General features: G+C 72.0%; 38 protein-coding genes and 2 pseudogenes (1 of these 40 cut by a window edge). 17 read left to right on the top strand and 23 right to left on the bottom strand.

Annotated features, from left to right (window positions below; translation table 11 throughout):
* Positions 1 to 36: 36 nt before the first annotated feature.
* Positions 37 to 2,145 (bottom strand): phosphate acetyltransferase, encoded by a 2,109-nt coding sequence (gene pta / locus IE241_RS14350; RefSeq protein WP_190022094.1) that lies wholly within the window; start codon positions 2,143 to 2,145, stop codon positions 37 to 39.
* A 283-nt stretch (positions 2,146 to 2,428) separates the two neighbouring features.
* Here pta and IE241_RS14345 point away from each other — a divergent pair, with 283 nt between their 5' ends.
* The 3 genes from IE241_RS14345 (at position 2,429) to IE241_RS14335 (ending at position 4,969) form a co-directional block, all read left to right on the top strand.
* Positions 2,429 to 3,454: an ATP-dependent 6-phosphofructokinase gene (locus IE241_RS14345; RefSeq protein ID WP_190022093.1), complete on the top strand. Its 1,026-nt coding sequence runs from the start codon at positions 2,429 to 2,431 to the stop codon at positions 3,452 to 3,454.
* A 250-nt stretch (positions 3,455 to 3,704) separates the two neighbouring features.
* Entirely contained in the window at positions 3,705 to 4,070 is a 366-nt protein-coding gene (gene melC1 / locus IE241_RS14340) for an apotyrosinase chaperone MelC1 (RefSeq protein ID WP_190022092.1), read from the top strand.
* Between the two features lie 38 nt (positions 4,071 to 4,108).
* Positions 4,109 to 4,969, top strand: coding sequence for a tyrosinase family protein (locus IE241_RS14335; protein ID WP_190022091.1), 861 nt, complete (start codon positions 4,109 to 4,111; stop codon positions 4,967 to 4,969).
* Between the two features lie 51 nt (positions 4,970 to 5,020).
* Here IE241_RS14335 and IE241_RS14330 read toward each other — a convergent pair whose 3' ends face one another.
* Positions 5,021 to 5,443 carry a MarR family winged helix-turn-helix transcriptional regulator gene (locus IE241_RS14330; RefSeq protein ID WP_229899232.1) on the bottom strand — a complete coding sequence of 141 codons (423 nt, stop codon included), beginning with the start codon at positions 5,441 to 5,443 and terminating at the stop codon, positions 5,021 to 5,023.
* 123 nt (positions 5,444 to 5,566) lie between these two features.
* Between IE241_RS14330 and IE241_RS14325 the strand changes: the two genes are divergently transcribed.
* Positions 5,567 to 6,106, top strand: a complete 540-nt coding sequence (locus IE241_RS14325; protein ID WP_229899230.1) for an allene oxide cyclase barrel-like domain-containing protein — start codon at positions 5,567 to 5,569, stop codon at positions 6,104 to 6,106.
* 197 nt (positions 6,107 to 6,303) lie between these two features.
* Entirely contained in the window at positions 6,304 to 6,930 is a 627-nt protein-coding gene (locus IE241_RS14320; protein WP_190022089.1) for an NAD(P)-dependent oxidoreductase, read from the top strand.
* Between the two features lie 156 nt (positions 6,931 to 7,086).
* On the opposite strand, the gene IE241_RS14315 is transcribed toward IE241_RS14320, so the two are convergent.
* The 4 genes from IE241_RS14315 to IE241_RS34955 all read right to left on the bottom strand — a co-directional run bounded on the left by IE241_RS14315 (position 7,087) and on the right by IE241_RS34955 (position 12,242).
* A complete protein-coding gene (locus tag IE241_RS14315; RefSeq protein WP_190022088.1) occupies positions 7,087 to 9,615 on the bottom strand; it encodes an ABC transporter permease in 2,529 nt (842 codons plus the stop codon).
* 132 nt (positions 9,616 to 9,747) lie between these two features.
* Positions 9,748 to 10,536 carry an ABC transporter ATP-binding protein gene (locus IE241_RS14310; protein ID WP_190022087.1) on the bottom strand — a complete coding sequence of 263 codons (789 nt, stop codon included), beginning with the start codon at positions 10,534 to 10,536 and terminating at the stop codon, positions 9,748 to 9,750.
* 270 nt (positions 10,537 to 10,806) lie between these two features.
* A complete protein-coding gene (locus tag IE241_RS14305; RefSeq protein WP_229899228.1) occupies positions 10,807 to 11,805 on the bottom strand; it encodes an AraC family transcriptional regulator in 999 nt (332 codons plus the stop codon).
* Between the two features lie 221 nt (positions 11,806 to 12,026).
* Positions 12,027 to 12,242: a DUF6255 family natural product biosynthesis protein gene (locus tag IE241_RS34955; RefSeq protein ID WP_373300675.1), complete on the bottom strand. Its 216-nt coding sequence runs from the start codon at positions 12,240 to 12,242 to the stop codon at positions 12,027 to 12,029.
* A 383-nt stretch (positions 12,243 to 12,625) separates the two neighbouring features.
* On the opposite strand from IE241_RS34955, the gene IE241_RS14300 reads away from it, so the two are divergent.
* The 3 genes and pseudogenes from IE241_RS14300 to IE241_RS14290 form a co-directional block, all read left to right on the top strand.
* Complete coding sequence (locus tag IE241_RS14300; protein ID WP_190022086.1) at positions 12,626 to 13,453, top strand: helix-turn-helix domain-containing protein; 828 nt, start codon at positions 12,626 to 12,628, stop codon at positions 13,451 to 13,453.
* Positions 13,450 to 13,671 carry a DUF397 domain-containing protein gene (locus tag IE241_RS14295; RefSeq protein ID WP_190022085.1) on the top strand — a complete coding sequence of 74 codons (222 nt, stop codon included), beginning with the start codon at positions 13,450 to 13,452 and terminating at the stop codon, positions 13,669 to 13,671. Before IE241_RS14300 ends, IE241_RS14295 begins: the two co-directional genes overlap by 4 nt.
* 115 nt (positions 13,672 to 13,786) lie before the next feature.
* Positions 13,787 to 14,041: pseudogene (locus IE241_RS14290) on the top strand (GNAT family N-acetyltransferase); the annotation flags it as partial.
* On the opposite strand, the gene IE241_RS14285 reads toward IE241_RS14290, so the two are convergent.
* The 3 genes from IE241_RS14285 to IE241_RS14275 all read right to left on the bottom strand — a co-directional run bounded on the left by IE241_RS14285 (position 14,031) and on the right by IE241_RS14275 (position 17,234).
* On the bottom strand, positions 14,031 to 14,717 hold the full coding sequence (locus IE241_RS14285; RefSeq protein WP_190022083.1) for a hypothetical protein: 687 nt from the start codon (positions 14,715 to 14,717) through the stop codon (positions 14,031 to 14,033). The pseudogene IE241_RS14290 and the gene IE241_RS14285 sit on opposite strands and share 11 nt — an antisense overlap.
* A gap of 1,159 nt (positions 14,718 to 15,876) precedes the next feature.
* Positions 15,877 to 16,308: a hypothetical protein gene (locus IE241_RS14280; protein WP_190022082.1), complete on the bottom strand. Its 432-nt coding sequence runs from the start codon at positions 16,306 to 16,308 to the stop codon at positions 15,877 to 15,879.
* 89 nt (positions 16,309 to 16,397) lie between these two features.
* Entirely contained in the window at positions 16,398 to 17,234 is an 837-nt protein-coding gene (locus IE241_RS14275) for a carbohydrate ABC transporter permease (RefSeq protein ID WP_229899226.1), read from the bottom strand.
* Between the two features lie 269 nt (positions 17,235 to 17,503).
* Between IE241_RS14275 and IE241_RS14270 the strand changes: the two genes are divergently transcribed.
* Complete coding sequence (locus IE241_RS14270) at positions 17,504 to 17,878, top strand: hypothetical protein (protein WP_190022080.1); 375 nt, start codon at positions 17,504 to 17,506, stop codon at positions 17,876 to 17,878.
* Between the two features lie 47 nt (positions 17,879 to 17,925).
* Here the strand turns inward: IE241_RS14270 and IE241_RS14265 are convergent, their stop codons facing one another.
* Positions 17,926 to 18,111 carry a DUF1737 domain-containing protein gene (locus IE241_RS14265; protein ID WP_190022079.1) on the bottom strand — a complete coding sequence of 62 codons (186 nt, stop codon included), beginning with the start codon at positions 18,109 to 18,111 and terminating at the stop codon, positions 17,926 to 17,928.
* A 73-nt stretch (positions 18,112 to 18,184) separates the two neighbouring features.
* The gene (locus IE241_RS14260) at positions 18,185 to 19,618 is read right to left on the bottom strand and encodes a cation:dicarboxylate symporter family transporter (protein ID WP_190022078.1); all 1,434 of its coding nucleotides are present in this window, start codon (positions 19,616 to 19,618) and stop codon (positions 18,185 to 18,187) included.
* A gap of 218 nt (positions 19,619 to 19,836) precedes the next feature.
* Here IE241_RS14260 and IE241_RS14255 point away from each other — a divergent pair, with 218 nt between their 5' ends.
* The 4 genes from IE241_RS14255 to IE241_RS14240 all read left to right on the top strand — a co-directional run bounded on the left by IE241_RS14255 (position 19,837) and on the right by IE241_RS14240 (position 24,784).
* Positions 19,837 to 21,633, top strand: coding sequence for a sensor histidine kinase (locus tag IE241_RS14255; RefSeq protein ID WP_190022077.1), 1,797 nt, complete (start codon positions 19,837 to 19,839; stop codon positions 21,631 to 21,633).
* Positions 21,630 to 22,328: a response regulator gene (locus IE241_RS14250; RefSeq protein WP_190022076.1), complete on the top strand. Its 699-nt coding sequence runs from the start codon at positions 21,630 to 21,632 to the stop codon at positions 22,326 to 22,328. Before IE241_RS14255 ends, IE241_RS14250 begins: the two co-directional genes overlap by 4 nt.
* Positions 22,329 to 22,460: 132 nt before the next feature.
* Positions 22,461 to 23,831 (top strand): extracellular solute-binding protein, encoded by a 1,371-nt coding sequence (locus IE241_RS14245; RefSeq protein WP_190022075.1) that lies wholly within the window; start codon positions 22,461 to 22,463, stop codon positions 23,829 to 23,831.
* Between the two features lie 71 nt (positions 23,832 to 23,902).
* Complete coding sequence (locus IE241_RS14240; protein WP_229899224.1) at positions 23,903 to 24,784, top strand: carbohydrate ABC transporter permease; 882 nt, start codon at positions 23,903 to 23,905, stop codon at positions 24,782 to 24,784.
* A 96-nt stretch (positions 24,785 to 24,880) separates the two neighbouring features.
* Here the strand turns inward: IE241_RS14240 and IE241_RS14235 are convergent, their stop codons facing one another.
* Positions 24,881 to 25,669, bottom strand: coding sequence for a hypothetical protein (locus IE241_RS14235; protein ID WP_190022073.1), 789 nt, complete (start codon positions 25,667 to 25,669; stop codon positions 24,881 to 24,883).
* A gap of 158 nt (positions 25,670 to 25,827) precedes the next feature.
* Between IE241_RS14235 and IE241_RS14230 the strand changes: the two genes are divergently transcribed.
* Positions 25,828 to 26,286: an RICIN domain-containing protein gene (locus IE241_RS14230; RefSeq protein ID WP_229899222.1), complete on the top strand. Its 459-nt coding sequence runs from the start codon at positions 25,828 to 25,830 to the stop codon at positions 26,284 to 26,286.
* A gap of 67 nt (positions 26,287 to 26,353) precedes the next feature.
* On the opposite strand, the pseudogene IE241_RS14225 reads toward IE241_RS14230, so the two are convergent.
* Together IE241_RS14225 and IE241_RS14220 are read right to left on the bottom strand one after the other, a co-directional pair.
* A pseudogene (locus IE241_RS14225) lies at positions 26,354 to 26,728 on the bottom strand (helix-turn-helix domain-containing protein); the annotation flags it as partial.
* A 6-nt stretch (positions 26,729 to 26,734) separates the two neighbouring features.
* Entirely contained in the window at positions 26,735 to 26,956 is a 222-nt protein-coding gene (locus IE241_RS14220) for a DUF6879 family protein (protein ID WP_229899219.1), read from the bottom strand.
* A 139-nt stretch (positions 26,957 to 27,095) separates the two neighbouring features.
* Between IE241_RS14220 and IE241_RS14215 the strand changes: the two genes are divergently transcribed.
* Positions 27,096 to 29,177 carry a tetratricopeptide repeat protein gene (locus tag IE241_RS14215; protein ID WP_190022071.1) on the top strand — a complete coding sequence of 694 codons (2,082 nt, stop codon included), beginning with the start codon at positions 27,096 to 27,098 and terminating at the stop codon, positions 29,175 to 29,177.
* On the opposite strand, the gene IE241_RS14210 is transcribed toward IE241_RS14215, so the two are convergent.
* A complete protein-coding gene (locus IE241_RS14210) occupies positions 29,110 to 29,712 on the bottom strand; it encodes a TetR/AcrR family transcriptional regulator (protein ID WP_190022070.1) in 603 nt (200 codons plus the stop codon). The genes IE241_RS14215 and IE241_RS14210 overlap by 68 nt on opposite strands.
* A 175-nt stretch (positions 29,713 to 29,887) precedes the next feature.
* Here IE241_RS14210 and IE241_RS14205 point away from each other — a divergent pair, with 175 nt between their 5' ends.
* The gene (locus IE241_RS14205) at positions 29,888 to 31,570 is read left to right on the top strand and encodes an MFS transporter (protein WP_190022069.1); all 1,683 of its coding nucleotides are present in this window, start codon (positions 29,888 to 29,890) and stop codon (positions 31,568 to 31,570) included.
* 60 nt (positions 31,571 to 31,630) lie between these two features.
* On the opposite strand, the gene glgB is transcribed toward IE241_RS14205, so the two are convergent.
* The 4 genes from glgB to IE241_RS14185 form a co-directional block, all read right to left on the bottom strand.
* The gene (gene glgB, locus IE241_RS14200) at positions 31,631 to 34,081 is read right to left on the bottom strand and encodes a 1,4-alpha-glucan branching enzyme (protein WP_308433684.1); all 2,451 of its coding nucleotides are present in this window, start codon (positions 34,079 to 34,081) and stop codon (positions 31,631 to 31,633) included.
* 70 nt (positions 34,082 to 34,151) lie between these two features.
* A complete protein-coding gene (locus tag IE241_RS14195) occupies positions 34,152 to 35,792 on the bottom strand; it encodes a maltokinase N-terminal cap-like domain-containing protein (RefSeq protein WP_190022068.1) in 1,641 nt (546 codons plus the stop codon).
* Positions 35,793 to 36,115: 323 nt separating this feature from the next.
* On the bottom strand, positions 36,116 to 37,849 hold the full coding sequence (gene treS, locus IE241_RS14190) for a maltose alpha-D-glucosyltransferase (protein WP_190022067.1): 1,734 nt from the start codon (positions 37,847 to 37,849) through the stop codon (positions 36,116 to 36,118).
* Positions 37,846 to 39,843 carry an alpha-1,4-glucan--maltose-1-phosphate maltosyltransferase gene (locus IE241_RS14185; RefSeq protein ID WP_190022066.1) on the bottom strand — a complete coding sequence of 666 codons (1,998 nt, stop codon included), beginning with the start codon at positions 39,841 to 39,843 and terminating at the stop codon, positions 37,846 to 37,848. The genes treS and IE241_RS14185 overlap by 4 nt, the downstream gene beginning before the upstream one ends.
* Before the next feature lie 739 nt (positions 39,844 to 40,582).
* On the opposite strand from IE241_RS14185, the gene glgP reads away from it, so the two are divergent.
* Positions 40,583 to 43,210 (top strand): alpha-glucan family phosphorylase, encoded by a 2,628-nt coding sequence (gene glgP, locus IE241_RS14180; protein ID WP_190022065.1) that lies wholly within the window; start codon positions 40,583 to 40,585, stop codon positions 43,208 to 43,210.
* A 131-nt stretch (positions 43,211 to 43,341) separates the two neighbouring features.
* Here glgP and IE241_RS14175 read toward each other — a convergent pair whose 3' ends face one another.
* From IE241_RS14175 to glgX, 4 genes are all read right to left on the bottom strand, one after another.
* Entirely contained in the window at positions 43,342 to 45,636 is a 2,295-nt protein-coding gene (locus tag IE241_RS14175; protein WP_190022064.1) for a M4 family metallopeptidase, read from the bottom strand.
* A gap of 459 nt (positions 45,637 to 46,095) precedes the next feature.
* Positions 46,096 to 47,961: an ABC transporter ATP-binding protein gene (locus tag IE241_RS14170; protein ID WP_190022063.1), complete on the bottom strand. Its 1,866-nt coding sequence runs from the start codon at positions 47,959 to 47,961 to the stop codon at positions 46,096 to 46,098.
* Positions 47,958 to 49,832, bottom strand: coding sequence for an ABC transporter ATP-binding protein (locus IE241_RS14165; protein WP_190022062.1), 1,875 nt, complete (start codon positions 49,830 to 49,832; stop codon positions 47,958 to 47,960). Before IE241_RS14165 ends, IE241_RS14170 begins: the two co-directional genes overlap by 4 nt.
* A 34-nt stretch (positions 49,833 to 49,866) precedes the next feature.
* Positions 49,867 to 50,689, bottom strand: the 3' portion of a protein-coding gene (glgX, locus tag IE241_RS14160) for a glycogen debranching protein GlgX (protein WP_190022061.1). Its footprint extends 1,583 nt past the window's final position; the window shows 823 of its 2,406 coding nt (coding positions 1,584–2,406); its start codon lies beyond the right edge, outside the window; the stop codon is at positions 49,867 to 49,869.

The raw sequence follows: 50,689 nt of genomic DNA, 5'->3' as shown, positions 1-50,689 counted from the left end.
GGGACCGGGCGGCGGTCCCGTACGGCCGTACGGGCGTCAGACGGCGGGCGCGTCCGGCGCGGTTCCGTTCCCGGCCTCGCCCTGGGCCTGGATCGCGGAGATCGCGACCGTGGTCACGATGTCCTGCACCAGCGCGCCGCGGGAGAGGTCGTTGACGGGCTTGCGCAGGCCCTGCAGGACCGGGCCGACGGCCACGGCGCCGGCCGAGCGCTGGACGGCCTTGTAGGTGTTGTTGCCGGTGTTGAGGTCGGGGAAGATCAGCACGGTGGCCTTGCCGGCCACCTCCGAGCCGGGCAGCTTGGTCTTGGCGACCGCGGCGTCCACGGCGGCGTCGTACTGGATCGGGCCCTCGACCTTGAGGTCCGGGCGGCGCTCGCGGACGATCTCGGTGGCCTTGCGCACCTTGTCGACGTCCGCGCCGGAGCCGGAGGTGCCGGTGGAGTACGACAGCATCGCGATCCGCGGCTCGACGCCGAACTGGGCGGCGGTCGCCGCGGACTGGATGGCGATGTCCGCGAGCTGCTCGGCGTTGGGGTCGGGGTTGACGGCGCAGTCGCCGTAGACCAGCACCCGGTCGGCCAGGCACATGAAGAAGACCGAGGAGACGATCTGCGCGCCCGGCGCGGTCTTGATGATCTCGAAGGCCGGGCGGATGGTGGCGGCGGTGGAGTGCACCGCGCCGGAGACCATGCCGTCGGCCAGGCCCTCCTGGACCATCAGGGTGCCGAAGTAGGAGACGTCGGTGACCACGTCGTGCGCGAGCTCGACGGTCATGCCCTTGTGGGCGCGGGCCTTGGCGTAGATCTCGGCGAAGCGCTCGCGCAGCGGGGAGGTCTGCGGGTCGATGATCTGCGCCTGGGCCAGATCGATGCCCAGCTCGCCGGCGCGCTTGCGGATCGCGCCCTCCTCGCCGAGCAGCGTGAGGTCGCAGATGTCGCGGCGCAGCACCACGTCCGCGGCGCGCAGCACGCGCTCCTCGGTGCCCTCGGGCAGCACGATGCGGCGGCGGGCGGAGCGGGAGCGCTCGATCAGCTCGTGCTCGAACATCATGGGGGTGACGCGGCTGGAGCGGGCCACGGCGATGCGGTTCGTCAGCTCCGCGGTGTCCACGTGCCGCTCGAACAGGCCGAGGGCCGTCTCCGCCTTGCGCGGCGAGAACGCGTCCAGCTTGCCCTCGATCGCGAACAGCTCGGCCGCGGTCGGGAAGGAACCGCCCGGCACCGAGACGACCGGGGTGCCCGGGGCCAGCCGGTCCGCGAGCGCCAGGATGTCCGGACCCGGCTTCTCGTCCAGGGTCAGCAGCACGCCGGCTATCGGCGGGGCGCCGGCGCTGTGCGCGGCGAGGGCGCCGACGATCAGGTCCACCCGGTCGCCGGGGGTCACGACCAGGCAGCCCTCGGTCAGGGCGGGCAGGAAGACCGGCAGCATGGCGCCGCCGAAGACGAAGTCCTTGGCATCGCGGGCGAGCCCCGCGTCGTCGCCGAGCAGCACCTCGGCGTCCAGCTTGCGGACGATCTGCGCCACGGTCGGCGCGGAGAGCCCGGCCTCCTCGGGGAGGGCGTAGCAGGGGACGGGCAGGCTCGCCGAGAGGCGCTCGCCGACGGCCTCGCGGTCGGCCGGGGCGATCCGGTTGACGACCAGGGCGACGACGTCGCAGCCCAGGGCCTCGTAGGCGCGGTAGGCGTTGCGCGCCTCGGCCCGGACGGACTCGGCCGTCTGGTCCTGGCCGCCGACGACCGTGATCACCGAGGCGCCGAACTCGTTGGCGAGACGGGCGTTGAGGGCGAGCTCGTCGGGGAGCGTGGAGCCGACGTAGTCGGTGCCGAGCACCAGCACGTACTCGTAGTCGCGGGCGACCGCGTGGAAGCGCTCGACCAGCCGCGAGACCAGCTCGTCCGTGCCGCGCTCGGCCTGCAGAGCGGAGGCCTCGGCGTAGCTCATGCCGTGGCCGGACTCCGCGGACTGGCCCAGCCGGTAGCGGGACCGCAGCAGGTCGAACAGGCGGTCCGGCCCGTCGCCGTGGACGAGCGGGCGGAAGACGCCCACCCGGTCCACCTGACGGGTGAGGAGCTCCATGACTCCCAGCTCGATGACCTGGCGCCCGTCGCCCCGGTCGGTCCCGGTCACGTACACGCTGCGCGTCACGCGTGCTCTCCTTGCTCCATCGCCGTGTTCTTGGTGTTTTTTCGCCGTGTGCTTCGGCTTAAAAATTACCCGTTATGGTGGGCTTGACCTCTTGACAATACCTGCGCCCCTGGATAAGGCGCGCGTCAGCAGGCGGCAGCGCTCGCAGGAGCGGAGGCCGGCGGCCGGCGCGGCCCCGGGGTGCGTCGGTACCCATCGGACCGTGAAACAATCGGCCCGGCTCACATGTACCATCCCCTTACCTTCGGTAGGGGGGACCCCAGAGCAGGAGACACAGCACGCGATGCGCATCGGAGTTCTCACCGCAGGCGGCGACTGCCCCGGCCTGAACGCTGTCATCCGCTCGGTGGTGCACCGCGCGGTCGTCGGCCACGGTGACGAGGTCATCGGCTTCGAAGACGGCTTCAAGGGCCTGCTCGACGGACGCCACCGCAAGCTCGACCTGGAGGCCGTGAGCGGCATCCTCGCCCGCGGCGGCACCATCCTCGGCTCCTCCCGCCTGGAGCGCGCCCGGCTGCGCGAGGCGTGCGAGAGCTCCAAGGAGCTCGCCCGCGAGTACGGCATCGACGTGCTCATCCCGATCGGCGGCGAGGGCACCCTGACCGCCGCCCGGATGCTGTCGGACGCGGGCCTGCCGGTCGTGGGCGTGCCCAAGACCATCGACAACGACATCTCCTCCACGGACCGCACCTTCGGTTTCGACACCGCCGTCGGCGTGGCCACCGAGGCGATCGACCGCCTCAAGACCACCGCCGAGTCCCACCAGCGGGTGATGGTCGTCGAGGTCATGGGCCGGCACGCGGGCTGGATCGCCCTGGAGTCCGGCATGGCCGGCGGCGCCCACGGCATCTGCCTGCCCGAGCGGGCCTTCGAGGTCGACGACCTCGTGAAGATGGTCGAGGAGCGTTTCGCCCGCGGCAAGAAGTTCGCCGTCATCTGTGTCGCCGAGGGCGCGCACCCCGCCGAGGGGTCGATGGAGTACGCCAAGGGCGCCATAGACCAGTTCGGCCACGAGCGCTTCGCCGGCATCGGCACCAAGCTCGCCGCCGAGCTGGAGCGGCGCATGGGCAAGGAGGCCCGCCCGGTCATCCTCGGCCACGTCCAGCGCGGCGGCACCCCCACCGCGTACGACCGCGTCCTCGCCACCCGCTTCGGCTGGCACGCCGTCGAGGCCGCCCACCGCGGCGACTTCGGCAAGATGACGGCCCTGAAGGGCACCGACATCAAGATGGTGCCGATCGCCGACGCCGTCACCGAGCTCAAGCGCGTACCGGAGAGCCGGATGGACGAGGCGGAGTCGGTCTTCTGACCCTCCCTCCCCGCTCCTGAGAGTTTCCGAGAGCTTCGAAGAGGCCCCGCCGACACCGTCGGCGGGGCCTCTTTCGTATGCAGTCGTATGCAGCGGTATGCAGCCGCATATTGGCTCTATCTCGCCACATGTCCGGCTCTTCCCGAAGATCTGTTAAGTTCATGATCATTACGCCGGTCGGGGGGTCGGGGGAGCCCGACGGGCTGGACCTCCTGGTCGGAAGGAACGTTTCTTCTGAAGGGGGACCCGGGTGTCCGACCTCACCCGCCGCCGCGTGCTCGGCCGTACCGCCGCCGCTGCCGCCGCCATCGTGCTCGCCGGACCGGCCGTATCGGCCTACGCCGCCGAGAGCGGGCACGACCACCACGGCACCGGCTCCGGCCACCGGCCGTTCGACGAGATCTACGAGGGCCGCCGCATCGAGGGCCGGCTCACCTCCGGCAGCGGCGGCCACCACGACTTCGGCATCGCCGTCTTCGTCGACGGCCGGCCGCTGCACATCATGCCGCGCGGCGACGGCTGGATCAGCGTGATCAACCACTACGAGGTCTTCGCGTCGCCGTACGAGGTGACCCGCGCCGCCGTGCGGGCGCTGCGCGGCGCCAACCTCGTCTGAGCCACCCTGATCCCATTTCCGTAAAGGTCCACATTCTCATGGCAGTTCGCAAGAACCAGGCAAAGCTCACCAAGGCCGAGCGGCGCGACTTCGTGGAGGCGCTGCTGGAGCTCAAGCGCCGCGGCGGCTACGACAAGTACGTCGAGACCCACGACCGCTTCGTGATGAGCGACCTGGACGACCAGGAGCGCACCGGCCACGTCTCGCCGTCGTTCCTGCCCTGGCACCGGCAGTTCCTGCTCGACTTCGAGCGGGACCTGCAGTCCGTCAACCCGGCCGTGACGCTTCCGTACTGGGACTTCACGGTCAACCGCTCGCTGAACGACCCGGTCTTCGCCCCCGACTTCCTCGGCGGCAACGGGCGCGAGCGCGACGCCCAGGTCATGGACGGCCCGTTCGCGTACGGCGGCGGTCGCTGGCCGATCTACTTCAAGGTCGACGAACGCCCCTTCCTGATGCGGGAGATGGGCCGCAGCAAGACCACGCCCCAGCTGCCCACGGCCGCCACGGTCGAGGCCGCGCTGGCCGCCCCGTACTACGACGAGGCGCCCTGGAACTCCACCTCCAAGGCGGGCTTCCGCAACCTCGTCGAGGGCTGGGCGAACGGCAACACCGGGCCGCACAACACCGTGCACCGCTGGGTCGGCGGCCACATGAACACCGGTATGTCGCCCAACGACCCGGTGTTCTGGCTGCTGCACTGCTTCATCGACAAGCTGTGGTCCGACTGGCAGCGCCGTCACCCGAAGGCGCCCGCCTACCTGCCGGTCGAGCCGGTCAAGGACATCGTCGCCCTGAACCAGCCGATGAAGCCGTGGAGCGAGAAGGGGCAGCGGGTCACCCCCGCCGACATGATCGACCACAGGAAGTTCTACAGCTACGACACCGACGCCGCGTGACGTAGCCGTTGTCGCGAGAGGGCGGGCCGGGCAACCGGTCCGCCCTCGTCGCTATCCGGCGTCGCGCAGCGTCCGCAGGATCCGTTCGAGCGCGCGCCGGTCCGCCGTGGAGAGGCGGCCGCTGACGTGCGTGCGCAGGTGCGCCAGGTGCTGCTGGAGCGCGCGGTCCAGGGCCTGCTCGCCGGCTTCCGTCAGTACCGCGAGCGCGGCCCGCCGGTCGTCCGGGTCGGGGTCGCGGCGGATCAGCCCCGCCTCCTCCATGCGGTCCGCGAGCCGCGTGAACCCGCCGGAGCTGAAGGCGACCGCGGTCGCCAGATCGCTCATCCGCAGGGCGTGCCCGGGCGTGCGGCCCAGCCGCAGCAGCACCTCGAACCAGGTGTCCGGGATCCCGAGGTCCTCGTGGACCAGTGGCTTCAGGCGGCTGAACGCCTCCACGAACAGTCCGTACAGCGTCACGTCGTCGTCATGCAGCATGTGCTCCTTCACCTCACCAGGGTCGCAGACCATCGCCCGTACCGGCAGAACCTTCTCTTGCAGTATCTGCCGCAGCAGACATATTGTCTGCTGCGGCAGATATTTCGTCCGCCATGGATCATCATGGATCTCGCGACAGGCTGGAGTACGTCCATGCGCAAGCGCGCCCTTCCCGCCCTGGGTCTCACCGTTGCGACGGCCGGTGTCATCGGCGCCGCCCTCGCCATGAGCCCCGCCACGGCCGGTGCCGCCACGGCCTCCCCGGCCGGCCCGCGCTCTGTCACCATCGAGGCCGTCGAGAAGGGCACCTCGGTCAACTTCGTCGACGTCGCCCCGTCCGACTCGGCCCTCGGCGACCAGCTGATCGGCACCGGCGACCTCGTCGGCGCCGACGGCCGCAAGATCGGCACCAGCAGCTTCCAGGGCATCTCCACCGATGCCGAGCCGCGCACCGCCGAGATGCTGACCTTCGTCTACGACCTCGGCGACGGCAACAAGATCACCACGTCCGGCGCCGCCCGGCTGAACGCCCAGGGCCCGGTCTTCGACGAGCAGTTCGCCATCACCGGCGGCACCGGCAAGTACAAGAACGCCCGCGGCCAGGTGCGCGTCCTGCAGGAGACCGTGGAGCGGGCGAAGGTCACCTTCGACATCCAGCTGTGACCGCGTCCCGGCCGTGACGCGCGGGCCCGCCGCCCGCACCCGGCCGTGACTGCTGCCCGCACCCGGCCGTGACCGCCGCGACCTGCCGGCCGGTCGCCCCGCCGGCAGCACCCGGCAGCACCCGGCAGCACCCGGCAGCACCCGGCAGCAGCCGGCAGCCGCCCGACAGCCGCCCCGAACCCCTGGGAGAACCCCGTATGAACACCCCCGGCACCACCGTCAAGATCACGGTCCTCGGCGCCACCGGCATGGCCGGCAGCCGCATCGTGGACGAGGCGCTCACCCGCGGCCACGCCGTCACCGCCGTCGCCCGCCGCCACGACGAGCAGGCCCCGGCCCGCGCGGGCCTGCAGCGCGTGACCGCCGACGTGGCCGACCCCGTCCTGCCGCTGGAGGGCGCGGACGTCGTCGTCAGCGCGCTGCCCGCCCGCGTCGCCCTGCCGCTGCTCCCCGAGCTGACCGCCCGCGCGGCGGGCCGCCGCCTGCTCTTCGTCGGCGGCGCCGGCAGCCTGCGCCTGCCGTCCGGCGAGCGCGTCATCGACCAGCCCGGCTTCCGCGAGGAGTGGAAGCCCGAGGCGTCCGCGCACGTCGAGCTGCTGGACGCACTGCGCGCCCTGCCGGAGGACGTGGACTGGACCTTCCTCAGCCCCTCCGCGCTCTTCCTGCCCGGCGAGCGCACCGGCACCTTCCGCCTCGGCGGTGACGACCTGCTGGCCGGCGCCGACGGCACCTCGCGCATCTCGGCCGAGGACTACGCGGTCGCCCTGCTGGACGAGATCGGGACGCCGCAGCACCGGCGGCAGCGCTTCACCGTCGGCTACTGAGCGGGACGGCGAGGGGGCCTGAGCGGGGCGAGGCGGCACGGCACGCGTGAACCCCCGCCGGCCTTGTCGGAGGCCGGCGGGGGTTCGGCGAAGCGGGGGTCGCTCCGCGGGACGGGGCGCTCCCGCGGGGCTGACGGGGCGGCTCGCCCCGTCGTTCTACTGCGCCCCGATCGACTCCAGCATGTTGAGCTTCGCCGCCCTGCGGGCCGGCCAGACCGCGGCCAGGACGCCCACGGCGAGGGCGATCAGCAGGAACACCGCGATCCGCGCCCACGGCACGACCATCTCGTACTGCGGGAAGGACGAGCGGACCAGGTGGCCGCCGGACCAGGCGAGGAAGATGCCGACCCCGACGCCCAGCACCGCGCCGAACATCGCGATCATCACGGACTCCAGCCGGACCATCTGCTTGACGCCCGTGCGGGCCAGACCGATCGCGCGCAGCATCCCGATCTCCCGGGTCCGCTCGAAGACCGACATGGCGAGGGTGTTGACGACGCCGACGACCGCGATCACGACGGCCATGCCCAGCAGCCCGTACATCAGGAAGAGGATGTCGTCGATGTTCCCGGCCTCCGAGCGGCGCAGGTCCTCCTGGCTCTGCACCTTGATGAGCGGGTTGCCGCCGAGGGTCTCCTTGATCTTGGCGCGGAGCTCGCCGGCCTTGCCGGGGGCCGCCTTCACCAGCACCTCGTCGTCACGCACCTTCTCCAGGTGCGGGTCCACGAGGGAGGGGGTGGCGAGGACGGCGGAGACGACGTCGTTCTTGGCGTAGATCGCGGCGACCTTCGGGGTGGCCTTCTCGCCGTCGTAGAAGTCCATCGGCAGGGTCGACCCGACCTTCAGGCCGCGCTCCCGGGCGTACTGGTCGGACACCGCGACGGTGCCCTTCCGCACATCGGCGGGGGAGCCGCTGACGAACCGGATGTCCGCCACCTTGCCGAGCGACGCGACGTCCGCGGCGTAGGCGAGCGCGGGGTCGTTCGACGACTGGAAGCCGGCCGAGCGCAGCGGGACCACGGCGGTGACGCCGGGTTCCTTGGCGAGGGTCTTGGCGATGTCCGTGGAGAGGCCGCCGAAGTTCGCCGACGTGACCTTGTAGTCGGCCGTCAGGTCCTGCTGGCCCATCTTCGCGACGCCCTGGTCGGCGGAGACGGCGACCACGGTCAGACCGGTGATCAGGGAGAGGCCGATCATCAGCGCGGAGGCGGTCGCGGCGGTGCGGCGCGGGTTGCGCAGCGCGTTCTCCTTGGCGAGCTTGCCGCTGACGCCGGTCAGCCGGCCCGTCGCCTTCGCGAAGAGGTGGACGAACGGGCGCGAGAGCAGCGGGGCCAGGACGATGACGCCGGCCATGGTCAGCGCGGCGCCGGCCATGGCGATCTCCAGGCCGCCGCTGTCCTTCAGCGTGGTGACGTACAGCATGATCGCGACACCGGCGGCGGTCAGCACGGCCCCGAAGGAGTTGCGCAGCAGCAGGCCGCGGGGGGCCGGCGGCTGCTCCGCGGCGGCCAGCGCCTCCACGGGGGCGATCTTCGCGGCCTTGCGGGAGGGCAGCCAGGCGGCGAGCACGGTCACCACGACGCCGACGCCGAGGGCGAGCAGCACGGAGACCGGCTCGATGACCAGCGGCCCGTCGGGCAGGCTCGCCCCGGCGGAGTTCAGCACCGCGCGCAGGCCGGTGGCGACGCCGAGGCCCAGGACGAAGCCGACGGCGGAGGCGACCAGGCCGAGCAGCCCGGCCTCGATCAGCACCGAGCGCACCACCTGGCGGCGGGACGCGCCCACGGCGCGGAGCAGGGCGATCTCCCGGCTGCGCTGGGCGATGAGCATGGTGAAGGTGTTGGCGATGATGAAGACGCCGACGAAGAGGGCGATGCCCGCGAACGCCAGGAAGGTGTTGCGGATCGAGCTGGTCTGCTTGTCGATCATCTTCGACTCCTCGGCCGCCAGCTCCTTTCCGCTCTGCGTCCGGAAGGCGTCCTTGGGAAGCGTCTCGCGGACCTTGGCGGTCAGCTTCTGCTGGTCGGTGCCGGGCTTCGCGGCGACGATGAGCTCGCTGAACTGCCCCGGGGTGCCGAGGAGTTTCTGCGCGGTCGCGGTGTCGAACAGGGCGAGGCTGCCGCCCGCGCTCACCTTGGGGTCGTCGGTCTCGGCGATGCCGACGAGCTTCTTGGTCATGACGGGCCCGTCGACGGCCAGCCGGACGGTGTCGCCCACCTTGGCGCCCGTCTTCGCGGCGGTCTTCGCGTCGAGGACGATCTCGCCCTCGGCGGCGGGGCCCCGGCCCTTGACGATCGGGTAGCGGCTGTCCTTGCCGTTCACGCCGGGCACGAAGTTGGCGCCGAAGCTGCCCCACTCGCTGCCGGCGGGGTTGTTCTCCTTGTCGGCGACCATGACGGTGCCGCTCACGGACGGGCGTACGGCGGCCACGCCGGGCAGGGCGCGCACGGACTCGACCACGCGGGAGTCGAGGGCGTCCTTCTCCTTGAGGGCGGACCGGCCGGCGGTGACGGAGACGGCGACGTCGTCGAGGCTCTTGGCCATCTTGTTGCGGTAGGCGCTGTTGACGGAGTCGCTGAAGACGAGGGTGCCGGAGACGAAGGCCGTGCCGAGGAGGACCGCGAGCGCGGTCATCATCAGCCGGGTCTTGTGCGCGAGGAGGTTGCGCAGGGCGGTACGGAACATGGGAGTGGTCTTGTCCAGGGTTCGTGGGGGCGAGCCGGGCGGTGACGGGAGGGTCGCGCGGGCCGTGCGCGGGGCCGTGTGCGCGAAGGTCGCGCGCGGGCCGTGTGCGCGAGGGCCGTGCGGCCGGCCGTCTCAGCTCGTACGGCCCTTGGCGTCGAAGCGCTTCATCCGGTCCAGGACCGCGTCCGCGGTGGGCTCGCGCATCTCGTCCACGATCCGGCCGTCGGCGAGGAAGATCACGCGGTCGGCGTAGGAGGCGGCCACGGGGTCGTGGGTGACCATGACGATCGTCTGCTGCAGGGCCTGCACGGACTCGCGCAGGAAGCCGAGCAGTTCGGCGCCGGAGCGGGAGTCGAGGTTGCCGGTCGGCTCGTCCGCGAAGATGATCTCCGGCTTGGCGGTGAGGGCGCGGGCCACGGCCACGCGCTGCTGCTGGCCGCCCGAGAGCTGGCTGGGCCGGTGCGAGAGCCGCCCCGAGAGGCCTACGGTGCCGACCACCATCTCCAGCCACTGCTGGTCGGGCTTGCGGCCCGCGATGTCCATGGGGAGGGTGATGTTCTCCAGGGCGGTGAGCGTCGGCAGCAGGTTGAACGCCTGGAAGATAAAGCCGATCCGGTCCCGGCGCAGCCGCGTCAGCTGCCGGTCGCCGAGCGAGCCGAGCTCCACGTCTCCGATCTGCGTCGAGCCGGACGAGATCGTGTCGAGGCCCGCCATGCAGTGCATCAGCGTGGACTTGCCGGAGCCCGAAGGGCCCATGATCGCGGTGAACTCGGCGCGGCGGAACTCCACGGAGACGGAGTCCAGCGCCGTCACGCGGGTGTCGCCCTGCCCGTAGACCTTGCTCAGACCGGTGGCCCGGGCGGCGACGGCGGGGCCGGACGTGCCGACGGGGGTCGTGGGAAAGGCGGCCGCGTGGGACACGGGGTCTCCTCCGGGAGGTAGGGGAAGGGGGTCCGGCCATGGGCCCGCACCGGGAATCCCCGGGGACGCAATGGCCGGAATCAACTCCTCCAATTCTCGGCGGGCGGGCGGCGCCGGGCGTCAGCCGTACGGCCGGAAAGCCGTACACCTAAAAGGCCGACGGGCGGGGCCGGGCGTAGTCCCCCAGACGGACGACGTCATCCTCAGGACGCACGGGAGCCCCTGGAGGCTCGGGGCGCCCAGGGGCCCGGGGCGGGCTCTGCGGCGCGGCTACGCGCGCAGGGTGCGGGACGGCGGACGCCCGTACCGCCGCTGGTAGTACCCGGCGAAGCGGCCGAGGTTGTTGAAGCCCCAGCGGTAGGCCACCTCGGCCACGGTGACGCCGCCGTCACCGTGCGCCGCCACCAGCTCCTGGTGGGCCCGGCCCAGCCGGACCTCGCGCAGGTACCCCAGCGGCGTGGTGTCGACGTGCCGGCGGAAGGCCTCCTGCAGGGCGCGCGGGCTCACCCGCGCCGCCGCCGCGAGGTCGGCGAGCGTCAGCGGCTGGTCGGCACGCTCCTCGGCCAGCGCCATCGCCCGCCGCACGGCCGGGTGCGCGACCTCGCCCGGGCGCTGGGCGTCCACGCCCTCGGTGATCAGCTCGTGCGTCTGCATGAGGATCGCGGCCGTCGACTGCGTCAGGTGCCCCGCCACGAGCGGGCTGCTGCGGGCGACGCCCTCGCCGAGCACTTCCCGGTGCACGGCCGCCGAGATCCCGGCCCAGCTCCGGGCGGCGGCGGCCGAGGTGGTCCCGTTGAGCGAGAAGCGGGCCCGCAGGGCGCCCTCGACGCCGAGCGCGTCGGCCGCCGCCCGCTCCACCGTCTCCCGGTCGAGCCGGACGGTCGTCATCCGCGCGCCGGGCGCCCAGTGCACCTGGAAGGAGCGGTACGGATCGAGGACGTACGTCTGCCCGGGCCCCACGACCCGCTCCTCCCGCCCCGGCGACATCACCCGCACCCGGCCCCGTACCAGCTGGCAGACCAGCAGGTACGAGTCGAGGGGCTGGGGCGCGACGAGCGTCTCGGCGCCGTACTGCAGCCCCGAGACCGTGATGCCGGGAAAGCCGCCCTCCGCGTACCACGCGGAGAACTCCTTGGGGTCGCCGAGCACGCTGAGTTGATAAGGACTGTAGGCAGAGCTGATGATCTCCCTGGTCTCGTCGAGATCGTTGCTGAGGACGAGCGTGCGCATGTTGCCGGGGGCCTCGGGCCCCACGCCTGGTTCAGTCATCAGGGGCTTCCCTCGGGTGTCCGCGTATCCGGGACAGGTGCCGCGTTTGGCGAGTAGCCGATGGATGGCCCCGTTAGTACCGTTCCCCTTGTCCGCAGTCAAGGCGCGGGCCGGTCCCCACGGTTGTTTCGGGACAGGGCCCCGCCGGGGGGAAGGCGGGTCGTGGCCCTGGGTTCACGGGGGACATCCAGGGCCGGTCCCGCAGCGGGGGCGCCCCGCCGTCAGCGGACAGACGGCGGGGTCTTCGCGTGCGTCCGTGGCCCGACCCGGACTCCTGGCGTACCGAGCCGTGGGCAGCCCCAGTCCGTGACCGGAGCACTCTCCGGTACCGGCATCCGCAGTGCCGCGTAGGCCGTATGGCGCTCCGCGCCGCAGAGCCCGCACCGCTCCACCCCGTGCGACCGGAACCAGCCCGCCGGGTGAGCACATCGGCGCATCACGAGGCGCCCGGCCGTGATCCGGGTGGCCGCGCGCACGTCACGCACGGCCGTCACGAGTGCACCACCTTCTGATGCCGGAGGAATTCGGCATTCAGCGCGTGGGCCTCCGCGGTCCGGCCGAGGCATGCGGCGCCGTGGAATCGGACGCGCAGCTCGGCGCACCGAAAGCACCACTGCGTAAGGTCGATGGGCTGCCCAATGGACTCTTCCGGCCTGTAACCGTGCTCTACCTGCTGCTGTCCGCCCACGCGACTTGCCTCCGTCACATTCACTCCTTGGTGGGGGCGTTCCCTGTGTGCAGGTCCAGCGTCGCGGGCCGTACCTACGCTCGGCCAGGGATTCAATTCCCAACCAGGCGCTTGAGAAAAGGAGTTGCCGGGATGGCACGACCACCGCGCAAGCTGACACCGGACCGTTCCGCCCGACACCTCTTCGGCGCCGACCTCAGACACCAGCGGGAGGCAGCAGGCATGACCCTGGAGCAGCTCGCCGAAGCCGTCCGGTACAGCCGCAGCCATCTGGCCCGCATCGAGACGGCCGAACACGTACCGCCGCCGGACCTGCCGGGGAGGCTGGACGAGGTCTTCGGTACGGGTGAGCACTTCGCGAGGCTTTACGCGATCGCCCGGCACGAGGTCCACCCGGAGAAGTTCCGCAGGCGCATGGAGCTGGAGGCGCGAGCGCGGGTAATCAACGAGTTCGGCGGTCCCCTCGTGCCGGGACTTGTTCAAACCGAGGACTATGCACGGGCACTCTTCCGTGTCGGCAACCCGAAGGCCTCGCCGGACGAGATCGACGAGAAGGTGTCGGCCCGGCTGAGCCGACAGACGCTGTTGCAGGCAGAAGCGCCGCCAGATCTGTCCATGATTCTGGACGAGGCGGCGATCCGACGGCCCGTCGGGGGCCCGGCTGTCATGCGGCGCCAACTAGCCACCCTGGTCGAGCTCGTGGACACCGCAACGACTACTGTTCAGGTTCTGCCGTTCGAGCATGGGGAACATGCCCTGATTGACGGCTCGCTGACGCTGATGACGCTGGACGACGACACGAACGTCGCTTACGTGGAGGGCATCGGCATCGGCTTGCTGATCGAAGATCCGGAGACTGTCAGAGCTCGCCGCGGGTCCTACGATCTGCTGAGGTCCTATGCCTTGTCGCCGAGTAAGTCGGCGGCCTTCATCCGAGCCGCAATGGAGGCATTCTCGTGAGCGTTCACCTCAACTTCGCCCGAGCGGCTTGGACGAAGTCCAGCTACAGCAGCGTCGAAGGCGGTAACTGCGTCGAATGGGCCCCGGCCCTCGCTGCCGCCCACGGCATCGTGCCCGTACGGGACTCGAAGATATCCGGCGGCCCGGCGCTGGCCTTCGGACCGGGAGCGTGGTCGTCGTTCGTGGCCGCGGTGCGCGGCGGGGGCTTCCAGCCCTGACGGAGCGCGTGAAGGAGCAAGGGATCATCATCGAGCCCCTGGGCGGGGCGGCAGCGGCGCAGGCCTAGGACGCGTTCCGCCGCGTCTACGCCTCGGCATTCGCCGAGCCGCCTAGGACGGGCAGCGGACCTTCGGGCTGATGGAGCTCGCCGTACGTGCCCCTTGGTGCGGGCATGGCATCGCACGGCGGCTGCATGACGTCGTCCTCGAAGGCACCGGGGTGGAGCGTGTGCTGCTCAACGTCCTTCCCGAAGCCGAGTCGGCTCAGGCCGCATACCGCTCATGGGGGTACCGGAAAGTCGGCGAAACCCGCTCATGGGACGGGGCCGCGCTTCATGACGTGATGGTGCTCGACCTTGTCACTGGGTGACCCACGCCCAAGACGCGCCCTTCTTGAACTCGTCGGCGGTCGTCCCGGTCGCGCTCCAGGCGAGTCGGGCAGGCTGCTTCGCCCCGGCTTTCGCGATGTAGATCGAGCACTGAGTGCGGCTCTCGCCGATGTCCCAGCTCATGTAGACCGGACCCACCGGGCAGCCGCCCTCGCCGAAGCCCGAGTGGACGACGGGCCGATCCGCCGCCTTTTCGCCGTTCTCGTCGAGGATCACGGCACCGGAATTGAGGTCGGAATTGACTACGTCCGGCTTCCCTTCCTTCAGCGTGTACGTCACGTACACGAAGTACGGGGTGCCGCCCTCCAGCGTTCGATCGGCCTCGATGTAGTGGCCCTCCTTCAGCTGCTTCTGGGTTCCCTTGACGACCTTCGTGGCCGCTACCTGGAACTTTCCGCCACCGGAAACGCCGGGCTCGTACAGCCCCGGAGCCGGCTGGCCCATCGTCAACGCGGGGGTCCACTCCACCTTCGCGGCCGGGCTCTGCTTGCCGCTCCCGCTCCCGCTCCCACTCTCGCTCCCGCCCTCACTCTTCGCCGCACTCCCTTGGGAGGGACTTGCTCCCTTACCGCCGTCATTGCCACCGCAGGCGGTGAGCGCAATTCCCAGTGCGGCAGTCAATATCCCGTAGAGGACCTTCGAGCGGCGGCGATGCATTTGTTCTTCCTTCTTGCAGAAATGCCCGGCCCGGGGGAACGGCGGGCCGGGTGTGGCGAGTTCTCCTCTTGACCGCGCAAGCGCGTCATGTACATGCTATGCACTCCCGGCATGCTCACGCACCATGAGACCCGCCTCCGGGCGCACGCCCGGTTCCCGCGGCGGTGCCGGTTTCGGCCGGTTCAGGGGACGGGGACCGCCCGGCCGTCCGGGTAGATGTCGACCCCGCGTGAGAACTCAAGCCGGGAGTTCCGCGGATTTCCGCCCTCCTCCGACACCCCCGCCCTGGACTGGACACGGTGCGTCTCTCCCTTGATGTCCGGCAGGACGCAATTCCCCAGCGGGCTGGACCAGGTCTCCCCTGGATCGATCACGACATGGTCCTGAGGGAACGGCGACGAACAGTCGTACCGACGCTTCGTCATCCAGTACTCGACCCACACGGCAACGGCCACTTGGCGGCTGCTCGTATTCCATACGGTGACACCGAACTGCGCATTGCCGGAGAAACTCTTCGCATAGGTGCAGGGCTGGAAACTGACGCCCGTCATCCCGGGCGCCGGCGTCCAGCGGTTTCCGGCGGTGCACACCGTGCCGTCCGGGTAGGACTCACTCCACGTTTTGTGGCGTACTGCCGCAGACCGGCTGTCTTCTGCGCGAGACTCGGGAGCCGCGTCCTTCCCCTGCTCCGGGCCCGGGCCCGGAACCGTACTCGGCGCGGCCCCGGATTCAGGCCGTTCCGGCCCGGCTTCCGGGGCGGAAGAAGGCCGACCGCCCGCCGACGCCTTGGGGGACGCAGGGGTCGCAAGGGGCGTGGAATGCGCCGACGCTCCGGGGGCGGCACGAGTGGAACCTCCGGCCGCGCTCGTCCGGGCCGGCGATGACGGCAGCAGAGCCAGAGTGATCGCCGTGGCGGCGGCCGAGACGACTGCCGCGGCCGCAAGGAGAACCAACCGCCGCCTCGCGGGCCGCCCTTTGCCCTGCGGTTCGGGCGTCCGCCGGCTGCCGGCGTCCTCCGCGGGCCCGCCGGGCGGATAGACGTTGATGTCACCGCCACTGGTGATGTACTGAATCCCGCTGTCGTGCGCGGTGTTGTGCGCCGTGTTGTGCGTGGTGTCGCGCTGCTGCGCACCGGGGGATTTGTCACTCATCCCGGGACTCAGCCGTCGGTCGCGCCGCGGCCGACATTGATGTCGCCGCCCTGGGTGATGTACTGGATCGCACCTGCCTGCGCGGTGTTGTTCTGCACCCAGGACTGCTGCGCCGACGGCAGCTCGGCCTGTACTCGTTCGATCAGTTCGCGCAGCTCGTGCGCGGCCTCGGGATGTTCTTCGAGGAGGATTTCCAGCTGACCGGTCCAGCGGTTCCGCAGCTTGTCGCGCAACTGCTGCCGCCCGCCGTCGGCAGCCTGGGCGATCTCGGTGGCGGTCCGGTCGAGCCGCTCGATCGCGTACTGCTCCTGGTCGTGGTCTCCGCGCCCGAGTAAGCGTGCGACGCCTGCCCGTGCCGTATTCCAGGCGTCGGTCGCCGCCGCCCCCACCACCGCGGAGCCGCCCGCGGCTGCCAGACCTTCCAGCGCTTCCGTCAGCACCGGCACCTCCTTGTCGACCGGCCAACACATCCTTAGGGAACAACTCCCGGTGAACGGTGAGGTAACGGCCTGCCGCAGGATTCGGCCGGTCAGCCCTTGACCGCCGCGCCGAGGGCGAAGCCGCCGCCGAGGCGGCGGGTGATCAGGGCGTACAGCAGGATCACCGGCGTCGAGTACAGGATCGAGAACGCCGCGAGCTGCCCGTACGCCACCTGCCCGAAGTTGCCGAAGAACGTGAAGACGCTGACGGACGCCGGGAGCTGGTCGGGCGAGAGCAGCAGCATGAACGGCACGAAGAAGTTGCCCCAGGACAGCGCGAAGCAGTAGATCGCGACGACCCCGACGCCCGGGCCCATCAGCGGCAGGATCACCCGTACCAGCGCCTGCATGCGGCTCGCCCCGTCCGTCCAGGCCGCCTCTTCCAGCACGGCCGGGATGTCGTCCATGAAGTTCTTCATGAGCCAGATCGCGAAGGGGAGTTGGGCGGCGGCCATGAAGAGCGCCGTGCCGTACAGCGTGTCGACGAGGTCGACTCGTACGAACAGCCCGTAGACCGGCACCATGATCGCCGTGACCGGCAGGCACGTCGTGAACAGCACTCCCAGCAAATACGGCCGGTTCAGCCGGGACCGGAACCGCGACAGCGGGTACGCCGCGAGCGCCGCGCACGCGATCGTCACGGCCGTCGCACCGCCGCAGAGCAGCAGGCTGTTGAGCATGGGCGTGAACGTGATCTCGTCCGTCAGCACCGCGGAGAAGTTCTCCGCGGTCGCCCGCTCCGGCACCCGTACGGAGAGCCCCGCCCCGGCGTCCACGGACGCGAGCAGCAGCCAGACGAGCGGCACGGCGAACCCGGCGACGACGGCGAGCAGCGCGGCGTCGGCGGCCAGGCGCTGCCGGGTGCGGCGGGCGAGGAGCGGGCGCATGGCACCTCCGGGCGGGGGTGGGGCGGGGAGTGCGGGACGTGCGACCTCTCGGGCCTTACGGGCTCTCATGTCGTGAATTCCCCCGGGAGTCCCGTCGACCCCTGAACGCGGAGGTTTTCCCGGTTGCGGAAACGGGACCGTTCCGGGACGGATCCGTCGAGGACCGTGCGGCAGAGTTCTCCTGCGCCAAGATCGTTTGGATCGACCCGATCGGACCTGATCGAGCCGATCGAGGCGGACCACACAGCAGATATTCAGGGGGAACACCGATGAAGATGCGCAGGAAGATAGCCACCGCCGCCGTGACGATGGCCGTTGCGGGAGCGGGGCTCGTCGCCGGGACCGGTTCGGCGTGGGCCGGGTCGAACGGTCAGCAGCTGCAGCTCGACGACGCTTCGGGCATGGCCCGCTCCGTGATGGTCAGCGGCGAGAACCAGTACGGCCAGTGGACCGACAAGTGCTTCAACGTCAGCCCGGGCTCGTCCACCCAGCTCAGCGGCTGGTGGTGGAAGGGGAACACGTACATCTCCGTGTCCTCGGCGCCCAACTGCTCCGGCGGGTACTTCTACAGCCGGTCGGTGAAGGTCAACAAGGAGCAGAGCTGGAGCGACTACCAGGTCGTCTCGGCCCACTACAACAACTAGAAAGGACGGCGGGCCCGGCCGGATGCCGGGCCCGCCGGGCCTACCGGCTACGACTGCTCGCCCCAGACGACGGCCTGAGCGACGATGACGCGTTCCCCGTCGAAGGTGAGCGAAGGCCCTCCGTGGAGCCGGTAGCCCAGTGCGAGCGTCTCGCTCACGCGGTGGCAGAACGCGGCATCGTCCGGGCCGGTCAGGACGCGGTAGACGGGCATGCCGTCGGGCGGTGTGGTCACGAAAGCGAGCATGCCATGCTCACGCGGCGCGGAACTCGTTGCCCTCCGGGCCCTGAAGGACGGCTTCGTACCGTCAGCCCTTGACCGCCGCCGGCTCCTTCGGCTCCCCGGGCGCCTCCGGCTCCGGCAGCGCGCCCTGGCCGTGCTCGTGGCCGCGCTCGTGGCCGTCGCCGACGCCGTGGCCGTGTTCGTCCGCCGCCAGCGTCGTCTCGTCGAACGGCAGCCGCCCGGCGAGCACTTCGCCCGCCCGCTCCTTGTCGATCTCCTTGGTCCACGTGCCGACGAGGACCGTCGCCACCGCGTTGCCCGCGAAGTTCGTCAGGGCCCGCGCCTCGCTCATGAAGCGGTCGATGCCGACGATCAGGCCGACGCCGTCGACCAGTTCGGGGCGGTGGGACTGCAGGCCGCCCGCGAGCGTGGCGAGGCCCGCGCCGGTGACGCCCGCAGCGCCCTTCGACGCGACGATCATGAACAGCAGCAGGGAGATCTGCTGGCCCAGGGCGAGCGGCTTGCCCATCGCCTCCGCGATGAACAGCGACGACATCGTCAGGTAGATGGCCGTGCCGTCGAGGTTGAAGGAGTAGCCGGTGGGCACGGTGATGCCGACGACGGGCTTGCTCACGCCCAGGTGCTCCATCTTGGCGATGAGGCGCGGCAGGGCGGACTCCGACGACGACGTCGACAGGATCAGCAGGAACTCGCGTCCCAGGTACTTCAGCAGCGCGAAGATGTTCACGCCCGCCACCAGCCGCAGCAGCGTGCCCAGCACCACGATCACGAACAGCACGCAGGTGACGTAGAAGCCGATCATGATGACGGCGAGGGACTTCAGGGCGTCGACGCCCGTCGCGCCGACGACCGCCGCGATGGCGCCGAAGGCGCCCACCGGGGCCGCCCACATGATCATGGCGAGGATGCGGAAGACCAGCTTCTGGATGTGGCCGATGCCGCGCAGGACCGGCTCGCCCGCCGTACCCATCGCCTGCAGGGCGAAGCCCGCGAGGAGGGCGACGAGCAGGGTCTGCAGCACCTGGCCGCCGGTGAAGGCGGAGACCATGGTGGTCGGGATGATGCCGAGCAGGAAGGCGGACGTGGACTCGCTCGCGCCCTTGGCCTGCGCCTCGCCCGCGTGGCGCACCGTCTCCGTCAGGTGCAGCCCGCTGCCGGGCTCCAGGATGTTGCCCACCACCAGGCCGATGGCCAGCGCGACGGTCGACATCACCAGGAAGTAGCCGAGCGCCAGGCCGCCGACCGCGCCGACCTTCGCGGCCTTCCGCACGGAGCCGATGCCCAGCACGATCGTGCAGAAGATGACCGGCGAGATCATCATCTTGATCAGGTTCACGAAGCCGGTGCCGAGCGGCTTGAGCTCGACCGCGACGCCCGGCGCCGCGAAACCGACCGCGATGCCGGCGAGGACGGCCGCGATCACGGCCAGGTAGAGGTAGTGGGTCCGGTCCGGCCTGCGGCGCGCCTGGCCGGCCGGTGGTGCTGCCTGTGCCGTCACGGATGTCTCCTCGTGGGTCGCGGCTCTGGGCGCACTGCATCGTCATCGTCCCGGCACGTGAGCGGATGCAGGTGCGTGCAGGCGGATGCAGAGCAACAGTCTGGGGGAGCCCCTCTCTCCCGACGAGTGGGGCTCCGGTGACTATGCACGGCTCTGTGACCGTGGTCACCCTTATGTGCATTACGTTCACGGGCGCGGCCCGGTGCACACTGTCCGCCATGCGCAGACCCCGCATCCGCCGCCCCCGCAGCCTGGCCGGCCAGCTCTTCGCGATGCAGATCGTGCTGGTCACCTTCGTGGTGGCCGGCTGCGCGGCCTTCGCGTACGTCGCGGACCGCGGCCAGGCCGAGGATTCCGCCCGCCGCGAGGTGACCGCCGCGGCCGTCGCCGTGGCCGCCTCGGCGTCCGTACGGGACGCGGTGCGCTCGGCCGACCCGCCCGTGATCCTCCAGGCGTACGCCGAGCGCGTGCGCAACGACACCGGCGTCGACTTCGTGACGATCATGAGCCCGGACGGCATCCGCTGGACCCACCCGGACCCGGAGCGCATCGGCGAGCCCTTCCTCGGCCACACCGGGCCCGCCCTGCAGGGCCGGACCTTCTCCGAGACGTACACCGGCACCCTCGGGCCGTCGGTCCGCGTGGTCGTGCCCGTCATGGACGGCGACCGGGTCACCGGGCTGGTGAGCGCGGGCATCACCGTCGACGCGATCAGCGCCGAGATACGCCGCCAGCTGCTGGCCCTGCTCGGCGTGGCCCTCGGCGCGCTCGCGCTGGGCGGGGCGGGGACCTACCTGCTCAACGCCCGGCTGCGCCGCCACACGCACGGCATGAACGCCACCGAGCTGAGCCGGATGCACGACTACCACGAGGCCACGCTCCACGCGGTGCGCGAGGGGCTGCTGATGCTCGACGGGCAGCACCGCATCGCCCTCATCAACGACGGCGGCCGCGAACTCCTCGGCCTCACCGGCGAGGTGATCGGCCGCCGCGTCGACGCCCTGGGCCTCCCGCCCACCCTGACGGAGGCGCTGCTGGCCGACGGGCCCCGCGTCGACGAGGTCCACGCGACCGCCGACCGCATCGTCGTCCTCAACACCTCGCCCGTCTCCGGCGGCGAGCGCCACGGCACCGTCGTGACCCTGCGCGACCACACCGAACTCCAGGCGCTCTCCGGCGAGCTGGACTCCGTGCGCGGCTTCGCGGAGGCCCTGCGCTCGCAGGCGCACGAGGCGGCGAACCGGCTGCACGCCGTCGTCTCCCTGATCGAGCTGGGGCGCGCGGACGAGGCCGTCGAGTTCGTCACCGCCGAGCTCGAACTCGCCCAGGCCCTCACCGACGAGGTGGTCGGCGCCGTCGCCGAGCCCGTCCTCGCGGCTCTGCTGCTCGGCAAGGCCGCCCAGGCCAACGAGCGCGGCGTCGAGCTCGTCCTCGCCCCCGACACGCACGTCGACGACGGCCTGCTGCCGGCCCACCTGCCCGCCCGCGACCTCGTCACCGTCCTGGGCAACCTGGTCGACAACGCGGTGGACGCCGCCGCCGAGGAGGCCAACCGCAGCGCGGCCGAGGTCCGGCACGCGCAGGTCACCGTCACCCTGCGCGCCGACGCGGACGAACTGCTGCTGCGCGTCGGGGACACCGGGGCGGGAGTGGCGCCCGAGGCGATGGAGGAGGTGTTCCGGCGCGGCTGGTCGACCAAGTCGCCGGGCAGCGCGCCGCACGGCCGCGGCCTCGGTCTCGCGCTCGTCCGGCAGGCCGTGCGCCGCAACGGGGGTACGGTCTCCGTCGCCGGTGCACCGGGCGGCGGCGCGGAGTTCACCGTCCGGCTTCCCCTGCGGACCCCGCAGCCCGCGGAAGGGCCTGCAGCGGCCGCGCCTGCAACACCCGCGCCCGCAACGCCTGCGCCTGCAACACCCGCGCCCGCAACGCCTGCGCCTGCAACACCCGCGCCCCCGACGCCCGCAGTACCCGCCTCACCCGCCCCACCCGCCGTACGGACCGGAGTGCCCTCATGAGCAGACCCGCCGACCCCCGGCCCATCCGCGTCCTCGTCGTCGAGGACGACCCCGTCGCCGCCGACGCCCACGCCCTCTACGTGGGGCGCGTCCCCGGCTTCACCGTGAGCGGGATCGCGCACTCCCTGGGCGACGCCTCGCACTTCCTCAAGCGGACGCCCGTCGACCTGCTCCTGCTCGACCTCTTCCTCCCCGACGGGCACGGCCTGCAGCTGCTGCGTTCGCTGCGCACCGCCGGGCATACCGCCGACGTCATCGCCGTCACGTCGGCGCGCGATCTGACGGTCGTCCGCGAAGGGGTCTCGCTCGGTGTCGTGCAGTACGTCCTGAAGCCGTTCACCTTCGCCACGCTCCGGGACCGCCTCACGCGCTACGCCGAGTTCCGCTCCGTCGCGGGCGAGGCCAGCGGGCAGGAGGAGGTGGACCGCGCGTTCGCCGCACTGCGCGCCCCCCAGCCGGCCGCCCTGCCCAAGGGGCTGAGCTCCGCCACCCTCCGGTCGATCACCGATGCCCTGCGGTCCGCAGGGGACGCCGGCCTGTCCTCGGGTACGGCGGCGACGGCCGTGGGGCTCTCCCGGATCACCGCCCGCCGCTACCTCGAACACCTGGTGGCGTCCGGCCGGGCGGTCCGTACGCCCCGCTACGGCCAGATCGGCCGCCCCGAACTGCGCTATCACTGGCAGAGCCGGCCCTGACGCGGTCCCCGGGAGCTCCGACCCCGGGCCGACGCGTGCAAGCCGCACCGAACGGGAACGTACGACCTCAGGAAGGTGCAGCCCGCCGCGGCCCTGTCCCGGGCGCCGAGGCCTGCCCCCAGGAGGTCGCCCGTGCGCCCCACCGCTCCCGTGCTGCTGACCGCCGCGGCCCTCGCCGCGGCCTCCCTCACCGCCTGCGGCGGGGGATCCGGCGGCGATCCGGACACCGTGAAGATCGCCTACCAGCGCACCACCGACAACAAGACCCGGATCATGGACGACTACCTGGCCGGGATCAAGAGACAGTTCGAGCGCGCGCACGACGGCAAGAAGCTCCAGCTCGTCCCCGTACAGGCCTCCCAGGCCGACTACTACGCCAAGCTGCAGCAGATGATGCGGTCGCCGAAGACCGCGCCGGACATCGTCCGCGAGGACACCTTCCTCATCAACTCCGACATCAAGGCGGGCTACCTGCGCCCGCTGGACGACAAGCTGGCCGGCTGGAAGGACTGGGGCCGGTTCGCCCCGGCCGCGAAGGCGGCGGCGAAGGGCGAGGACGGCAGGACGTACGGGGTGCCGGACGGCACCGAGACCCGCGGCCTGTGGTTCAACAAGGAGATCTTCGCGCGGGCCGGGCTGCCCGCCGACTGGCACCCGCGCACCTGGAACGACGTGCTGGACGCGGCCCGTACGGTCAAGAGGAAGGTCCCCGGCGTCACTCCGCTCAATGTGTACACGGGCAAGGCGCCGGGCGAGGCCGCCACCATGCAGGGCTTCGAGATGCTCCTGTACGGGACGGGCGAGGACCCGCTGTACGACCCGGCGGGGCGCAAGTGGGTCTCCGGGAGCCGCGGGTTCCGTGACGCGCTGGAGTTCGTGCGGACCGTCTTCGCCGACAAGCTCGGCCCGGACCCCTCCGACGCGCTCGACCTCAACGTCGACAACCGCGTCGCCACCGACTGGCTGCCCTCCGGCAAGCTCGCGATCGACCTCGACGGCTCCTGGCTCGGCAAGTACTGGCAGCCGGACGGCTCCAGGCCCTGGCCCGAGTGGACCTCGGTGATGGGCCGGGCGCCCTTCCCCACGCAGAACGGGGCGGAGCCCGGGGCCGTCAGCCTGTCCGGCGGCTGGACGTGGTCGGTCAGCGCCAAGTCCGGCAAGGCGGACCTCGCCTGGCAGGTGATCGAGACCCTGCAGACGACGGACAACGCGACCGAGTGGACGGTGCGCGACGCGCAGATCGCCGTACGGGACGATGTGGCGGCCTCCCGTAAATACCTGACGTCGATGCCCGGCGTCGACTTCTTCACGGCACTGGTGAAATTCACCCACTACAGGCCGGCGCTTCCGGTCTACCCGCAGATCTCCAGCGCCATCCGCGACGCGATGGAGGCGGTGACGACGGGCGACGCCTCCGTGCCGCGGGCCGCCGGGCGCTACGACGAGGAGCTGAAGTCGATCGTCGGCGATACGGGAGTGACGGCGCGGGAACGGGCGCGGTGAGCGGGGCGGCCGCACCGGAGGGCCGCAGCCGCAGCCGACGCCGTCGCCGTCGCACGGCGAGGGGCCGGGCGGTGTCGCGCCGGCTGCCGGCGACGAGGGCCCGGGGCGCGTTGCGCTGGCTGCCGATCGCCCCCGCCAGCGCGCTCCTGCTGCTCTTCCTCGCCGGGCCCGTCGCCTACTGCGTGGCCGTCGCCTTCACCGACACGCAGCTGACGGGGCAGGCCTCCGCCTCGTTCGTCGGCTTCGCCAACTTCCGCCGGGCCTTCGCCGACGAGGGCTTCCGCCACGCGGTGGTGCTGACGCTCCTGTTCACCGTGCTGTCCTCGCTCGTCGGCCAGAACAGCCTCGGCCTCGCCCTCGCGGGCCTCATGCGGCGCGCCTCCCGGCCCGTACGGACGCTCACGGGCGCGGTCGTGATCGCCGCCTGGGTGCTGCCGGAGATCGTGGCCGGCTTCCTGCTCTACACCTTCTTCAACCGGCGCGGGACGCTCAACGCCGTCCTGGAGTGGCTCCATCTGCCCACCCAGAACTGGCTGTTCACCCTGCCGATCCTGGCCGTGTCCTTCGCCAACGTGTGGCGCGGCACGGCCTTCTCCATGCTCGTCTACTCCGCCGCGCTCGCGGAGATCCCGCAGGAGATCACCGAGGCGGCGGAGGTGGACGGCGCGAGCGGCCCGCGGCGGCTGTGGCACGTCACGCTGCCCATGATCCGGCGCTCCATCGCCACCAACCTCATGCTCAACACCCTCCAGACGCTGTCCGTCTTCGGGCTGATCTGGGCCATGACGCGCGGCGGCCCGGGCGACCGGAGCCGGACGCTCCCGGTCTACATGTACGACCAGGCGTTCCTGAAGTCGCTGATCGGCTACGGGACGGCGGTGGCGCTGCTTCTGCTGCTGGTGGGGGCGCTGTTCTCGGTGGTGTACCTGCGACTGATGCGGGAGGAGGTGTGAGACCGCCACCCCCTCCCGCGTCGGGATCCGCACCTCCGGCGCCGGGGTCAGCCCCTCCCGCGCCGGGGTCCGCCGTCAGCCGTCCGCCGTCCGCCGTCAGCCGAGCTTCTTCACCTGGGCGTCGACGACGGCCTTCGGCTGCTCGCCCTGACCGGTGAGGCTCAGGGCGTAGAAGCCGGCGATGGTGCTGCCCTTGCGGACGACCACCAGGTGGGTGGTGTTGTCCTTGCCGTCCTCGACCTCCATGTCGAGGGTGAAGGCGACCGCCTCGTCACCGGCGCTGAACGTGGCGGGCGCGACCTTCTTGATCTTCGTCTTGTCGCTGCCGCCGCCCATGGCGAAGCCGCCGGCGCAGTCGGCGCCCGCCTTCTTGATCGCGGCGAACGCCTCCGTGGCGCCCTGGCCGGCGTACGAGGCCAGCGTGTCACTGGTGATCACGGCGCCCAGCCCCTTCATGGCGGCCGCCGCCTTCTCCTCGGACGAGGCGTCCGGGCCCACGGCCGGGCCCTTCGGCTTCGCCATGATCTTGCGGGCGGCGGCCGCGGCGGGCGATCCGGCGCCCTGCAGCATCATCACGTCGGACAGCGGCTTGCACTCGGCCTTGTCGCTGGTCATCGTCTTGGCCATGGCCAGGTCGGACGCGCCGATCTCGGAGACCTTGTGGTCGGCGATCTCGCCCTCGGCGAGCAGGAGCTTGGTCAGCTGCTCCTTCGACAGCGCCCCCGCACCGCCCGCGGCGGACTGCGCCGGGGCGCTCGACGACGCCTTGCCCTTGGGCTCGTCCTTCTTCGCCTCGGACTTGTCCGAACCGCAGGCGCTCACGAGCAGGGCCAGCGACATCGCGGAGGCGGCGAGAGCGGTACGGCGGACGGTGGTGCGGCGCATGAATGATTTCCTCTGAACTGGATCGATAGCGACCCTACATATAGTCATGCGCAGGTAAAAAGTTCAATATCTTTCCCATGGCCGGACACTCGGCGCGCATTACGATCACATCTCGAACCCTTGATCGACTTTTCGGCTTTTCGACTACGGTTGGAGTCATGGAAGGCACGTACCGCGTACGCAACGTCGGCAGCGGTCTGCTGCTGGAGGTCGAGGGCGGCCGCAAGGGCAGCGGCGCCAACGTCCGGCAGGGCAAGGAGGACGGCAGCGCGGCGCAGCTGTGGCACGTGAGCCCGGTCCACGAGGGCAGCGGCCTGCACCACTTCGTGAACGCCGCCAGCGGCAAGCGGCTCGACGTCGCGAACGCGAGCGTCGAGAACGGCGCCAACGTCCAGCAGTGGAAGGCCAACAACTTCGGCGCCCAGGAGTGGCTCGTCGAACGCCACCTGGACGCCCCCGGCACCGTCACCCTCGTCGCCCACATCAGCGGCCTGCTCCTGGAGGTCGCCGACGCGTCGACGGAACACGGCGCGAACGTCCAGCAGGGCGAGGACACGGACAGCCCGGGACAGTGGTGGCAGCTGGAGCCGGCGCCGGAGCCGGTGCCGGGCGCCTAGGGCGGGCACCGACGCGGCCGCGGCCGCGGCCGCGGGCCCGGCCGGATGCCGGGGCCGCCGCGCTTTGCTGCGTTTCGGCACTGCCGAGCCCATTGCGCAATACCGACTCCTCGACAAGGAACGCGAATCGACGGTGTCCCTCGAACAGCACGCGCTGACGCTCCATGCGGCGCCATTCCACCCACATGCCTTCGACGGCCCGGAGGGAGGCGATCAGGTTGTCTGCCTGGCCCTCCGCCTCACAGGCACGGCACCACGCGCGGATGTCGTCGGCGGACGGCGCAGTCTTCGCCGTCGAGATCCGGGACACCTTGGACGGGTGCCGGCCGCACGCCGCCGCGAGGGTCTTTCCGTCAAGACCGGCATCCCTGCACAACTCCCGCAGGCGGTCGGCAAGGACTTGCCGGGCTTGACGGACGCTCGATGATCCTGAAACGGGCATGGCGCGTCAGACCGGCTTGTACTCCTCGTGCGGCGTCGCCCGTTCCCACACCGCTTCAAAAGCCGACTTGACCAGGTCCACGACAGCCGGTTCCGTACGCCACTCCCGGTCGACCACTTCCCCGGTCCCGGAGAAGTAGGTGAACAGCACGGACGACTCGTCGAACATCCACAGGTCGGTGCCCGGGAGCGCAATGCCGGCCGTTCGTCTGGCTGCCGGCGGACTCATGAGACGCGCCCCAGAGGGAGCGCTCGGCGCGCACAAGGGGGCGTGCGGGTGCATGGGGCGTGCCGGTGCTGGACGCGGGGGCGTGCGAGGCAGACGCTGCCGTTCGACGGCGCGCCCTTCGTCCTGCCCAGGGGGATATGTGTACAGCGTTCTCTACGGCAGTTCCCGTATCACCGTCACTTCCCGCAGCGGTACCCGGCTCCAGCGTTCGGAGCTGCTTCTCCGCGATCCCGGGCTGCGGCACCGGTGGACCGCTCCGGCGCCCGTGCTGCTGGGCCGGGAAGAGGTGCTGGCCGCCGCCTGGCGGGAGATCCTGGACGGGCGGTCGGCGGAGTTCCACGGGCCCTGCGGGTTCGGGAAGAGCAGTCTGCTCCGGAACATCGCCTCGGGCGGGAGGCGCAGCGCGTTCGTGCGCGTGGGACGGACCCCGCTGGAGGACGTTCTCCAGCTGCTCGTGGACGAGTTGTACGTGTCCGCGGGACCCGAGCCGGTGAAGTACTCCGGGGCGGTCTGCCGGCGGCTCATACGGCACGCACGGCCGCTGATCGTGCTCGATGAGGTGCCGCCGGGTTCGCCGGTCCCGCGTCAGCTGGCGGACGCCCTGCCCGGCTGCGTCCTGCTCGTGGGCGGGGAGCAGCCGGTGCTGGGCGGCGGCGCGGCGGCGTCACGGCTGCTGCCGGGGCTGCCGCAGGATGCGGCGTTCGACCTCTTCGCCGGGTCGCTGGGCCGCACCGTGCGGGACGCCGAACTGCCCGTCGTGCGTCGGCTTCTGGAGGCCGTACGGGGCCGGCCGCTGTCGGTCAGGCAGGCCGCGGCGCTGGTGCGGGCCGGATACCCGGTCGAGGCGGTGGCGGAGCGCGCCGCGCGGGGCGTGCGCGAGCTGGACAGGATGAGTGCGGGACGGCTGTCGGGGCCGGAGCGCAAGGCCCTCGCGGTCCTGGCGATCGTGGCCGGCGCTGTGGTGCCGGGGAACTGGGTGTCGGCCGTCGGCGACATCGCCTACGCGGCGCAGACCCTGCTGTCCCTGCACGAGCGGGGGCTCGTCGAGCGCCCGGACGAGGACCGCTTCGGGCTGCCGGTGTGCCTGGAGGACAGCGTCCGGGACCTGCTGCTCGACGCGGTCTCGTTGAGCGCGGCCGTCAACGGGCTCGCCGACTGGCTGGACAGCGCCCTCGACGGGGGAGTGCACGGGCTCACGGACGCGCTCGAAGGCGTGGAGGGCATCGTCGGACTGCTCGGTTTCGCCGCCGAGCAGGCGGAATGGCGGGCCGTGATCCGGCTGGCGAAGATCGCCGAGGCCGCGTTGTTCGCCGGACGCCGCTGGCAGCAGTGGAAGGAGGCGCTGGAGCAGGGCGAGGACGCGGCCCGGCGGATCGGCGACCGGGCCTCGGAGGCGCTGTTCTCCCACCAACTGGGCACCGTGGCCTACGCCGAGGACCGGCCCGAGGAGGCCGCCGCCCGGCTGCGGCACGCGCTGCAGATACGCGTGGCCCTGGGCGACACCGCCGGGGCGGAGCTGACCAGGGCGAACCTCGCCTACGTGGAGGCCTCCGGCCCGGGCCGGGGAGAGGGCCCCGACCCGGCCCGGCCGAACCTGCTGCGGCGCGGGCTGCTCTGGCTCGCCGGGCTGGTGGCCCTCGTGGTCGTGATCGCTGCCGTGCGGGTGGCGGTCGCCGGCGGCGACGATCCGTCCCCGGGGCCGAAGCCGGGGCCGCAGCCTGGGTCCTCGGGGCCCGTGGCGGGCGGCAGCCCGTCACCCGACGGCCCTTCGGACGGGGCGAGCGGCCCTCGGGTGAGTTTCAGCCCCGGTCCCGGCCGCAGCAGCAACGGCCCCATCGTCACCTCCAGCCCCAGCCGCAGTGTCGTGATCATCCCCGGTGCCAGCAAGAGCCCTAGCGTCAGCAAGAGCCCCAGCGTCAGCAAGAGCCCTGGCGCGAGCATCAGTAGGAGCCCCAGCATTAGTAGGAGCCCCAGCATCAGTAAGAGCCCCAGCGTCAGCACCAGCCCGAGCCGTAGCAAGGGCCCCATCATCCGCCGCCCCGGCCAGAGCAGCCCCGGTTCCGGCCGCGACGGCGACGGCGAGCGCGGCGACGGCGATCGCGGTGGCGGGAAGCCGCCGGAGCCGCCGGAGCCGCACACGGCATGGCCCGGCTCTATGGCGCTGCTGTCAGGCCGTCCACCAGCTCCTCAGCCTCCACCGCAGGGACGCCCGCCGCGGTGAGCGCGGTCACGGCGGCCGAGCGGCCGGCGTCCGCCGGGGCGAGGACGCCGTCGTTGACCGCCTGCATCAGGCCGAAGAGGATCTGCTCGCGGACGTAGGCCAGCGCGACGGCCGGCAGCGGGGAGGTGAAGCGGCCCTCGTCCAGGCCGCGTTGGAGCATTGCCGCGCACTCGCGCCGCACCGGCTCCAGGCGGCGGTGGATGCCCTCGACGGTGACGCTGCGCTGGGCCAGGGAGATCAGCAGGCGGTAGCCGTCGGCGATCTCCCAGGCGGCGAGCATGGCGCGGGCGAGGGCCTTGGCGGGGTCGTCGACGTCGCGCAGGGCCTCGGCCTGGGCGATCTCCACGGCGCTCGCGGCGTCGTCGACGAGGGCGCTGATGAGCGCCTCGCGGCTCGGGAAGTGGCCGTAGACCGTGCGCCGGACGACGCCCGCCGCCCGTGCGATCTGGTCCATGCTCGCGTCCGCGTCGCGCAGCAGCTCCGTGAGCGCGATGTCCATGATGCGGCGGCGATTGGCGTCCGCTCTGCCGGCCATTGGTCTCTTCTCTGTCCGTCGAGCCTCTGTCGGGCTCTGTCGAGGAGGGGGGCTTCGGGCGCAGCCTCCGTGGCCGACATCCTGCCCCTCATTTTGCCCTGGGCCGCGCCGTCCCGTAATTTGCACACTGCTGTGTAATTGCACAGCAGTGTGCAAGCTAGGGAAGGGGTGCCCGATGGGCCTCGCGATGTCGACACCGGTCGACGAGATGGACGGTCCGTACAAGAGGCGCTGGGCGGCACTGGGTGTTCTGTGCCTCAGCCTGCTGATCATCGTCATGGCCAACACGTCCCTGACGGTCGCCGCTCCCGACATGGTCAAGGACCTCGGCCTGGGCAGCTCCGACCTGCAGTGGGTCATCGACGGCTACACCGTCCCGTACGCCGCGCTGATGCTCATCCTCGGCGCCGTCGGCGACAAGTACAGCCGCCGCGGGGCGCTCGTTCTCGGCCTTCTCGTCTTCGGCGCGGCCTCCGTCGCCGGATCGCTGGTCGACAGCTCGGCCGGGGTCATCGCGTCGCGCGCCGTCATGGGCATCGGCGCGGCCATGATCATGCCGGCCACGCTGTCGCTGCTCGCCGCGACCTTCCCGCGCGAGGAGCGCGCCAAGGCCATCACCATCTGGACGGCCACCGCCGGTCTCGCCATCGCCGTCGGCCCGCTGGTGGCCGGTGCGCTGCTGGAGGACCACGGCTGGGCCTCCACCTTCCTCATCAACGTGCCGATCGCCTTCCTGGGCATCATCGGCGCGCTGGCGCTGGTCCCGCCGTCCAAGGCGACGGGTCCCGGCAAGCAAGCAGCCAAGATCGACTACATCGGCGGCCTGCTGTCCGTCGTGTGGGTCGGCTCGCTCATCTACATGATCATCGAGGGCCCGCACTTCGGCTGGGGCGCCAAGGCGATCGCCGCCGCGGTCATCGCGGGCGTCGGCCTGGTGCTCTTCGTCCTCTGGGAGCTGCGCCACCCGCACCCGGTCCTGGACGTCCGCCGCTTCACCAAGCGCGCGTTCGCCGGCTCGACCATGGCCGTCGCGCTGTTCTTCCTCGCCGTCTTCGGTGCGTTCTACTACCTCACCCAGCACCTGCAGTTCGTCCTCGGCTACTCGCCGCTGGACACCGGCGTGCGGATGCTGCCGCTGGCCGGCGCGGTGTTCGTGGGCGGCGCCCTGACCGCGGTCCTCACCCCCAAGGTGGGCATGAAGGTCACCGTGGCGTGCGGCATGACCGTCGGCACGGTCGCCATCGCGCTGCTCGCCCGCGTCGACGCGTCCTCCACGTACGACGACTTCGTGCTGCCGCTGATCATCCTGGGCCTGGCCATCGGCCTGTCCCTGTCGCCGTGCACCAACGCCATCATGGGCTCCTTCCCGGAGGACCAGCTGGGCGTCGGCGGCGCCGTCAACAGCACCTCGATCGAGATGGGCGGCTCCCTGGGCATCGCCATCCTCGGCACCGTGCTCGCCAAGACCTACTCGTCCAACCTCGGTGACGCCGCCGCGAAGGCGGCCGAGGCCGGCGGTCCGAAGCTGCCGGAGAAGGCGCTCAGCGTCGCACAGGACTCGGTCGGCGCGGGCCTGGCCGTGGCCAAGGAGGTCGGCAAGCAGGTCGCGACCGGCGCGGCGCCGAAGGTCGGGCCGGAGAAGGCCGCCGTCCTGGGCGCGCAGCAGGCGCAGAGCGTGGTCGAGGCCGTGCACAAGTCGTTCGCGGACGCCGTCGCCCACACCAGCGTCGTCGGCGCGGTCGTTCTCGGCGTGGGTACGGTGCTGGTCGCACTTCTTCTGCCGGGCCGCGGCCGCGAGCGGACCGAACCGGAGGCCGGCACGGCGGCCGAGGCCGAGAAGGAGACGGCCGCGGCCTGACGGCCTCCGGCCGCGGGCTTCCGGCCGGGGCCGTCCTCCGCGCCGCCGGAGCCGTCGTCCTCACACCGCCCGCCACCACACCGTCGCCAGCGGCGGCAGCGTCACCGTGATGCTCGCCGGGCGGCCGTGGTGGCGGGTGGCCTCCGTCTTGACGGGGTCGGGGGTGGTCACGCCGCTGCCGCCGTAGCGGGCGGCGTCCGTGTTGAGGATCTCCTGCCACGCCGTGAACCGGCCGGGCACGCCCAGGGCGTAGCCGTGCCGCACCACGGGGGAGAAGTTGCTGACGGCCAGCAGGGGCGCGCCCTGGGCGTCGAAGCGCAGGAAGGCGAAGACGTTGTCCTCCGCGGCGTCGCCGACCACCCACTCGAAGCCCTCGGGGACGGTGTCCCGCTGCCACAGGGCGGGCGTGGCCAGGTAGGCGGAGTTCAGGTCGCGGACCAGGTCCCGTACGCCCCGGTGGTCCGCCTCGGCGGAGTAGGAGGGGTCGAGCAGCCACCAGTCGGGGCCGTGGGCCTCGGACCACTCCGCGCCCTGCGCGAACTCCTGGCCCATGAAGAGCAGCTGCTTGCCGGGGTGCGCCCACATGAAGCCCAGGTAGGCGCGGTGGGTGGCGCGCTGCTGCCACCAGTCGCCCGGCATCTTCGAGACCAGCGCCCGCTTGCCGTGGACGACCTCGTCGTGCGAGATGGGCAGGACGTAGTTCTCGCTGTACGCGTAGATCATCGAGAATGTCATCTCGCCGTGGTGGTACTTGCGGTGCACCGGCTCCTTCGCGACGTAGACGAGGGAGTCGTGCATCCAGCCCATGTTCCACTTCAGGCCGAAGCCGAGGCCGCCGAAGCCGCCCGCGCCGATGTGGTGCGTGGCGCGGGTGACGCCGTCCCAGGCCGTGGACTCCTCGGCGACGGTGACGACGCCGGGGCAGCGGCGGTAGACGGTGGCGTTCATCTCCTGCAGGAACGCCACCGCGTCCAGGTTCTCCCGGCCGCCGTGGACGTTCGGCGTCCACCGGCCCTCCTCGCGGGAGTAGTCGAGGTAGAGCATGGAGGCCACGGCGTCCACCCGGAGGCCGTCGATGTGGAACTCCTCGCACCAGTAGACGGCGTTGGCCACGAGGAAGTTGCGCACCTCCGTGCGGCCGTAGTCGAACTCCAGCGTGCCCCAGTCGGGGTGTGCGGCGCGCAGCGGGTCCGCGGGCTCGTACAGCGGCCGCCCGTCGAACTCGGCCAGCGCCCAGTCGTCGCGCGGGAAGTGCGCCGGCACCCAGTCCATGAGCACCCCGATGCCGGCCGCGTGCAGCGCGTCCACCAGGTACTTGAAGTCGTCCGGGGTGCCCAGGCGGGCGGTGGGGGCGTAGAAGCCGGTGATCTGGTAGCCCCAGGAGCCGCCGAAGGGGTGCTCGGCGATGGGCATCAGCTCCACGTGCGTGAAGCCGAGGTCCTTGACGTAGGCGGGCAGCTGATCGGCCAGCTGCCGGTACGTCAGGCCGGGGCGCCAGGAGGGCAGGTGCACCTCGTAGACCGAGAAGGGGTGCTCGTGGACCGGCCTGCCCATGCGGGCCGCCATCCACTCCGCGTCCCGCCAGGTGTGGTGCGAGGCGTGCACGACCGAGGCGTTCGCCGGGGGCGCCTCCGTGCGCCGCGCCATGGGGTCCGCGCGCAGCGTGTGCGAGCCGTCCGGGCGCGTGATCTCGAACTTGTACAGCGTTCCCTCGCCGATGCCCGGCAGGAACAGCTCCCACACGCCGGACGCGCCCAGCGACCGCATCGGGTGGCCCGTGCCGTCCCAGTAGTTGAAGTCCCCGGCGACCCGTACGCCCCGGGCGTTCGGTGCCCACACCGTGAAGCGGGTGCCCGCCACGCCCTCGTGCACCATCGGCATCGCGCCCAGCGCCTGCCACAGCTGCTCGTGGCGGCCCTCGTGGATCAGGTGCAGGTCGAGGTCGCCGAGGGCGGGCAGGAAGCGGTAGGGGTCAGGGACCTCCAGCTCCGTGCCGTCGTAGCTCACCAGCAGGCGGTAGTCGGGGAGCTCGCTCAGCGGCAGCACCGCCGCGAAGAGGCCGTCCCCCTCGTCGTACAGCTCCACCCGCAGGCCCTTCGCGCTGACCGCCACGGAGCGTGCGAAGGGGCGCAGGGCGCGGAACGTCATACCGCCGGGCACCGGGTGCGCTCCCAGCAGGCCGTGCGGGTCGTGGTGCGCGCCGTGCAGCAGGCGCTCGCGGTCCTCCGCACCCAGCGGCTCGGCGGGCCGCACCCCGCGCCGGGCGGGGCCGCGCCCGGGGCGCTGCGCCGCCGCCTTTGCGGGCGGGGGCGCAACCGGCAGGGGCTCCTGCGGTGCGGCTTCCTGCGGTACGGGCTCCCGCGGTACGGCCTCCGGCCCGGCCGCTCCGGACGCCGGTTCGGGCCCCGGCCCCCGCCCCGGCAGGAACGTGGCCGGGATCCCCCGCGCGGCGCCGGGAAGGCCGGCTCCGGGCTCGTGGGGCGGTCGGCTGGACGGCGGTCGAGCGGTCACGGGGCGGTCCTCCTCGGGAACTCCCGGGCGGCGGCGCCAGGAGCGGGTTCGGTGATACGGGAAGGGGCGGTCACGGGGCCTGCCCCCGCTCTGCGCGGGCCGCGTGCTCCTCCGGGGGCGCCGTGCGCCCGCCCGGCGGGCCCGTGCCCGGCCCCGGCGCGCCGGCTCCGGGTGGCGGCTCCGCCAGCCTGCGGATGGCCGCCATCGGGACCGGCAGCCAGTCCGGCCGGTGCCGGGCCTCATAGAGGACTTCGTAGACGGCCTTGTCCGTCTCGTGGGCGCGCAGCAGCTGCGGCTCCTCGCGCGGATCGCCGTGCACCGAGCCGTAGCCCTCGCAGAACGCGGCGCGGGCGCGCTCCGACCAGCCGGTGCCGCCGGCCCGGCCGACCGCCGCCGCGTAGTCGAAGGAGCGCAGCATTCCGGCGACGTCCCGGGCGGTCGGCTGCGGCCGGGAGCGTTCGGCCAGCGGCCGGGCCGGCTCGCCCTCGAAGTCGATCAGGGCCCAGCGGCCGTCCTCGGCGGTGCGCAGCGCCTGCCCGAGGTGGAGGTCGCCGTGGATGCGCTGGGCGCGCCACGTGCGCCCGGCGCGGCCGAGCGCGGCCAGGTCGTCGTAGGCGCCGCGCAGGGCGGCCCGGTAGGGGCGCAGCGCCGGGACGGCCTCGGCGGCGGCGTCCAGGCGGCGGCCCATCGCGGCGGCGAGGTTTTCGAGCTGGGGGCGGCGCAGGACGACGGTGGGCAGCGCCTCGGCGAGCGCGCCGTGCACTTCGGCGGTGGCGTGGCCGAGGGCGCGGGCGGAGGCGGTGAAGTCGGCGCGGACGGCGAGGGCGCTCAGGGCCAGCTGCCAGCCGTCGGCGGAGCCGGGCAGATAGGGCTGGAGCACGCCGAGCGTCATGGGCTCGGTGCCCGCGCCGGGCACGACGGCCTCGAACCAGGCGGCGGGCGCGGGCACCCGGGCGCAGCCGGTGCCGGCGAGGGCGCGGGGGAGTTCGAGGTCGGGGTTGGTGCCGGGGCAGACGCGGCGGAAGAGCTTGAGGATATACGTTTCGCCGTAGACGATCGAGGAGTTGGACTGCTCGGCGCCGATGAGGCGGGGCGCGAGCCCGGCGCCGATCATGACGCCCTCCTCGCGGCTGAAGCGCAGCGGCCCGAGCCGGCCGGGCAGCCGCAGCCGCTCCAGCAGCAGGCTGGCCAGCCGGGGGTCGGCCAGGCCCTCGTAGACGGCGCGGCCGTGCAGCGGGCCGCCGACGGGCCGGCCGATGAGCGCGGGCGCCAGGTGCGGCGGCAGGACGTCCTGCACGCCGAGGAGGAGTTGGTAGCAGTCGTCGGTGCCGGCGTGGAGGACGGGGGCGGCGGATGCCGGGGCGTCCGCGGGCCGGCTGCCGGCGGGGGCGCCGGGCTGCTGGGCGCGCACGAGCAGGTGGAGCAGGCCGGGGACGGTGGCACCGCTGTGGTGGGGCAGCAGCTCGGTGGCCGCGACGAGCGTGAAGCCGGTGATGGGGCGGCCCTTGCCCGCGAACCACCGCTGACGGGGCAGCCACTCGGAGAGCAGCGGCACCAGCGATCCCAGCAGCCCCGCATCGGCGGCCTCCTGGCCCGGCGCGTGGGCCGCGGGGGCGGCGCGGACCGAGGACAGCAGCGGACCGGGGGCGCCCCCCTTCCGTCCGGTGTCCCGGCGTCCGGTGCCCCGGCGGGACGGTGCAGCGTCCGACATGGCGTCGCGTCCTTTCCCCGGGGCACGGCATATGGGGCAAAGTGTCCCGGATCGCGGTCCCGGATTGCGGCATTGACCGGTGCGCGGTGCTGGGGTCCCCCGCCGGAGGCGGGGAGTGCCGGGCGAGGATCGTCCGTTCGGTCGGCGCCTGCGGCCCCTGGTGCGGGCGTGCGGGGGCCGGGCGGCGGCCCCTGCGGCGGTCCCGAAGCGGAAGCGATCCGTTCGGCCCGGCCCGTGCGTAGTAGTGAGGGTTCCCAGGGTTCGCGGGGGAAAACCGCCCGTGCGCGACCGGACTGCGGGCTCCGGCGCGCACGGGAGCGCCCTCAGTGGCCGGCCGGCGGCGGTGCACCACGGCGGAGCCGGAACCAGTAGAAGCCGTGACCTGCCAGGGTCAGCAGATAGGGCAGTTCGCCGATGGCGGGGAAGCGCACCCCACCGATCAGCTCGACGGGATGGCGGCCGCTGAACGCCCGGAGATCGAGCTCGGTCGGCTGTGCGAAGCGGGAGAAGTTGTTCACGCAGAGCACGAGGTCGTCCTCCCGCTGCCCCGGCAGCCGCACTTCGCGCAGGAACGCGAGCACGGCGGGGTTGCTGGAGGTGAGCTCGGTGTACGAGCCGAGGCCGAAGGCGGGGTTCTGCTTACGGATCTCGATCATCCGGCGGGTCCAGTGCAGCAGCGACGAGGGGCTGCTCATCGCGGCCTCGACGTTGGTGACCTGGTAGCCGTAGACCGGATCCATGATGGTCGGCAGGTAGAGCCGGCCCGGATCGCAGGAGGAGAAGCCGGCGTTGCGGTCGGGCGTCCACTGCATCGGGGTGCGCACGCCGTCGCGGTCGCCGAGCCAGATGTTGTCGCCCATGCCGATCTCGTCGCCGTAGTAGAGGATCGGCGAGCCGGGCAGGGAGAACAGCAGCGCGGTGAACAGCTCGATCTGATTGCGGTCGTTGTCGAGCAGCGGGGCCAGCCGGCGGCGGATGCCGATATTGGCGCGCATCCGCGGATCCTTGGCGTACTCCGCGTACATGTAGTCGCGCTCTTCGTCGGTGACCATCTCCAGCGTCAGCTCGTCGTGGTTGCGCAGGAAGATGCCCCACTGGCAGCGCGACGGGATGGCCGGGGTCTTGGCCAGGATTTCCGAGACCGGGTAGCGCGATTCCCGCCGCACCGCCATGAAGATGCGCGGCATCACGGGGAAGTGGAAGGCCATATGGCATTCGTTGCCGCCGGTCTCGTAGTCCCCGAAGTAGTCGACGACGTCCTCGGGCCACTGATTGGCCTCGGCCAGCAGCACGGTGTCCGGGTAATGGGCGTCGATCTCGGCCCGGACGCGCTTGAGGAAGGCGTGCGACTGCGGCAGGTTCTCGCAGTTGGTGCCCTCCTCGGCGAAGAGATAGGGCACGGCGTCCAGCCGGAAGCCGTCGATGCCGAGATCCAGCCAGAACCGCAGCGCGGCCAGGATCTCCTCCTGCACCGCGGGGTTCTCGTAGTTGAGATCCGGCTGGTGGGAGAAGAAGCGGTGCCAGTAGTACTGCTTGCGGACCGGGTCGAAGGTCCAGTTCGAGGTCTCCGTGTCGACGAAGATGATGCGTGCGTCCGGATACCGCTTGTCGTCGTCGGCCCAGACGTAGTAATCGCCGTAGGGCCCGTCGGGGTCGCTGCGCGACTGCTGGAACCACTCGTGCTGATCGCTCGTATGGTTCATGACAAAATCGATGATGACGCGCATGCCGCGCTGGTGCGCCGCGTCCACGAACTCCACGAAGTCGGCGAGGTCGCCGAACTCCGGGAGCACCGAGGTGTAGTCGGAGACGTCGTAGCCGCCGTCGCGCAGGGGCGACTGGAAGAACGGCGGCAGCCACAGGCAGTCGACGCCCAGCCATTGCAGGTAGTCCAGCTTGGCGGTCAGACCCTTGAGGTCGCCGATGCCGTCGCCGTCGCTGTCCTGGAAGGACCGGACGAGCACCTCGTAGAAGACGGCGCGCTTGAACCAGTCGGGATCCAGGTCCTTGGCGGGAGTGTCCTCGAATGTGTCGGGGACGGGCTCATTGACGATCATGGTGTGGGTGACCCTCCGATCGGTGAGGACGGTCGCAGCGAGAACACGTGCGCGGGCGCGATGGAACGGCCCGGCTCGAGGCGCACATAGTTGTCCCTGCCCCAGTGATAGGTCTCTCCGGTGAGCTCGTCGCGCACCGGGACGGACTCGTGCCATGCGAGGCCGAGTTCCGGCATGTCCAACGAGACCGTGGCCTCCTGGGTGTGGTGGGGGTCGAGGTTGACGACCGTGAGTACGCACGAGCCGCCCGCCCGCTTGGAATAGGCGATGACGGCGTCGTTGTCGGCGTAATGGAAACGCAGGTTGCGCAGCCGCTGCAGGGCCGGATGGCGCCGGCGCAGCCGGTTCAGCAGGGTGATCAGCGGGGCCAGGCTGCGGCCCTCGCGCTCGGCCGCGTCCCAGTCGCGCGGGCGCAGCTGGTATTTCTCCGAGTCCAGGTATTCCTCGCTCCCGGGGTGCACCGGCGCGTTCTCGCACAGCTCGTATCCGGCGTACATGCCCCACGCCGGCGAGAGCGTCGCGGCGAGCACGGCGCGCACCTCGAAGGCGGCCCGCCCGCCGTTCTGCAGATAGGCGTGCAGGATGTCGGGGGTGTTCACGAAGAGGTTGGGCCGCATGAGCGCGGCCGCCTCCCCGGAGAGCTCGGTGAGGTAGTCCGTGAGCTCCTGCTTGGTGTTGCGCCAGGTGAAATAGGTGTAGGACTGCTGGAAGCCGATCGCGCCGAGCGTGCGCATCATCGCGGGCCGGGTGAAGGCCTCGGCGAGGAAGAGGACGTCCGGGTCGGTGCGGCCGATCTCGGCGATCACCTTCTCCCAGAAGGGAACCGGCTTGGTGTGCGGATTGTCGACGCGGAAGATCCGTACGCCGTGCTCCATCCAGAACCGCAGCACGCGCAGGGTCTCGCGGACCAGCCCGTCGAAGTCCTCGTCGAAGGCCAGGGGGTAGATGTCCTGGTACTTCTTCGGCGGGTTCTCGGCGTAGGCGATGGTGCCGTCGGCGCGGTGGTGGAACCACTCGGGGTGCTTGGCGACCCAGGGGTGGTCCGGGGAGCACTGCAGCGCGAAGTCGAGGGCGACCTCCATGCGCAGCTCGCGGGCGCGGGCGACGAAGTGGCCGAAGTCCTCGAAGGTGCCGAGGTCGGGGTGGAGGGCGTCGTGGCCGCCGTCGGCCGAGCCGATCGCCCAGGGGCTGCCGACGTCGTACGGACCGGCGGTGAGCGCGTTGTTGGGGCCCTTGCGGTAGGCGGTGCCGATGGGGTGCACGGGCGGCAGATAGACGACGTCGAAGCCCATCGCGGCGATGGCCGGCAGCCGCTTGGCCGCCGTGCGGAGCGTACCGCTGCGGGCGGGCCGGCGCCCGTCCGCGGGGATCGCCCCCTCCGAGCGCGGGAACATCTCGTACCAGGAGCCGAACAGGGCCCGTTCGCGCTCCACCAGCACCGGCACCGGGCGGCTCGCGGAGACCAGCTCGCGCAGCGGGTGCTCGGCCAGGGCCGCCGTGACCGGGGGCGCGAGGGCGGCGGCGAGCCGGGCGGTGGGCGGGCGGCCCGGGTCGCGCAGGGCGTCGACCGCGGCCAGCACCGCCTCGCGGCCCTCCTTCTTCGGCACCCCGGCGGCGGCCCGCTCGTAGAGCAGCGCCCCTTCCTCCAGGACGAGTTGGACGTCCATCCCGGCCGGGATCTTCACCGAGGCCCGGTGCCGCCAGCTCGCCACCGGATCGCTCCAGGCCTCCACCGCGTACGTCCAGCGGCCCTCGGAGACGGGGGTGACGTCCGCGCCCCAGCGGTCGGTGCCGGGCACGAGTTCGCGCATGGGGGTCCAGGGGCCGCTGCGGCCTGCGGGGTCGCGCAGCACCACATTGGCGCCGAGGGCGTCGTGGCCCTCGCGGAAGACGGTGGCGGTGACCTGGAAGGTCTCGCCGACGACCGCCTTGACCGGCCGGCGGCCGCAGTCCACGAGCGGCCCGAGGTCCAGGACGGGGATACGACCGATCATGGGATCACCTGGGGGTTCGACGGAATCGGAGAGGCGGTGAGGGTGGGGCGGGGCGGTGCGTCTGGCGGGTTCTGCTCTTTCTATCTGCTCCGCCGGCGGTCGGCCGGGTGCGGGCATGACTGCTCCTGACCGCGTTCACTCGGGTGGGTGCGGAAGACGTGCGGAGGGGCCTGGGACGGGTACACGAGGCGGCGGCGGACTGCGACTCCCTGCATACCGCTTGAGCTTTCCCACCGGTCCCGGCCGGGCATGCCCGCACCGTGGGACCTACCGGTGCGTAGTTCCCGTGGCACCCGGTGGGGAGGAGGGCCGGCACGCCGTCACCCGTACGAAGTCTCCCCGTTGGGCCGATCGTGTGCAATGCGCGAAAACCGGGTAACCGGCGGCCAGACGGGGGAATGGTGCGCAGCTCCGGCCGTCGAAGGCCGTAGCGCTAACCGGCCGCCGCCGTTCCCGCTGTACGCGCGGCGTATTTACCCCTCGTACGGATGCATCAGCCGGGCAGCCGACGCGTGCGGTCCGCTTCTCCGTCCCGTCCACCATACGGACGCCCTTCCCGGCCATGCGCCCGTCCGCCGGGTGCACGGGGCGCAGTGCGTGCCGGACGGCCCCCGGCGGGTGTCCGCCCGCGCTCCGGCAGCCGCACCAGGGGGCGCACTTCCCGCCTGCACCTGCCAGGAGCAGGCAGTTGCCGCGAAGCGCCACGAAGCCCCCGGGCGTCCCCGCTACCGTCGTGGGGGTGAAGGCCATTCGTCGATTCAGTGTGCGCCCCGTTCTGCCGGAGCCCCTACGACCGCTCAGTGAGCTGGCGCGCAATCTGCGCTGGTCCTGGCACCCCGAGACCCGTGAGCTCTTCCAGGCCGTCGACCCCGAGGGCTGGCGGGCCGCCGCCGGCGACCCGCTGCGGCTGCTGGGCTCGGTCCCCGCGGCGCGGCTCGCGGCCCTCGCGGACGACCGCCGCTTCCGCCGCCGGCTCGCCGCCGCAGCCGACGACCTGCAGGACTACCTCACCGGCCGGCGCTGGTACCAGGAGCAGCCCGAGGGGCTGCCCGCCGCCATCGCCTACTTCTCGCCCGAATTCGGCATCACCGCAGCCCTCCCGCAGTACAGCGGTGGCCTCGGCATCCTCGCCGGCGACCACCTGAAGTCCGCCAGCGACCTCGGCGTCCCCCTCATCGGCGTCGGACTGCTCTACCGCCACGGCTACTTCCGCCAGTCCCTCTCCCGCGAGGGCTGGCAGCAGGAGCACTACCCCCTGCTCGACCCCAACGAGCTCCCGCTCACCATGCTGCGCGAGCCCGACGGCAGCCCCAGCCGCATCTCCCTCGCCCTGCCCGGCGGCCGCTCCCTGCGCGCCTACATCTGGCAGGCCCGGGTCGGCCGCGTGCCGCTGCTGCTCCTCGACTCCGACGTCGAGGAGAACGGCCCCGGCGAGCGCGAGGTCACCGACCGGCTCTACGGCGGGGGCGGCGAGCACCGGCTGCTGCAGGAGATGCTCCTGGGCATCGGCGGCGTCCGCGCCGTGCGCACGTACTGCCGCCTGACCGGCCACCCCGAGCCCGAGGTCTTCCACACCAACGAGGGCCACGCCGGCTTCCTCGGCCTGGAGCGCATCCGCGAACTGGTCGACGGCGGGCTGGACTTCGACGCCGCCCTGGAGTGCGCCCGCGCCGGCGCCGTCTTCACCACCCACACCCCGGTGCCCGCCGGTATCGACCGCTTCGACCGCGAGCTGGTCGCCCGCCACTTCGGCCCCGCCGGCGAACTCCCCGGCATCGACGTCGAACGCGTCCTCGAACTGGGCCTGGAGACCTATCCCGGCGGCGAGCCCAACCTCTTCAACATGGCCGTCATGGGCCTGCGCCTCGCCCAGCGCGCCAACGGCGTCTCCACCCTCCACGGGCAGGTCAGCCGGCAGATGTTCGCCGGCCTGTGGCCGGGCTTCGACGCCGAGGAGGTGCCCATCGACTCCGTCACCAACGGCGTCCACGCCCCCACCTGGGTCGCGCCCGAGGTGATGCGCCTGGGCGCCCGCCGGGTCGGCGCCGGCCGCGCCGAGGACGCCCTGGCCGTCGGCGGCTCCCCGCGCTGGGACGCCGTCGCCGACATCCCCGACGCCGACATCTGGGAACTGCGCCGCACCCTGCGCGAACAGCTGGTCGAGGAGGTGCGCGAGCGGCTGCGCGCCGCCTGGCGCGAGCGCGGCGCCGGCACCGCCGAGCTCGGCTGGATCGACGGCGTGCTCGACCCCGGCGTCCTCACCATCGGCTTCGCCCGCCGCGTGCCCTCCTACAAGCGCCTCACCCTCATGCTCCGCGACCGCGACCGCCTCATGGAGCTCCTCCTGCACCCCGAGCGGCCCGTGCAGATCGTCGTCGCGGGCAAGGCCCACCCCGCCGACGACAGCGGCAAGCGCCTCGTACAGGAGCTGGTGCGCTTCGCCGACGACCCGCGCGTGCGCCGCCGCCTGGTCTTCCTGCCCGACTACGGCATGGCCATGGCCCAGCGGCTCTACCCCGGCTGCGACGTCTGGCTCAACAACCCGCTGCGCCCGCTGGAGGCCTGCGGCACCTCGGGGATGAAGGCCGCCCTCAACGGCTGTCTCAACCTCTCGGTGCTCGATGGCTGGTGGGACGAGTGGTACGAGCCCGACTTCGGCTGGGCGATCCCCACCGCCGACGGCGCGGCCATGGACGACAACCGCCGCGACGACCTGGAGGCGGCGGCCCTCTACGACCTGCTGGAGCGGCGGGTGGCCCCGCGCTTCTACGACCGGACACAAGGCGGGCTCCCCGGCCGCTGGATCGAGATGGTGCGCCGCACGCTGACCACGCTCGGCCCGAAGGTCCTCGCCGGGCGCATGGTGCGCGAATACGTGGAGCGGCTGTACGTGCCCGCAGCCGAGGCCCAGAGGGCCCTCACCCCCGCCGCGGCGAGCGAGCTGGCCGCCTGGAAGGCCCGGGTGCGGGCCGGGTGGCCGGGCGTGGCAGTCGACCACGTGGAGGCCGTCGCCGACACCGCCCTCAACGGCACCGCGACGCTGGGTTCCACGGTCTCCCTGCGGGTGAGCGTCACGCTCGGCTCGCTGGACCCCGCGGACGTGGAGGTGCAGGCGGTGGCCGGGCGCGTCGACCCCACCGACCGGCTGAGCCAGACCGCCACGTTCCCCCTCAAGCCGGCCGGCGGCCCCGCCCTGGACGGCCGCCGGCTGTACGAGGGCCCGCTCACCCTCGACCGCACGGGGCCCTTCGGCTACACCGTGCGGATCCTGCCCGCGCACCGGCTGCTGTCCAGCGGCGCGGAGATGGGCCTGGTGACGCTGCCGTCGGAGGCGACCGGCGAGGCGGCGGGGGTGCTGTTGCGCTGACGCGGCCCGCACGTGCGTAGGGCGCCGTCCGGGGGAGTCGTTGCTCACCCCGGACGGCGCCCGGTTCAGGTGCGCCCCTTAAGGGGCGCGGGGAACTGCGCGACCAGCCACGTACAGCCCGCAGGGAACGATCAGAAGCTCAGCTTCCAGCTGTTGATCTGACCACTGTCCGCGGAGTACACATCCTGCACCTGCAACTTCCACGTACCGGTCGCGGAGACCGCCGACGCGTCGACCGTGTAGCTGGCCTTCACGTCCGCCGCCGAGTCCCAGGAGTCCGAGTCCTTCAGACGCCAGGTCTTGCCGTCGGGGGCGACCAGGTCGATCTGCAGGTCACCGCGGTAGGTGTGGGTGATGTTCACGTCCACCTTGAGGGCGGAGGAGCCGTTGCCGCTGCGGGTCACGACGATCGGCGAGGTCACGGCGTCGCCCGCGTCCGGGATCGCGACGGGGGTGGTGTTCTCGAAGACGCTGCCGCCGCCCGTGGTGTTCACGGTCCACTTGAAGGACGTACTGGCGGACTTGCCCGCCGAGTCCTTGACCGTGACGGTCACATTGCCGGTGCCGGTGGTGGTCGGCGTGCCGGAGATCAGGCCGGAGGAGGCGTTGATCGACAGGCCCGCGGGCAGGCCGGTGGCCGAGTAGCTCAGGGCACCGGAGTTGCTGCTGGTGGCCTTGATCTGCAGGGAGACGGCGGTGTTCACGATGCTCGTCTGGTCGCCCGGGGCGGTGATGTTGACACCGGTCCCGGGGGTCGCCCGGCCGCCGACGTTGATGGCCGCCCAGGCGTTGGCCGCGTTGTTGTACGTCTCGCTGCCCACGCCGAAGAGCTCACCGGCGGCCCACAGCGTCGCCTCGCGCGCACCGGCGTAGTCGGTGGTGGACTGCATGCGCCCGGTCAGCGCCTTGAACCAGATCTTCGCGGCGTTGTCCCGGCCGATGCCGGTCACGGGCAGGCCGTCGGAGGTCGGCGAGTCGTAGGAGACGCCGTTGATCACCTTCGCGCCGCTGCCCTCGGAGGCGAGGTAGAACCAGTGGTTGGCGGGGCCCGACGAGTAGTGCACGTCGATGCCGCCGAGGCCGGAGTACCAGGCGTCCTTGGAACGGCCGTCCTTGCTGGGCTTGTCCATGTAGCGCAGCGGGGTGCCGTTGCCGTTGATGTCGATCTTCTCGCCGACGAGGTAGTCGCCCACGTCGCTGGGGTTGTTCGCCCAGAACTCGACGGCGGCGGCGAAGATGTCGGAGGTGGCCTCGTTGAGGCCGCCGGACTCGCCGGCGTAGTTGAGGTTGGCGGTGGCCGAGGTGACGCCGTGCGTCATCTCGTGCGCGGCCACGTCGATCGAGGTCAGCGGCTTGGCGTTGCCGGAGCCGTCGCCGTAGGTCATGCAGAAGCAGTCGTCCGACCAGAAGGCGTTGACGTAGTTGCTGCCGTAGTGCACCCGGCTGTACGCGCCCACGCCGTCACCGCGGATGCCGCTGCGCCCGTGCACGTTCTTGTAGTAGTCCCACGTCAGCTGGGCGCCGTAGTGCGCGTCCACGCCCGCGGTGGCCGCGTCGCTCGTGCCGCCGTTGCCCCAGACGTCGTCGGCGTCGGTGAAGAGGGTGCCGGTGCCGGAGGAGCCGCGGTTGAGGTTGTAGGTCTTGTGGCCGCCGCGCGAGGTGTCGTTGAGCTGGTAGGAGCCGCCCGACTGCGAGGTGCCGATGGTGACGCGGCCGCTGTACTGGCTGTTGCCGGTGCCCTGCTTGACGCCCTGGAACTCGAAGAGCTTCTTGCCCGTCCGCGCGTCGGTGATGACGTGCAGCTCGTTGGGCGTGCCGTCCTCCTGGAGGCCGCCGACGACGGTCTCGTAGGCGAGGACCGGCTTGCCGCTCGCGGCCCAGATCACCTTGCGGGGGGCCCGGTCGGCCTTCGTGGCCTTCGAGCCCTGCGCGCCCGCGGCCTTGACGGCCTGCTTCTCGGCGGTGGCGGCCGCGAGGGACGGGGTGGTCGTCGCGATCGTCATCCGGGCCTTGGTCGCCTTGGCGACGCTCTTGACGCTTCCGCCCTTGGTGGCGTCGACGACGAGGTCGCCGCCGAGCACCGGCAGACCGTCGTACGTCCGCTCGTAGCGGGTGTGCGTCGTGCCGTTGACGTCCTTGACGATGTCCTTGACGACCAGCTTCTCCTTGGCGCCGAGGCCGAGGGTCCGCGCGGTGTCCGCCTTGGCCGCATCCGCCTTGCGGATGAGTTCGGCGCGCTGCGAGGGGGTGAGCTTGGCGGGCATGGCTCCCGGGTCGGCCTTGGCGACGACCTGGCGCGGTGCGCTGCCCTTGCCGTCTTCGGCGCGGGCGGCCGCCGTCCCGGTCTGGGTGCCGACGGCGAGCATCGCCGAGACGGCGACCAGTGCGCCGGCGGCGACGGCTCTCTTCTGGGGGGTGGGTCTCACGCTGACTCCTTCTGCGAGGCAGATCAGGCAGAACAGGTGGAACTGGGGCCGATGGATCCCGTCCGATGGGTCCGGTCCGATGAATCCGGCGGGTGCGGTGAAATGCTGTGGAACGCGGTGCGTCCCCGTGTGCGGTGGCCGCCGGGTGCTGCCGGTCGGTGCCGCGGGACGGGGGCGAAAGGTGCGGAGGCGTGGGGCCTCGGGGACAGCAGGCGATGCACGTGCCGATGAATCGCTGAATCGGTGAAGCGGTGGAACGCGGCCGACGCCCGGCGGCAGTGCCCTGGGGAAGCCGCGCGTCAGTGGTGGGAAGAGTGCCATCGCAGGCATGTACGTGTCAGGAGTCCGGAGGCAAGTTGGCCGGAATCCGTCCGTTGACGAAAGAACGAGGTCCGCATAGCGGTGCGGTGCAGCTTTTCCGGCAGCACCGCACCGCTATGCGGACGACGTGGGAAACCGTCAGGCCAGGCTGTCCCGCCAGGCCCGGTGCAGATCGGCGAAACGGCCCGTGCCGCCGGTCAGTTCGGCGGGGGAGCCGTCCTCCACGACGCGTCCGTCGGCCATGACCAGGACGCGGTCCGCGATCTCGACCGTCGACAGCCGGTGCGCGATGACCACCGCCGTACGGCCGTGCAGCACCGTGGCCATCGCCCGCTGCACCGCCTGCTCGCCCGGGATGTCCAGCGAGGACGTGGCCTCGTCCAGGATGAGCACCGCGGGGTCGGCGAGCAGGGCCCGCGCGAAGGCGACCAGCTGGCGCTGGCCCGCGGAGATCCGGCCGCCGCGCTTGCGCACGTCGGTGTCGTAGCCGTCCGGCAGGGCCGTGATGAAGTCGTGGGCGCCGATCGCCTTCGCCGCCTGCTCGATCTCCTCACGGGTGGCGCCGGGGCGGCCGATGGCGATGTTCTCCGCGACGGTGCCGGAGAACAGGAACGCCTCCTGCGTCACCATCACCACCCCGCGCCGCAGCTCCGGCACGGCGAGCGCGTCCAGCGGCACCCCGTCGAGCAGCACCCGGCCCTCGGTGGGGTCGTAGAAGCGGGCCAGGAGCTTGGCGAGGGTGGACTTGCCCGCACCCGTCGAGCCGACCACCGCGACCGTCTGCCCGGCCCCCAGCGTCAGGTCGAAGCGGGGCAGCACCTCGCCGCCCGTGCGGTAGGCGAAGCGCACCCCCTCGAAGACGACCTCGCGTCCGGGCAGCCCGGCCCGCCGCTCCGGCAGCGCCCGCGGCTCGGCGGGCTCGGGCACGCCCGGCCGCTGGGCGAGCAGGCCCGCGATCTTCTCCAGCGAGGCCGCGGCCGACTGGTAGGAGTTGAGGAACATCGCCAGCTGGTCGAGCGGGTCGTACAGCCGCCGCAGGTAGAGCACCCCGGCCGCGAGCACGCCCAGCTCCAGGCCGTCGCCGGCCACCCGGTAGGCGCCCCAGAGGACGACCGCGGCCAGCACCACGTTGGCCACGAGGCGGGAGAGGAAGACGTAGCGGGCCATCTCCAGCAGCGCCCGGGTGTTCGCGTGCCGGTGCCGGTCGTTGAGCTCCGAGAAGTGCGCCTCGTTGGCGCGCTCGCGGCGGAAGGCCTGGACCGGGCGGATGCCGTTCATGGTCTCGGTGAACTTCACGATCACCGAGGCGATGGCCGTGGAGCGCTCGCGGTAGACCTCGTGCGCGCGCCGCCGGTAGGAGCGCATCAGCAGCTGCAGCGGGACGAAGGACAGGACGGCGACGGCGCCGATGCCCCAGTCCAGGTAGAGCAGGGTGGCCGAGATGTACACGACGGCCAGGCAGACCCCGATGAGCTCCTGGAGGCCGTCGTTGATCAGCTCGCGGATCGACTCGACGTCGGTGGTCGCGCGGGAGATGAGGCGCCCGGAGGTGTAGCGCTCGTGGAAGTCGACGCTGAGCGACTGGGCGTGGCGGAAGATCCGGCCGCGCAGGTCGAGCAGGACGTTCTGGCCGATGCGCGCCGAGAGCCGGACGAAGGCGTACTGCAGCAGGCCCGCGGCCAGGGCGCTCACCAGATACGCGGTGCCGACGGCGATCAGCGGGCCGTAGTCGTCGCGGCGGGCGGCGGGCACGGCCCGGTCGATGGCGAACGCCACGAGGAGCGGGCCCGCCTGGACGGCCGCCTGCTGGAGCAGCATGACGAGGGCGGCGAGCCGGACGCGGCCGCGCGCCGGGGCGAGCAGCGAGCGCAGCAGAGCGCGGGAGGCGCCCTTCGGGGCCGGCAGGACGTCCTCGTCGAAGGGATCGCCGTCCTTCGCGCCGCCCGCCGCGGGGGCGGTGCGCTCCTCCTCGGCGCTGGTGCGGTCGGGTGCGGTGGTGGTCATCGCCGGCCTCCCTCGTGCCCTGCGTGCGTCCGGTCCGCCGCGGCACTCCGGTCCTCGTCGCCCGCCATGAGCGAGGCGTACTCCCGGCTGGTGCGCAGCAGTTCGTGGTGGGTGCCGACGGCGGTGATGCGTCCTTTGGAGAGCAGGGCCACACGGTCGGCCAGCAGGACCGTGGAGGGGCGGTGGGCGACGACGAGGGCGGTCGTGCCGGCCAGCACCTCGCGCAGGGCCGCCTCGACCAGGGCCTCGGTGTGCACGTCGAGCGCGGAGAGCGGGTCGTCCAGGATGAGGAAGCGGGGGTCGCCGACGACCGCGCGGGCCAGCGCGAGCCGCTGGCGCTGTCCGCCGGACAGGCTCAGGCCCTGCTCGCCGACCTGGGTGCCGGTGCCCTCGGGGAGGGAGTGCACGAAGCCGGCCTGGGCGACCTCCAGGGCACGCGTCAGATCGGCCTCCCGCCCTGCGTCGGCGCCCATCAGGACGTTCTCCCCGACGCTCGCGGAGAACAGCGTCGGGTCCTCGAAGGCCACGGAGACCAGCGCGCGCAGGCGCTCGCGCGGCATCGCGGCGATGTCCTCGCCGTCCAGGGTGATCCGGCCGGACGTCGCCTCGTGGAGGCGGGGTATGAGGGCGGTCAGCGTGGTCTTGCCGCTGCCCGTGGTGCCGACGAGGGCCATGGTCTCGCCGGGGCGGATGTGGAGGTCGACGCCGTGCAGGACGGGCGGGGCGTCCGCGGGGGCGTCGGGGTAGCGGAAACCGACGCCCTCCAGGCGCAGCCCGCCGTGCTCCTTCGCGGCGCGGGCCTTTCCGGAGGTCTTCCCGGACGCCTTTCCGGATGCCTTCGCGGATGCCTTCCCGGACGCAGGGTCGGCCGGGACGGGGGCGTCCATGACCTCGAAGTAGCGGTCGGCGGCCGTGGCCGACTCGTTGGCGATCGCGATCAGGAAACCGAAGGACTCCACCGGCCAGCGCAGCGCCAGCGCCGTCGACAGGAACGCCACCAGCGTGCCGGCCGACAGCTCGCCGTCGGCGACCTGCAGCACGCCGAGCACCAGCGCCGCGCCGATCGCCAGCTCCGGCAGGCTCATGATGACCGCCCAGAGCATCCCCAGCAGGTGCGCCTTGCGCAGCTCGGTGCCGCGCAGCCGGCCCGAGAGCGCCGCGAAGACCTTCTCCTGGCCGCGGTGGCGGCCGAAGCCCTTGATGATGCGGATGCCGAGCACGCTCTCCTCGACGACCGTCGCGAGGTCGCCGGACTGGTCCTGCGCGGTGCGCGCGGCCCGGGAGTAGCGCTCCTCGAAATACGTGCAGAGGATCACCAGCGGCACCACCGGGGCGAGCAGCACCAGCCCCAGCGTCCACTGCTGTATCAGCAGGACGATAAAGCCCACGAGGATCGTCACGCCGTTGACCAGCAGGAACGTCAGCGGGAACGCCAGGAAGATGCGCAGCAGCATCAGGTCCGTCGTGGCCCGCGAGAGCAGCTGCCCCGAGGGCCAGCGGTCGTGGAAGGAGACCGGCAGCCGCTGCAGGTGCCCGTAGAGATCCGCCCGCATGTCCGCCTCGACCCGCGCCAGCGGGCGCGCCAGGATGAACCGGCGCAGCGCGAAGAGCGACGCCTCCAGCAGCCCGAGCACGAGCACGAGCGCGCCGCCCAGCCACACCCCCGAGGGGTCCTTGCCGGCGACCGGGCCGTCCACGATCCACTTGAGCGCGAGCGGAATGACGAGGCCGGCGCAGGACGCGACGATGGTCACGGCGGCGCCGGCGGCCATCCTGTTGCGCGCCGGCCGCACGTACGGCCACAGGCGCAGCAACGAGCGGACGGCGGATCTCTTCTCGGACGGGCTGGAGTGTTCAGCGGTATCGGTCATCAGGACCGAGACTACGGTTCACCACTGACACCGCTCACTCGGTTTTTTCGCCTAGGGCCTTACGGGGCTGTGGAATTGGAGCTTCCGGTGTGGCTTCCGCCTCCTCCCTCGCCACCCGCCACAGGAGCACCGAACGCGCCCCCACGGTGATGCGCGCACCCGCCGTGCGACGTTCGCCCGGCGCCGCCCCCTGCTCCTCCCGCGCGGTGTCCACGAGCAGTTCGTAGCCGTCCGCCCAAGGCGGGCCCGGCAGGGTGAACGCCGCATCGGCCGGGCCCGCGTGCAGCACGGCCAGGAAGCTGTCGTCCGTGACCGGCTCGCCCTGCTGCCCGCGCTGGGGGATGTCCCGGCCCGAGAGGTACATGCCGAGCGTGGCCGCCGGCGCGTACCAGTCGGCCTCCGCCATCTCCGTGCCCCCGGCCGTGAACCAGGCGAGGTCCCGCAGCCCGTCCGCGCTCTGCGGGCGGCCCGAGAAGAAGGAGCGGCTGCGCAGGACGGGGTGCGCGCGGCGCAGCGCCAGGAGCCGGCCGCACAGGTCCGCGAGGGCGCGCCAGCCCGGTTCCTCCAGCAGCGACCAGTCGGTCCAGCCGGTCTCGTTGTCCTGGCAGTAGGCGTTGTTGTTGCCGCCCTGGGTGCGGCCCATCTCGTCGCCCGCGACGAGCATCGGCACGCCCGTCGACAGCAGCAGGGTGGTCAGCAGGTTGCGCAGCTGGCGCCGGCGCAGGGCCAGGATCGCGGGGTCGTCCGTGGCACCCTCCGCGCCGCAGTTCCACGAGCGGTTGCCGTCGGTGCCGTCGCGGTTGCCCTCGCCGTTGGCCTCGTTGTGCTTGTGCTCGTAGCTGACCAGGTCGCGCAGG

The sequence above is a fragment of the Streptomyces hiroshimensis genome (genome assembly GCF_014650335.1).
Lineage (GTDB): Bacteria > Actinomycetota > Actinomycetes > Streptomycetales > Streptomycetaceae > Streptomyces > Streptomyces hiroshimensis.
Note: the sequence above shows the minus strand (reverse complement) of the source record. Positions and strands in the feature narration are given on the sequence as shown.

What these genes read in the sequence shown, in the direction of transcription:
- IE241_RS14300 (WP_190022086.1), top strand. Translation starts at nt 12,626, where the DNA reads ATGGCACGACCACCGCGCAAGCTGACACCGGACCGTTCCGCCCGACAC.
- IE241_RS14205 (WP_190022069.1), top strand. Translation starts at nt 29,888, where the DNA reads ATGGGCCTCGCGATGTCGACACCGGTCGACGAGATGGACGGTCCGTAC.
- IE241_RS14210 (WP_190022070.1), bottom strand. Translation starts at nt 29,712, where the DNA reads ATGGCCGGCAGAGCGGACGCCAATCGCCGCCGCATCATGGACATCGCG.
- IE241_RS14220 (WP_229899219.1), bottom strand. Translation starts at nt 26,956, where the DNA reads ATGAGTCCGCCGGCAGCCAGACGAACGGCCGGCATTGCGCTCCCGGGC.
- IE241_RS14185 (WP_190022066.1), bottom strand. Translation starts at nt 39,843, where the DNA reads ATGATCGGTCGTATCCCCGTCCTGGACCTCGGGCCGCTCGTGGACTGC.
- IE241_RS14335 (WP_190022091.1), top strand. Translation starts at nt 4,109, where the DNA reads ATGGCAGTTCGCAAGAACCAGGCAAAGCTCACCAAGGCCGAGCGGCGC.
- IE241_RS14270 (WP_190022080.1), top strand. Translation starts at nt 17,504, where the DNA reads ATGAAGATGCGCAGGAAGATAGCCACCGCCGCCGTGACGATGGCCGTT.
- IE241_RS14235 (WP_190022073.1), bottom strand. Translation starts at nt 25,669, where the DNA reads ATGCGCCGCACCACCGTCCGCCGTACCGCTCTCGCCGCCTCCGCGATG.
- IE241_RS14285 (WP_190022083.1), bottom strand. Translation starts at nt 14,717, where the DNA reads ATGCATCGCCGCCGCTCGAAGGTCCTCTACGGGATATTGACTGCCGCA.
- IE241_RS14275 (WP_229899226.1), bottom strand. Translation starts at nt 17,234, where the DNA reads ATGCGCCCGCTCCTCGCCCGCCGCACCCGGCAGCGCCTGGCCGCCGAC.
- IE241_RS14195 (WP_190022068.1), bottom strand. Translation starts at nt 35,792, where the DNA reads ATGTCGGACGCTGCACCGTCCCGCCGGGGCACCGGACGCCGGGACACC.
- IE241_RS34955 (WP_373300675.1), bottom strand. Translation starts at nt 12,242, where the DNA reads ATGCGCCGATGTGCTCACCCGGCGGGCTGGTTCCGGTCGCACGGGGTG.
- IE241_RS14320 (WP_190022089.1), top strand. Translation starts at nt 6,304, where the DNA reads ATGAACACCCCCGGCACCACCGTCAAGATCACGGTCCTCGGCGCCACC.
- IE241_RS14315 (WP_190022088.1), bottom strand. Translation starts at nt 9,615, where the DNA reads ATGTTCCGTACCGCCCTGCGCAACCTCCTCGCGCACAAGACCCGGCTG.
- IE241_RS14305 (WP_229899228.1), bottom strand. Translation starts at nt 11,805, where the DNA reads ATGACTGAACCAGGCGTGGGGCCCGAGGCCCCCGGCAACATGCGCACG.
- IE241_RS14165 (WP_190022062.1), bottom strand. Translation starts at nt 49,832, where the DNA reads ATGACCGATACCGCTGAACACTCCAGCCCGTCCGAGAAGAGATCCGCC.
- IE241_RS14325 (WP_229899230.1), top strand. Translation starts at nt 5,567, where the DNA reads ATGGATCTCGCGACAGGCTGGAGTACGTCCATGCGCAAGCGCGCCCTT.
- IE241_RS14230 (WP_229899222.1), top strand. Translation starts at nt 25,828, where the DNA reads ATGGAAGGCACGTACCGCGTACGCAACGTCGGCAGCGGTCTGCTGCTG.
- IE241_RS14330 (WP_229899232.1), bottom strand. Translation starts at nt 5,443, where the DNA reads ATGCTGCATGACGACGACGTGACGCTGTACGGACTGTTCGTGGAGGCG.
- IE241_RS14345 (WP_190022093.1), top strand. Translation starts at nt 2,429, where the DNA reads ATGCGCATCGGAGTTCTCACCGCAGGCGGCGACTGCCCCGGCCTGAAC.
- IE241_RS14250 (WP_190022076.1), top strand. Translation starts at nt 21,630, where the DNA reads ATGAGCAGACCCGCCGACCCCCGGCCCATCCGCGTCCTCGTCGTCGAG.
- IE241_RS14170 (WP_190022063.1), bottom strand. Translation starts at nt 47,961, where the DNA reads ATGACCACCACCGCACCCGACCGCACCAGCGCCGAGGAGGAGCGCACC.
- treS (WP_190022067.1), bottom strand. Translation starts at nt 37,849, where the DNA reads ATGATCGTCAATGAGCCCGTCCCCGACACATTCGAGGACACTCCCGCC.
- IE241_RS14255 (WP_190022077.1), top strand. Translation starts at nt 19,837, where the DNA reads ATGCGCAGACCCCGCATCCGCCGCCCCCGCAGCCTGGCCGGCCAGCTC.